We start from the raw sequence: 54847 nt of genomic DNA on the forward strand, positions 1-54847 counted from the left end.
CGGCTCCGGAGGATGTCCCTTACCCTGAATGGCCGCTCTTCGAAAACTCGGCTCGCAGCTTCGCACTCGCAGAGAAAGTCCGGAATCCGCCCCTCGCGACGGCTCCAGCCGGCAATTCGGGTCCGAAAATGGTGGCCCTGATAACGATCAGTCTGACCTAGCCGTCCGGAAACAACCCCGGCATCCAGTCGCTCGCTAGGCGCGCCGGGAAGCTCAGGTGCAGAGGCGCGCGCTGCGTGTCTGCCTTCAGCGCGCCTGCGGCCACCAGTTCCGCCGTAACCTTGCGGGCCTGACGATCGCCGACGCCCAGAAGCTCTGGTAGCGCCCCGCGTTCCACCATGCCCGCCATCAGCGCCTCACGCATCACGACGTCAGCTCCTTTGCTCAACGTCCCCGCAGCTATCTCCGCCTTGCACCAAGTCATGATCCGCTCTCGCAGCCGTTGCGGTTGCATCAGCGTTTCCATAAAACGCACCTGGTCGATGCAGGTTTCCAAAAAGAACGAGGCGAATTCGGCAAGGCGCTGCTCGGAGAGATTGCCCCGGCCATCGGCGCCGCCGTGGCGAGGCTCGTCAGCCGCCATCAGGCGCTGCTTGTACTCCGCCTCGCGACGCGCCAGCCCGCGCGAGGCCGACCACAGCCCCTCGGAACCGACGCTATCGCGAAGCATGGCATGGGCGACCATGCGCGACACGCGCCCGTTCAGGTCGACAAACGGGTGGACCCAGACCAGCCGATGATGCGCGCAAGCGGTGGCGAGAATGGCGCCGCTGCGCCCCTGCGCACCGTACATCTTGCGCATATGCGCAAGCAGGCGAGACACAGCGCCGGGACTGGGGGCAACATGGGCGCCGATCTGCACGAAATCCGTGCGGAAGGTGCCCGGCACGATCGGCGCCTCCGAGCCATCGGGCTTGCGCACGACCAGCAACTCTGGCGGCAGGTTCTCGCAAAATCGGCGGTGGATCTCGCGCAGCATGTCGGGGGCAAGCGGATGATCAGTCAATCCGCCTGCATCGATCCAGCGTTGCACTTCGATATGCGCGACGGCCTCGAGCTGCAGGTTCCGTTTCTCGATATCGGCGCTGAAATCCTGATGAAGGGCGCGCTCGATGTCGATCGGGTGGGTGTTGTGGCCCTCGATCAGGTTCGAATAATAGCAGTTCATCGACCGAACGAGATTGGCCAGCGGCGCGCGGACCGCCTCGGGTAGTGAGGCGCGCAGGCCGCTCGATAGGCTCGCCAGGTCGACGGCGAGATCGTTCAGATGTGCGCGATGCTTCGATGCCTCCTCGGGGATCAGAGGCTCCACCACGGTGATCGCCTCGCCCTTGTCGGCAATGGGGTGGGTCGACATTTCAGCGCCTTCCGTCTCTGCCCGCCCGAAGGCAGGCTATGCCTAATCAAGTTCCGGTTGGAGATCCGGTTTTTACGGTGAGGATACAGCGACTAGGCATAAGAAAACAATTATAAAAATTTCAATGTCGTCGACGCTGGGCAGATCAGATTTCCTCAGGAAGTTCCGGTTTTATTTCCGTTTTTCGTGGTATCCGGCCTGAATCTTCGGCATGGCGTATAACTCTCGATAGAGCCATGGTGATCGCGGACAAGTTCGCCAGTAGGATTCGCTTCATTCCAGGGTATGAGCGATAGACCCTCTTTCTATAACTCATGGGGATGTGGGATGTGAGTTATAGAGGATTATATGGCGCTTTAGGCCAGCGGCCCGAGGTCACGCCGATAACCGTTTGGTCTCCGGAGGCCTCACACACTCGCCTGTCACGCAGTCTCGACCATGGGTTCGTAGCGCACATCGGTCATGGCTTCGTTCAGCCAAGCCGGCTGAACATCGCCATTATTCCATTTGTAAAGATAACCCACCAGCTTATCGGTCTTGTTGCAGAGAATGCGCATGATCGGTTCGCCGGTAAGACGGGTTTTGCTAGTCATAACGCGCTCCTTTACAAGAATTTCAGAACTGGTGAACGTGGAGGCCACAAACTTTCTGAGCGGTGTTAGTGGCTTGATGATGCAACCGCAAGATGCACGCATTAGCTGCGGCGATAAATCACCGACCAAAAATCAAGCTGTCTTTATGGTTAGGTCTCTGTCTCGTTTGGTGTACCCTGCTGCAAAGCAGCGCGATCGGCGATCTCGACCAGAAGCGCATCGATCTCAGCCCATACGCGAGGCTCGAGCTGGCCTCGGATCAGGGTCCACTTGCTCAGGACATCAAGGGGATCGTGGGTGCGCAGCAGGGCGCCTACTGCAGCCGCATCGACGGCCAAAGATGTGCGCGCGCGCCATTCGGTGATCCGCGATCTCTGTTCTTCCGATGGATCGACGAAGTCTGGCCCAAGGTTCCAAGTTTTCACGGCACGACGCAGGGCGGCCCGGATCACATGGGCAGGATCGACACCGCAGTTGATCAGGGCTTCCTCCTGCCGCTCCAGTGCGTTCACCCGAATGTCGATCTTGCGCGTCGCAGGACTGCGTCTGGTCCGATGCGGGGGCGCTGGCGACGGTGGTGCGGCGGCGAGGTCCCGCCCCAGTTCGAGAGTTGGCGCTGATGGTGCGGCGCCTTCCGGCGCGGGGGCTCTCCCCGCCTGAGCAATTCCCACACGCTCGGACTTCGGCATTGCGGTCGCCTGCGCCCCCCCTTCCCTTTCCGGGTCTTCCTTCCGCTCAGAACGCAGAGATGAGGCGTAGCCCGGATCGGGCCGAGTGATGGTCGCGATTTTCTTCCGCACCGCCCTGCCCCTCACGCTGCCAGAATGTTGTTGAGAATGTCGGTCGCTTCTTCGAGCGCTTCGACGACATGGCGCACATGCGGGCGCATGAGAGGATTGGGATCGGCCTGTTTTTGCAGCGCCACTGCGTGCAAGAGACCCTTTTCGTCCATTTCCTTGTAGACATTCCGGCGCATCATCACGGTCTCGATCACCGGAAACCGCGCAATCGCCGCCTCGATGAGCGCGGCATCGGCGCGTGTGGTCTTGGGATCGACCATGTTCAACACGACGTGGTGGCGCGGCAGGCTTGCCGGGTCGTCGACACGCTCGCGCAGCTTGGCTAACCAGTCAGCGGTCTGCGCGCCGACATCGAGATCCGAGGTCGACAGCATCACCGGGGTCACGATGTGATCAGCGAGAACCGCGATCCCGTCCGACCATTCGGCCCCGACGCCTGCGGTGTCGATGAAGATGAAATCGGCCGAGTTCGCCGCATAGACCTGCTCGATCTTGCGATCCACGCCGCCGACGCTCTCGACGGTCACTGCGCGCAGAAGCGGCGATCCCAAACCGGAGGCTTCTGCCCGCCTGTGCCAGGCGCCGAGCACGCCCGTGCTGTCGGTGTCGATCATCAGCACGCGGCGCTCTGCGGCGACCGCGGCGCTGATCAGGGCGCGCGAGAGCGTGGTCTTTCCACTTCCCCCTTTCCGGGCCATCGCAGCGATCACCACGAGATTGTCGTTCGGCATGGGCGGCCTTTCTTCAAAAATGGCTAAATGCGGCAAAGATACGTTATTGCGCTAGCCTCTGAAGAAAGGGACGTCAAGCGCAAGACGGGATGCGCCTCCCCGAAGGCGCGCAACACGTCGCACAGCGCATTGTGCTGCACGCGAAAAACGGGATCCAATTGACAGATGACGGCGTCCGTAGCGCGCGATGCGGTCTCCAGATGTCGGGCACCACTCGACATTGGCCACGGTGCATCGCGCGCGGAACGGGACGCATCAGGCGCGATGCGCGATACGGGCTGCACGGGTCATTTGGCGCGCGCCCGCAGACGTGCTGCGGGGCGCACAAAACGCGGTCCAAAGGACACGCTGCACGGTCCAGAGGGCGTAGGACGCGTTGCATTGAGCGCGATGCGCGCTGCATTCGACAAAAGACGTCAAATCGGCCCGCGTGGCCGATTTTCTACATTGAGTACAAGCCCTTATTGCCTTCTCCGCTTGCGCTGAGAGAAGGCGGGCTTGTACGAAGTTGGCAAGAAATAGGAACGTATACTTCACATGACGCGCCACCGCAGACTGACCGATCAGGAGCGCCGCCAGATCGTCCGGGAACGGGCGAAAGGCGTCTCGGTCAGTGCGATCAGCCGAAGCCTGAAGGTCTCGCCCAAGACCGTCTACAACGTGCTCGGACGGGGTCGCTCCGCTGTCTCGGCCAACGACAGCCGCACACGCGTGCTGACCATGCGCGTCACCGAGCGCGACCTTCGCGGCTTCGACGCTGCCCTCGCGCGGCGCGGGATTGCGCATCGGTCAGATGCCATGCGCTGCCTGATGCTGGCCGCTGACGATCTCCTGCGTCCGGATGAGGGGATGACGGATGAATTGAGAGGGCTAAGCGCGGCGCTGAACCGGGTCGGCAACAACGTGAACCAAGTCGCGCGACGGCTGAATGAGGCCAAGCTCAGAGGCGAGCGCCTGCCCTACACGCCTGCAAGCCATGCCGAGATCCGCGATCTCGCGGTGCTCATTTTCGACATGGCGGACCAGATCCAGGAGATGTTCCGCGCGCGGCGCCGTGCGCTGAACCTCGATGTCACCAAGGCCCTTGCCGGTTTGGCGCGGCCGGGGTCGTGCCAAGAGACCGAGCATGGCGCGGAGTGAGGCGCGTGGTGTCGGGCCCGCCCTTTTCGACCGCGACTGGAGCCGGGTCTCGGGCAGCTGGCAGGGACTTGCAAAGAAGGCGCAGATGGTGCGGGCGGCGCGGGGATATTCGCCGGCCATTTTCAAGCCGATTGCGAAGGGCGGGTGCCACACCGGCGCGCAGCTGAGGGCGCAGCTCACCTATCTGACCACCAAGTCGAGCCATATCCTCGACAGCCGCGGCACCCATGACGGCAAGAAGACCCTGACCGAGGCCGAGATCGACCGGGTCGTGCGGCGCTTCGAGAACCAATGGAGCGAGCGGCACAGCCCCAAGCTCGGCCATACCTCGCATCTTCTCATGGCATTCCCCGTCGGAACCAGCGGTGAAGAGGTGCGCGCGATCACGGAAACTGTCTGCGAACGGTTCTTTCAAGGTGAGGGGTCGCAATTCGACTATATTGCTGCAATACACCAAGATCGCGCGCATCCACATGCGCATATCGTTCTGAACCGTCGCAGCAAGGATGGCGAAATGTTCTTCCTCGGCAAGGATCACCACTTCAACTACGACGCCTTCCGGGTGGCGATGGTCGAGGCGGCCCAGGTCCACGGGATCCGGCTCGAGGCGACACGGCGCCTCGACCGGGGGGTGACAACCTACCGAGCCGAGACCCGCGAAGTCTACAAGGCGCGTGACGAGGGCCGGCCACCGGTCGAGCGTCAGCGCACGGGGGCCGATCTGGCCGCGGCCCTTGAAACGGTGGCGCGCAATGCGCTGACCTATCGGGGTCTGGCTGCCGAAGCGTCGCGGTCGAATTTCGATGACGTCGCCGAGGCGCTCAAGCGCGCCAGCACCATCCTTGCCAATGGCGGTCAGATCCAATCTGACGGAGCCATTTACATGTCCCAAGACGAGACGGCGTTCGACACGCTGATTACCGAGTTTTCGCAAAACATCCGCCAGATCGAGGCCGCGATCGAGCGGGCGCCTGCGGGCGATCGACCGGAGATCGAGCGCAAACTCTCCGATGTCCTGACTTCGGTTGCGCAACTCAACCCGCTCGGGGTTCGCTCGGCCGCGCTGCTCGACGCCCCCTCCCGAGACGGGGTCTATGTGCGCGCCAATATGCGCGAAGATCAGGTTGCGCGCCTCGACGACGATACCGTGAAGGCGCGCCTCTCCGAGGTTCTGCAGGGCACGGGGATTGACCCCGAGGCCGTTGCGGCCCGCATGCGGGAGGGCGCTGGCAATGCCGCTCTCGAACGGCAGTGGCTTGCGCAGGATCTGCGCGCCGTCGCCAAGGCCGGGGATCTTGATCTGGAGAAGGACGCCGATCGCGAGGACGCACTCGACCGGTTGGAGGCCATTCATGTCCGCCTCGGCGATGCTCTGACCGATGCGCGCATCTTGCGGGTAGTCGAGGAGGTCAAGGATGACGCGGTTGCCCAGACCGAGCGCGCGGCGCTGCCGGCGCGCGAGCGGGACATCTTTGCCCCCTCCGAGCGACGCGACTTCCAAGATCTCGTGGCCCAGTTCCGCCGGACCGATTTCGACCACCCCTTCTCGGATGATCCCTCGGTCTACAAGGCAGGCGTCATCGAAGTAGAAGAGGCCCGCGCTGCCTTCAACGCCTATGCACAGCGATCGCCCGATCATGCAGAACTTGCGTCGATGGCCTGGGAGAAGATCACCGACAGCCGCAGGCCGCCCGAATATGCCGTCGCGGAGAACGATCGCAGGCTCCACGCCGGAGATATGGATCTCGCGTTGCGTGATCCTTCGCAACAGCTCGGGCCCATCACCGAGGACATGCGCACCCTCGCGCTTTATCGGGCAGAAATGCCGGATGAAGAATTCGGAATGGCGGTTGAGGAGGAGATCAGCCGGCTGCGCGCCATGGGGGCATCGCGCGCCTATATCAGTGAGCGAAGCCTGGAGATCGAAGACCAGGCGCGGCAAAGCTATGCTGAGCGGCGCTTCCTGGCAGAGACGGCTCCCGACGTAACGACGTTCCTGCGTAGGGCCGAGGCGGAGGAAGGGCACCCTCTTTCCGATGCCGCCGGGCAGCGTCTGGTCGCGCAGATCGACAGAAACCTTGCGCCCGACGCGATCACCGCCCTTCGCGCGGGTCATGCCGATGTGCTGGACAAGTTCACCCAAGACCCGCTGCGGCAGTTGGAACTCGCCAAGGCCTATCTCGAGAGCAGCGAGGTCACGGCCCACGGCGCTGCGATGGAGCGGGTGCTGGATGCCCTCGCCGAAGAGCAGATCGAGGCACAGCGCGCACGTCACGCCGCCGGGCATGGTGAAAAGGGGATCACCCATGGATAAGGGGAAGATCGCGGCCGGAATCCTGAGCCTCACGCTGGTCGGCCTCGCCATCGGCTATGTCGTGGCCACGGGCTACCTGACCATCCGCTATGGGCTGCCGACGAGGACCTTCGACATCTCCTTGCTCGCGCGGGAATATCGCGCGCTCGGGCGCGCTGCCCCGCGCGACTTCCTCTGGGTGAACCTGATCCTCGCAGGCTTTGGTATCGCTGCGCTCATGCTGAGTGTCACGCTTCTTGGCGATGCCCTCACCCGATTTGGCACGACGCATTGGCAGAGCCGGAGCGAAATGAAGCGCAACGGCTTCTTCGCCAAGCCGGGCGGCGGGTTTCTTCTGGGCAAGCTCGGCCCGCCGAAATCGAAGCGCCCCTTCCTTGTCTCGAAGACCTTTCCGCATGCGCTGATCGTGGCGCCGACGGGCCGGGGCAAGGGCGTGGGTTTCGTGATCCCGAACTTGCTCACCTACAAGGGCTCAGCCGTGGTGCTCGACGTGAAGGGCGAGAACTTCCGCGAAACCGCGCGGTTTCGCGCCAGCATGGGCGACAAGGTGTTTCGGTTTGCGCCGACCGATTGGGATCGACCGACGCATCGCTATAACCCCCTTGCGCGCATTGCGGCCATGAGCAATCCCGACCGCCAACAGATGGAACTTAAGCTCACCGCCAAGCTGTTCTTGCAAACCGACAACGAAAAACTGAGCGGGCTTCTGGCCGGGGGGATCGATCTCTTCGTGGCGGCCGGGCTTCTGGCCTTCGAGCGCGGCGTGCCGACCATCGGTGAAATCTACCGCATTACCGCATCGGGCGGCGACAAGCAGAAGGAATATCTGAAACGCGCGCAAGAGGTGAAGAACCCGTCGGCCAAGCTGATCTTTGAGCGCATGGCCTCGACCAACAACGATACTCTGACTTCCTACCTTTCGCTTCTGATGACCTCGGGTCTCGACACCTGGGATAACCGCGCGATCGATGCGGCCACGGCGACTTCGGACTTCTCCTTTCGGGATATCCGGCGGCGGCCCCATGCGATCTATCTCGTGGTCGAATCCGAGATGATCCGCCCCCTCGCCCCTTTGATCCGCCTTTTCTTCTCTGACCTCATCGCCTCTTTGCAGGCGCGGGAGCCCGGCGAAGACGAGCCTTGGCCGGTGATGATCCTGCTCGACGAGTTCGACCGGCTCGGGAAAATGCCGATCGTCGCCGAGAGCATCAAGACGTTGCGCTCCTTTGGCGGCAACCTGGCCATCGTCACCCAGACCATCCCGGCGCTGGACGAAATCTATGGTGAAAACACCCGTCGATCGCTTCAGGGCGGTGCAGGCGTGAAGCTCTACCTTACCCCGTCCGAGCAAAAGACCATCGAGGAGTTGAGCCAGGCCGTCGGCAAGACCACGAAGCGCGTGGTGACCCGCTCCCGCGCGGTCGGGCGCAATCCGTTCGAGGGGCGCAGCGTTTCCGAGCGGACCGAGGATACGCCGCTTCTGACCGAAGATCAGGCGCGACGCATGGATCTGGACGAGGTGATCCTCGTGATCGACGCGCAAATGCCGATCCGAGCGCGGCGGATCAAGTATTTCGAGGACCCGGCGCTGAAAGCACTTCATGCGACTCAGGCGGGAAGCTTCCCCTACCCCGATGAAGAGGGCTTGCGACGGGATCGGCAAATGTCCGAGACGCGGGAGACGGTGGAGAAGCTCAAGCAAGAGCTGCTGGAGGTTCGTGCGGCCACCGGGGCCCAGGGGTCACCTGCCGTTTCCAAAGCGGCAGAGGGACCAGGTGTCGAAACTCAAGAGCCTCTTCCCAAGCTCTCTGGCCGAGCGCGCGGCCGCGCAGCGCGCGCAGCGGCGGGCGGGGGGGGCTCCGGCCAGCTGTCGTTCGATCTCGCAGGATTGGGGCTAAAAGAGTCAGACAAGGCAGAGCTTGCGGCCGCAGTTCAGACGACGCGGGCGATCGTCGCGGAGTATGCGTGATGCGCAGAAGTTGCATGCAGGCGTCGACATCAAGGCCCCGATGGCATATATTGCCATCGCCTCGAATGGAGACACCTATGGCCACCCGAAACGTCGTTCTGACGGACGCGCAATCCGACCTCGTGGACCGGCTCATCGCCTCGGGTCGCTTTCAGAACGCTTCCGAGGCCCTGCGAGCTGGGCTGCGTCTGCTCGAGCGCGAGGAGGCGGAGCTGGGCGACCTGCGCAACCGCTTGGTCGCCGGGCTCGATCAGGCCCGGCGCGGCGATCTCGCCGAGGGCAGCGGCGAAGAGGCGATCCGCCGCGCCTTTGCCGCTGCGCGCGCGAGCCTCTGATCCGATGCCAACGCCTAAACCTTGGCGGCTGACGCGCGCGGCAGAAGCATCACTGATCGAAATCGCCCATTGGACCCTCGAAACCTTCGGGCCCAGGCAGGCCGCCGCCTATGAAGATGACCTGATCGCCACGTGCCGCGACATAGCCGCAGGAACAGTTGCGTCGCAGGATTGTCGCCGGCTTGTTGACGCAGACATGCCCGAGGATCTGCGTTTTGCGCGAGTGGGTCAGCATTTCGTGGTGTTCATCGAGGATGCGGCGCAGGTGATCATCATCGACATCTTGCACAACCGTACCGATCTGCCGCGACGGCTCGCGAATCTAGGCGCGCTACGCGGCCCGCGGGACCACTGACGCCGGTCGACCGGAGAGCGTACCGAACGCATTTCGAAGACGACGACTTGATCGACGAGGTCTGCCCTTACCGGCCGTTCTATCCTGCCCGCTGCAGCGGAGCTAAAACCCGGAACCTGAGTGGCGGAGTGGTAGGCACGATGTCTGTAAATGTCCCCTTAAGTCTGCGTGCGCAGCAGAATCCTTGACTCTCTGCGCTCAATCATTATGTTTGCGGTGTGCCATAAAGAGCATCTTGGGCCGGGTTATCTTGGATATTGCTCCGCCCACTTGGATGATGGTTCTGCCAAGAGGATCATTTGCAGGACACGTAAGGGTGGCGTCCGACCCCATGAGCTAAGGACGCGCTGCTACTGCGAGCACATAGATCAACGCACGGTTCCCACACGGGTGCCGTGCGTTTTTGTTCCAGAGTAGGCCGTGATCACCGACCAATGCGCATCCTCGCCACGTGGCGTACGGTGCTCGACAATCGCGGTCCCGGTCCGCGAGCGGACAGCCATCGCCCTGAGAGTCCTCCAATTGTGATCCCCGAAAAACACGGGGGTGCCCTCTCGGACAATCGTCGCGACATACCCAGCCACGGACCCAAAATCAGGAAAGCCGGCCGAGACCATCTCGCGCTGGTGCTCAGCCCAGATGTGTTCGGCGCCAAAGCCACGATTGGGGCCAGTGTGCCGTCCATGAAAGAGACGGATCTCGCCGGCCGGCAGGATAATGCCTGGCGCGCGCATCTCAAGCAGCCGCCCGAATGCGTGGGCACCCGAAGGATGCAGGATCGGGGTCATCGACATCAATCTCAGTCCTCGGTCTTTGCAGTTGTCGCACGCTGCTTGGCGGCCGCTGCCCGCGCATTTGCCCGTGCATTCGGGCGCTCTGTTTTCTGACGCGCGGCCTCACGTTCAGCCCGCTCATCGTCAAAATCCGGGGCGAGCTTCTTCAGTTTCCGAACCAGCCCATCGAGATGATAGATGTTGGATCCGAAATCCCCTGCCGCTGTCGTTTGCTGCTCGCGCCTCAGAAAACCCTGTGCTTCCAAGTCGCGAATATGCTTTTGCAAGGTCGTCTCAGACATATCCAGACGTTCTAGAAGCTTCCGTTTTGACGGGAAGGGTGGCTTCGCTGGGTCCATCCAATAGCTCAACAACTGAACCAGAATATTGAACTGGGCCGTGTTCAACCCAAGACGCTTCTGGCCCCGAACGAGAATGTTCGGAACACCGGTAAAACCATGACTCATCACGGCGGGGCCGAAGATCCTTTCGGTCGAGGACTTCTGACGCTTTGCCGGGGGGGCTTCAGCCTTATGATGCGATGTCTTCCTCTGGGGCATTGCTCGCGCCTCCTTTCGGCATTGGATCTACGAGCCACTTTTCCCGAGAACAAGGCGTCCCACGAGATTGGCGGTGTGCAGTTTCTATGCCCACCAACATTCCGCTATCCCGATGGCTGGCGTATCCCGATATCTGGGTAGCGGTACTTAGCTGTTCAGGTTCTTGGGTAAGGTGGATCGAAATCTACACCTACCCGTGGGGGCAATTATTTGCCATCGCGAAATACGCTTGGATCCAAAAATTATGCTGGTTCCACCACTTGAATAGTGTTTCTTCTTGGCAAATGCCACACTGAGTGGGCCACCGAGCGCCAGCCAAACCCGCAACCTCACAAAAGATGATGTTGCAATAGCTGCGCCTCATCATTAACTTCGTTCAGCAAGGGTGAATCCCGTAGCTGTCGCCGGCTGAAACCTTCGTCTCCTGATACTGCACTTGAACTCGATCTCTCACTCGATGGTCGTGTCTAACCGGCGATCACGGCCTTGGAGATGAGCATGATCGACGCCACCATTCCGTTTCACCTGTCCGCAGCCGACTTGCCTAACTTGAAAAAGGCCGAGGCGCTGCATATGCCGGGTATTGCCCCCAGCCTCCGCCCAGAACTAATTGCACGGGCCCTTGGCTTTCACACCGCCACTGGCTTCAGGCAGACGCTCCAAGCGGATCCTGATCGTGAGCATGAAATCAAGCTCTCTTTCCAGACGGCAGCAGACTTTGCCCGCTCTCGCGAACTCGTCGTGTTGGCTCGGAACATCTACGATATCCTCGCGACGACCGTGATGGTGAAGGAAGCCTCACGCGATCCGGAAATCAACGACATGGGGTACGGCAACAGATATCTCTGGCCGGAAAACCGCCACATCAGCGACGAGCTGGCTGGTGTGTCTGTCCACATGCAGGGCAATGTCCGGTCAGCAATCTGGCGCAAGCGGATCAGCGAATCTCGTGCCAAGGTAATGGAAATTGCGAAACGCGACAGCCTCCTTCACGCACTCGCCTACGCGTCCCGCCTCGAGAAGATCAAGACGACGCAAGAAAAAGGTACCTATTTCTTGAAACATCGAGCCGAAGAAACTCCCTTCCGGCTCTTCGGAGGCGTAGTGATTGGGCACAATTACGTATCGAACACGGATATGATCATCGCCATGCTGCATCTTGGCTTCCAGATGAATGGCCGGCACCGGATGGTCGAAAGGCTCAACCCACGGTTCAATTACTCAATGAAATCGGTCGTCGCGATGAAGCCATACTCCGTCCGCGACAAAGACGCCGCCTAATTCATCTCTACCCCCGAGCCGGGAGGGAATCACTGCTCTGGTTCGCGCCTGCAATGGTCGTTGGTGAGCGCTTCGCGCTCACCAATCAAACTTTGGACATCGGCCATGTCGGCAGCCGCGCTCTGCCTGGCGGGCCAGAGGTCAGCGCTTCTTGTTCGATTGGGACAGAACCGAACCAGCGAGTGCTTTCGTCTTGTCGGAGTAGCGATTGCTACGAAGAACCTTGGAAGCCAGATCCTCCATTTCGGCACCCGTTTGACGATCGGTGCGGGACTGTGACAGCACCGAGCCGGCAAGCTTTCGGGCAACTTGGGACGAACCTGGTTTGAACAGTGTGTCGGCTGCCAAAGAGGCAACCTGACTCGAAGTGCCTTTACGATTAATCGCCATGAGGTTCCCCCTATGTGGTGCGCGATTTTCCTAAACATACCAAATCTGGTGTTGATTTCCTACGTCTGCAAGTCTGCCGTACAAAATTTTGCTGATTTGATTGGGCGCAGCTACCCGACTCCGCATCGCCGACAGTTCGTTTTCCGCCCCTTGCGAGGATGATGGCGCTATCTGCGCACTCGGCCCTTTGCTGCCGGTCGCATTTTTGAGTGCCGCGCTCCGAACCGGCCATTCGAGCGCACCGCGGCAGGAAGTACGGTCGGCCCTGAACAGACGCACGTGCGGGGCGTAGCGCAAAGCTGCGCGCAATATGACTTCTGGCGCGGACCAGTCGTTTGCCGCGCTCCACGACCGGATATTTAAGCTGCGCGTGGGGTTAATGATTGAACGCTTTGGGCCACACTTTCGCCCAGATCATCGAAAAGGCTCGCATAAGAGGATATGTGAGAGTTTTTCAATGCGTAGCGCAAAGTATATTTCCCTCCTCACCGCGTCGGTCTCGGTGGTCACCGGGCTTGCGCTGTTCGGGGTCGCATGGGCGGGGGGGCGTGCCGCTATCATCCACGTCCTGCACGACGAGCCATCCGGGGCTTTGATCGTAGGCACGATGGCGCTTGTGGCTTTTCTGACCTGTCTGTTGTTTTTGATGCCGAGCATGTTGCGCCAGTTCGTCGAGCTTGGCGCAAGGCCCGATCTGCGCGGCCCGATCAGTTTCGGCGCAAGCTTGGTGCTGCTCACCCTTCTGTTCGGCAATGCCGTCGTGCTGATGAGACCGGAAGCTCTGCTGTTCGGCGTCCTGCCGCGCGGGGCGCTTTTCCCGATGACGCTGATCTTCGCCATACTCTTCTGCCTCGTCTTCATCTATCCTGGCCTCGCCTACCCCAAGGGCGTCCAGGTGCCGCCGCCCCGTCCCAAGCCGCAGATCGTCCACGGGCCACCTCAGCTGCCCCCGGTCCTGCGCGGCGTGTTCCGGGCCCTGCTTATCGCATACCTACTGCTCTTCCTGTTCTCCCCCTATGCGTTCCTGTTTGGCCGTGTCATTCCCGACCCCACGATTGTTGAAGCCAATCGCGAATATCTCCTTTTGACCGCTTTTCTGGCGTCGCTGCCGTTCGGTTTGCATATCGCGACACGGCCGATAACGCAGGGCCGGACGCTGATCGACCATCTCCGGGCGAAAGGACCATTTCTGCTTTCTGTTATAGCGATGAACGGGCTTGTTTGCCTGGTCTTTCCGGAACGCGGCTTGCCGATCCTTGCCAATGCCTTTGGCGATGCGAAACCCGAGGCGCGGTCTTATCGGGTGATTTCCGCGAGGCCGATGTCGGGCCTCAAGTTCTGCGGGGCGCAGGTGGTGATTGAGCTCGACCCCGAGACCGGGCGCCGCTTCGACCTGTGCCATATGCCGGTTAACATCGCCGAGCGGGCAAAGCCCGGCGATACGCTCTATTTTTTCGGTAAATCGGCGGGCTTTGGCTTGACGCCCGAGAGGGTCATGTTGCGGTCGGTTCAGGGCGATACGGCGCCCGACGTAGTGCCCGAGACTTAAACTTGGCTGAAGCGACAATGCTGGCATGCGCGTACAATGGGCAGTGTGGATTCGAGATGGCCCGCGAACACTTGGCGAGGTAGGAACATGCTGATCAGAAGCGATGTCCGCTTCCTGCGCATCTCGCCCCTCCCCCGGGGCGCGACGCGAATGGCGGCTAACGTTGATTGCTGCGCCTGCCATGCCGCGATCTCAAGGGCGGCTTCCCGCCCCCTTGCGAAGGCGACGACCTGATCCGCGCGCTCGGCCCTTGGCGGACTTTGCGGCAGAGAACTCGATGCTGCGGCGCGGCAGATCCCAGCGAATGTTTAGCCTTCACTTGCATTCTCAGCGTCGACACTTGCCGAAGCCGCATCTGGAGCGGCATCATCCGCGATCCCCTCCAGGTACTTTGCATAGGTCTTCTTGAGATAGTTAAGCGCAGCGTCGTCGTCGACATTGGACTTCAGGTTATCCTGAACGAAGCGCATCCGGCCCTTTGCGTCAGACAAGACCTCTGACCACGCCTTCACCCAAATCTCGATCGGCCCGTCCTTGAACACGCGCCCAGACGGACTGCCTTCCTGTCTGGCACGCCGACGGGCATGCTCGTCGATATCATTCGACACTGCCCAGAACACCCAACGGGTGTCCAGATCTCGGAAGCGCTCGTCGTTCGCGATGGCGAAGGCGTAGCTCTCAACCTGAGTGAGTTCCTTAGGTCCGATCACGACAGAGGGTCGCTTCAACTCGACGACGAGATGTTCGCGCTCCTCGGGGCGATTTCTCGGAACGGAACGCGAGAGCATGAGGTCGACGACGCCGACGCTCCCGTCGATCCTTTTGACCGGCGCGTCTATGATCGTGTCGTCGCCGATCATTGACCGATGCTTGCGTAGGACCTCGGTAAGCCCCTTGTCGTCCACCGTGAGACCAAACTCTTCACCGAAAATCCAAGTGTTGCCTTCGGCTATCATCCGATGCAACTGACTACGCTCCTTGAGCAGACCGCGGGTCTGGGGCTCGTAGAGCAACTGCTCGATGCCAGATAGAAAGCTGAGGCGGTCTGCCACCATCTTGGACGCGCGGATGACATTGGCCAGGTCAGCTTCTTCGAGCAGCTTGGCGAACTCGTTGATTGTGCTCCGGGGCAGGTCCAAGACCTGCGTCAGGATCGTCTGGAGCTCGTCTGGGCCGCGCTCGATGGCCTGCCGGAGCATCCGCATCTGAAAGGCGCGGCCTTTGGCGCTTTGCTGGGAGAAGTCGGAGAGGTGCTTGTTCACCGTGAGCGCTAAGATGTCGAAAACCTGCCGCTCGGCGGTCTCAACCTTCGTGGTCGGCTCTGCCTCGTAGGGGTAAGAGCGCTCCTCCTTCCAACGCTCGATCTCCGACCGTGCCTTAGCAGTGCTCGCCTCCTTGAAGTGGACCTGAATTGCCTCGGAGGCCTGGTCGACCGCGTCGGCCATGGCAGCGTCCATTTCTGCAAGGTCGATCGCGCCGCGCTCTTGCAGTCGGTCCACGTAGGCGGACTTGAGGTAAGCAGAGAAGACGTAACCCGTTGTGTGGAATTTCGGCGCGATCCTTGCGAAGGGAAAGCCGTCCTTTCCGCAAAGAAAGATCGAACGCTCCGGCGCCGAATTCCACTGGATGACCTCGAGGACCACATGATGTGGCCCTCCGTCCGCCTCAATCGGGTCGAGAGAGATGGTGTCCGACGAGGCGATGTTCGCCTCCGGGTCCAGACGCTCGCCGTCGAAGAAGATTTCCGCGTCCCGGTAGTTCTTGAGGTAGATGGCGAAGACGGACGAGAAGTCGGGGACCGCGCGCTCGGCCTCAAGCGACTTGAATTGCTTCTCCAGTTCCGAGATCGTGACTTCCACACCCGTGCCCAGAGCAGGTTCTGCGGGCTCCGGCGCAGATATCTCTACGTCTACGAGCGCGTCCTTGACGAGGGTCATCTTAAAGCCCATCAAGTTGCCCGCTTCGTCCCTGTACCGAACGATCCAGTCAGCGACCCGCCCGAGAGCGAGGGCCTTGAGCCTTCCCTTGCCCTCCTTGCCATGCAGAACGCGGGATTTTCGCTTGGACTTCGCACCGTGTCGCTTCCACGAGCCGCCCACCTTGCCGAAGAGCGCCCTCGCCTCCTCGTGAGTGAAGCCGTGGCCGTTGTCCCTGACGGAAACCGAGAGCATCCCGAGCTCGCCGCGGTCCACATCTACGTCCACTCGAGTGGCGTCCGCGTCGAGGGAGTTCCAGACGAGCTCGCATACCGCCTGTACCGGCGAGGCATTCGCCAGCTTCCTTAGGTGGTCGTGCGCAACCTCTACCCTGAAGCTCCCGTCAGCCATGGCCATACTACCAATTCCCAGATTGTTTACGCTGAGACTCGCCCCAGCGGGGGCCACTGTCAAGGCGATGCGCTGCTTCGTCCTTTTTATCGCCCTCGGGCAGGAAAGAGAAATGCCGCGGACCTAATTTGGTCACGGCTTATTGTTTTTGGGGATGTTATTGCTCCAGCCGTAGATTTGGGGCCTGCAACCAATTGAGAAACCGGCGATTGGTTTTTTCACTAGAAGCCGATGTCTGCTTTGCGAGAAAAATGGAGTCAGTTTGCCGTCGCAGCAAATTCTACTTTCCGCCCTCCACGACGCCGCATTTCACCTCACTGACCCAATCGTTTTGCCCTCTCCGCCATCCTGACCACCTGCGCGCTTGCCGTCGCCGCAGCGCTGCGCATGACGGCGGGCGCCTGCACCGCGCCGCGTCCAATAGCTTCGCCGGTGGAGAGCGCTCCAATCCGAGCCCTGCCTTGGACACCTGCGGTGTTCATCAACCCCCGCAGCACGCCTGCGGAACCGCTGACAATCGCAGGTGCAGCAGCCACCATCAGGTTCCCCGAGATGCCCCGGACGATCAGCGGCGTCGCGGCGACGAAGCCCTTCGCGAGGAATACCATCACGAAGAACGGCACAAGCGCGCCGATGCTGGTCGCAGAGTTCGGGTCGCCAAGTTGAGACAGCAGCGAATTTGCCATTCCGACGACGGTCGAGAACATGGCGGCGATGACAATCGGATAGAAGGCGTAGCTGATCGTCGTCGAGACCCACCTGTGGAAAAAATCCTTTGTCGCCTCGAAGAGCGAGAGCGCGATCATAACCGGTGCGATGCCGAGCATCAGAGCGAGCATCATCTTGGAGAAGATGAGGACGATACCGGTCATGAAGCCGAGCAGGCTGAGGAGGACAAGGCCGATGCCGCCGAGGATCGCGCCGGTCATCCAGTTCAAGTTGCTGCCGATCGCGTTGAGATACTGGCTGAACTCCGTGATGAGCCTATCGAATTCTGCGGCGAAGTAGGCGGCCCCTGCCCCGCCGCCGCCGACCGATGCGATCAACGCGCCAGCGATGTAATCGAGGCCCCCAATGACGGCATTCGCAACGGCGTTGAAATTGGCCCAGTTGAAGGCGAAGAGGCCTATCAAGGTCAGCTTGATAAAGTACCAGAAGAAGCTTGCACCATCCATGCTGCGGAATTGAAAAGCCATGTTGATGCACACGCCGATCAACGAGAGCGTCACCATCAGCAAGACGATTGTGCCGGTATTGCTTGCGACAGCCCCGAACTGCGACTCTGCGGCATCGACAAGGAAGCCATCTGCCGTTCCAACCATCCAACTGACAATGCTCATCACCAATTGCCTTGCGCTTCGCAGAGGTCGCGAACTTCGCGAGCAATCTGGTTTTGTGCCTCTCGAAGGGCCAGTTGAACTTGGGTGTGCTCCGCCTGCGTGCGCGCTGCAAACCTTTCCTCGTACTCCGCGGACGCGGCATCCCAAGGCGGGAAGCGAACCTCACAACCGCAATCGCCAGACGCCTTGATCGCCTCCCAAGACCGCAACTCGTAGAGCCGCATCAGCGTCAGCGCCTTGTACGCTTCGCGCGGATTGATCTGGTCCATCCAGGTCGGTCGAGCGGGGCGCTCATTGCAAATCCGGTATTTCTGGGGCGCCATGGTCACGGTAAGATCGTTCGTCACCTCGGGGGCGGTCTGCGCAGAGAGAGGGGCTGCGAGCATGATGGTGATTGCGGTGAAGATGGTCTTGTGCATTGCGATGTCCTTTCGGTTCATTCGGCCGCGAAGGCAGAGCGATTGTTGGCCCCTCTTCCGGCTGTTTGCTGATCTCGATGGCTTGCCTGTCCCGGCAGGAAGAACTCGGTGATGCCGCGTGCGCCGTCATGGCGGCCCGCCTGAATGATCACGTCGATGGATCCCTCGATGTAATCGACCATGTCGGCATAGGTCATCGGCACATCTGTCTTCAGGGCCGCGATGGCGAGGCGACGGACGGCAAGTTGCGGGGTCTCGGCATGCAGCGTCGTCAGAGACCCACCATGCCCGGTGTTGATCGCCTCCAGGAAGGTCATGGCTTCGCGCCCGCGAACTTCGCCCAGCACGATCCGGTCGGGACGCATGCGCAGTGTCGCAGCCAAAAGCACATCGGCACTGCGGGCCTCTGCGTCGCGATCGGCTATCAGCGTCACAGCGTTGGGTTGATCCGGGCGCAACTCGGCCGCCTCCTCGATCGTAATGATCCGCTCAACGGGCGGGATTAGCGATAGGATCTTGCGCGCCGCGACGGTCTTTCCCGTCGAGGTGCCGCCTGAGACGATCATGTTGAGCTTGTTCTCGACGCAAAAGCACAGAGCGGCATCAATGTCGCCCGAGGCCACAACGTCGCGCAGCGCGGCGTTTCGTTCTTGGCGCAGACCTTCAAGGCTGCGTTCCTTTCCAAAGAGGAACCCGAGCCGGATCGCGCCGAGCGGCACTGAAGAAAAGAACCGCAAAGATATAGAAAAACCGCCTTCCACGGCCGGCGGTTGGATCACTTGGGCCCGGATCGGGCGATCACGATAGAGGATAGAGACCGAGACGATGGGCTTTTTCGGGCTCAGCGTGGTAGACGCGGCCGAGGCGATCTGATTTCCGAGGTCTCGGATCTCGGTCTGGGTCAACGGAGACCCGAGCGACCGCATGAAGTGATCACCTTGGAATTCGCCCCAGACATGACCGTCGGGGTTGATGCAAATTTCGATCGTGTCGTCGCGCCGCATATGCGCGCCCAACCTATCGAGCGAAGCCTCCAGATAACTTGCTGCCATATCAGAAAATCTCCAGGTCGCGATCGACCATGACCGTGATCCGCGTGCCTTGGCCGACGTGAATCACCGGGCTGATCGCAAGATAGTCCTGCATCACACTCTGAGTGCTGTCGCGCAGGTCGGTGCCCACATCGCTCGCAACATCGGAGGCGGTCTCATCGTCGATCTGCCCCGCAGCGGCCGCGGGCAAAGCACCGATCAACGAAATCAACGCAGCCGAGCCGAAGCGCTGTGCGAAACGGGTGTCGACGAAGCCGGTGGTGCCGGTACGGCCAAGCGCGTCACCGCCAAAGGCGCTGATTTCCACGGTCTGGTTGTCAGGCAGGATGATCCTGTCCCAGGCCACCATCACCCGCGACTGCGCGAGCGCGACATCGGAGCGGTACCGCCCCACAAGCCGCGCACCGCGCGGGATCAGGACACGCGTGCCATCGAAGGCATGCACATCTTCTGAGACGATGGCGCGGATCGCACCCGGCAGCGTGCTGTCGAGGGCCGTCTCGGTCACCGCCTGGATCATCGTGCCCTGCACCACAGTATTGCCGGGGTTCGCGATCACTTCGGCCCGCGTGACGGATGCGGGCTTCGCGCCCGCCCGCACGAAAGCCTCGTTCTCGTTCAACCGCGCGGCCTCGAGCGTGCTTTCGCCATCCTTTCCTGCCCCCATACCGGAAAACGCGATCATCGGGGAGGCGATGCGTTCGGCGCGCGCCTCGGCTTCGGCGATGCGGCGGCGTTCAAGGTCTGCGAGCCGTAATTCCTCTTCGCTGGGGCCGATTTCCGTGGGGGTTGGCGGGGAGAGACGCGCGAGTTCGAGGTCCATGCGCATTTGCTCGAGTTGCCGGTCGCGTTCGGTCAGTTGCCGCTCGAGCGCGCGCTGCGCCTCGGTAGAGGATTCTTGCAGCGCCACGATCCGTGCCGTGAGATCGGCGATCGCCTGCTCCGCCCCGCTGTCCGATGCCTCCACCGGCCTTGCCCGCAGTTCTTCAAGCTCGGCGCGAAGCGTCGCAAGGCTCTCCATCAATGCGAGCTCCGACGCCGAAGGGCCCGTCTCCTCAGCTGGCGGGGGCGTCGGCTCCGTTGCGCGCATGGGCGCGAGGTCCCCAAAACCCGATCCGTCGGTCTGGAACTCTTCCGGAGCGGCGGTCGGCAGGGGCGCTTCGGGCGTCGGCTGCAGGGCTGCCCAAGCGAGCCCCCCCACAGCCATGATGCCGCCAACACCGAGAAGGGCGACCAGCGGGGAAGGTCGGGCGGGTCCTTTCTTCTTTTCCGTCGTGCTTTCAAGCGCGGCAAGGCGCGCTGCGAGGTCTTCTGTGTCCTGGCTCATGACGTGGGCCCGCCCATATCCTGAACACAAACCACCTCTTCGCCAAGGCGCAGGACCCATTGACGATTGACGCCTGAGACGCGGATGGTGCCATCTTTGAGCGCGGAGCTGTTCACCGCACGCTCGCCGCCCTTGGCATAGCGGAAGATCGCAGGCACCGGCGCGTTTCGCGCGAAGCGGAAATAGGTGAAGGTGCCATCATCCCAGATCGCCGTCGGCGTGAACGCCTCGCGCGCGCTGACCGCATAGTTTGCGTTCGGCGCATCGGCCGCGACCGCACGATTGGGTTGCGCACGGGTTTCGGGATAGCGGAACTGCACGACATAATGCGGGGTCTGCCGCGCCTCGACGACATGAAAATAATAGGAGCGGCGGTTGGTATAGACGGTGATATTGGTCGCCACGCCCGATGCGGCGGGCTTGATCGCGAAGGCGCGCCCGCCGGGGACACCGTCGAACTGGAAGCCTACCGTGTCGCCCGCGATGATCGAGCGGATGGTCTCGCCCTCGCCAAACTCGACGGTGGTCACGCGCGTCAAGGTCGTGACGATGCGATAAACCTGCCCCTCGGTCCAAGCCGCGACCCGAACGCGGCTGTCATGAGAGCCCGCGCGCGGCGTGGCCTCGGCAAGGGCTGCACTCGCCGCGAGCGCCAAAGCACCGGCAAGCAAAAGGGTGGGAAGAGTGGAACGCATGGAAACAGGGGTCATTCGGAACGATCCGATCGGATGGCATATTGGGTGACGGTGAATCCGAAGGGGTTTTGCCAGACGTCGTCGATCGAGCGGGTCCGTTCGGGTTGGAAAGAGAACATCAAAGTGGCGCTGAACAGGCCTTCCTGCGTGCCCTGCGGGCCGGTCAGGCGCTTTCTCAGCCGCACCTGGGCCCGGTTCCCGCCGATCAGCGTGATCGAGGCGATCTCGACAGACATTTCGGCGGCGGAGCCGTAGCGGGTGGGCGGGTAGTTTTCTTGCCCCGAGGTCCACATGGCGCGCATGCTGGCCTCGGCCGCTCCCGTGGATTGTGACAGCACGCGCCGCACGCGCAGGTCGTTGTCGAGTTGATTGTAGACTTCCCGGTCAAGCACGTAGCGGTAAATCTGCGCCTCGATGATCGCGGGACGCTCGGAAAGCCGCACCGTTTCGACGGTGGCATTCGGCAGGGCAAGACCCGTCGCTGGGTCATAAGGCACGACGACCGGCGGCGGGGTCTCGACCATCAGGGCGATAGCCGCGGCCGCGAGGCAGCCGAAAACGCCGAAGCCGGCACCGCCAAGGCCGATCAGTCGCCACTGCTGTTCGCGGCGCAGCGCACCGTAGACAAGTTCCTCTTCCACGATTTCGCGCGCACTCATCTCCCCTACCCCGCTCACGGCTGCAGATCCGGCAAGGTGAAGTCCATGTAGCGGCGTTCTTCGGCAATGGTGGCGGCATCGACCACCCCCGCATTGCCCGCGCCGAGGGTCTGGATCGCCTCGAGTTCCCACATCCTTGTCATGGCAATGGCGAGTTCCGCCGTGACGCGGGTATTGTGGTCCATCGACTCTTTGAGGTCCTTCATGTCGGGGATCTTGGCCACAAGCTTTTCGACACGCTCGAGCGACTGGGCGGCTTCGGCATGGCTGTTCTGCGCTGCGGCGGACATCACCGCGCCGGTCGTCGCGCGGGATGCGACCCCTTCAGCGCCCGGCTTCCCGCTGGTGGCGATCTCGCGCAGAGAATCCTGATCGAACCCGGCGCTCGCCAGCGCCTGTTCCATCTGCGTCCGCAACGGCCCTGCATTGGGGCCGATGAGGCTCGACCAGTCGCCTGCCTGAATGCCACGGATCAGGCCGGGGATGTCTTCGAAATTGGCCTGCAGAAGCTTGTCGAGATCACCGCCCATGGCGAGGCCAATGATGCTGCGCGGTCCGGTCAGCGAGGCATACATCTCTTTGAGCTGGTCAAACTGCTGTTGCAGCATGTCGAGTTGCGCCAGCGCATTTTCCAGAAGATCGGTCTGGATCCCGAAATCCTGCAGCATTTGCTGAAGCTGGCGGATCTCCTGAGCGATGTTCTGGGTGTCGACCGTGGGCACGCCCTGCGCGGTGACGGGTCCCGCGAGGCTGGAGGCCAGTGCGAGGGCCGCAACACCCGTGGCGAGGGAACGGGACAAGCGCCTGATCATTGCAAATTCTCCAAGGTGAAATCCATGAACTGCCGCTCGGCGGCCTGGGCGGCGGCCATCGCGAGTTGTTCCTCGCTGAGCGGCTGGGTGTGGGCGGCCTTGATCCGGGTGCGGATCGCGACCAGCCGGGCAAGCTCGGCCCGGGCATAGGTGTTGAGCGCGACGGCCTCGTGGATGTCCTTGGTCTCGCCGATGCGGGTGATGATGTCCTTCACCCGCAAGGCGGCCGCGCGCACCGAGACCAGCGAATAATCGCCATAGACGCCCGCGCCATGGGCTGAGAGGCTGAAGCTCGCATTGGCCAGAAGGACGGGATCGATGGTGCCGAGCGCGTCGATGCCGCCGACTTTCGCGAGGTAGCTGTTGTATTGCTGGGGGATCACCACGACGTAATTCTGGGTCTCGGCGAAGGGCGGGACGCCGCCGTGGTTTTGCACATTGCCCGGGCCTGCATTATAGGCTGCGAGCGCGTGGATGATGTTGCCGCCGAACATGTTCAGCATCTGCGCGAGATATCGCGCACCGCCGGCGACCTGCAGATAGGGGTCGTCGTAATAGGCCGGGTAGATCCCGAGATCGGTCGCGGTGCCTGGCATGATCTGGGTCAGTCCGAAGGCGCCCACGGGCGAGCGCGCCCCGATCTGAAAGCGGCTCTCTTGCCAGATCAGCGCCTGCAACAGGCAGCGCCATTGCACGAGCGAGAGACCCGCCCGGCTGACACCGGGCAAGCTATGGGTGTCGCGCGCCGCGCGGATGATCAACTCTTCAACGCCCTCGCGGGCATCGCCGAACATCCTCGCTGCAGCCGGGTTGTTGTCCTCTGGCGCGTAAAGACTCGCCGCAGCACTTTCGACGCCCTCAAGAGCCCCGTGCCCCGCCTCCAGCCCGGCCACGGTCCCCGCAACATCGCCGGATCGAAGCGACATGGCATCAAGCACCCCATCGAGCGAAGCGATTTGCTGCCGTTCGATCTCCGCGAGTTCCTCCTCGCGCGTCAGCCGATCCTGCTGCAGCGCCAGATCCTGATCGGTCTGCTCAATGATCGCCTGCCGCTCCGCGAAGAGCCGCGGGTCGAATGTCGGCACGCCTTGCGCTCCCACGGGCCCTGTGCAGGGGCCTGCCAACGCAAGTCCGACCATCGAGAGGGGAAGCCAGTTCCGCATGCGCTCAGTCGTCCGTCCCCGGCAACACGAATTCGCAGGCTTTGCCGCGATCTGCCACCTCAACACCTTTGGTCGAGAGCCGGGTCGCGGCTTCGCCGGCCTGCGGCTGCGTCTGACGAAAGTTGAAGCAATTGGCCTTTGGCGCTTCGTGCTGCGTGCAAGCCGCAAGCGTCAGGCCGAGGCTGAGCACCGCGAGGCTGCGGGTGATGATAGGGGTCATGTCACTCTCCAGAAATCGGGGCGGTCGCGGTAATCAGGGCCAACCAGGGCCTCGCCTTTTTCCATGCCGCCAAGGATGGTCACGAGGGGGCCAAGCGCGCTCAGATCGGCATCGATCACCACCGCGCCCCGATCATCGCGCACAAGTGCAAGACGAGAGGCGGAACCGACGCCCAAAAGCACGTCGAGTTCCTTGTCGCTCAGGCCGAGCATGGCATAATCGCTCGCCGAGGCACGGATATTGGGCAGGAGCACCTGCGTCGGCACGGCTTCCACGATGGTCTTGCCGGTGCGCGTGCGCTCGAGCTGGCTTGCGTATTGCGTCATCATCACGACGACGGCGTTTTGTTTGCGGGCGGTCACCAGCCAGTTCGAGAGCCGCTCCGCGAAATAGGCATTGTCGAGCGCCTTCCAGGCTTCATCGATCACAATGATCGTGGGCTTGCGGTCTTCGATCACCCGCTCGACGCGACGGAAGAGGTAAGAGAGGACCGCCATGCGCTCCCGCTCACTCTCGGAATCGAGAATGCCGGTCAGATCGAAGCCCGCCACATCCCCTTCGATGCTGAAACTGTCCTCGGCATTCGCGCCGAAGATCCAGCCGTAACGCCCCTCTGCCGTCCATTCCTGCATCCGCTCGAAAAGATCGCCTTCGTCATCGGTCGAGACCAGAAGCGAGGCGAAATCCGACCAGTTTCGGAGGCCGGCGTGGCAAGCGCTCGCGTTCTGCCGCACGACCTCCTGCAGGCGATTGGTCTGCACCGGGGTGAGCGATCGATCGCGGCGCTCGAGAAGGCTCGCAAGCCAGTCGGCAAGCCAGGCCTGGCCTCGCGGGTCGATCTCCGTCTGCAATGGATTGAGCCCCGTGGGGCGCCCGGCGCGCACCGTCGAATAGCTGCCCCCGAGCGCGCGGACGGCCATTTCCATGCCCGCACGATAGTCGAAAACGAAGATCCGCGCCTCCGCGCGCCGGGCCATCGTCATCAGAAACGCCGCCAGCACGGATTTTCCCGAGCCGGGACGGCCGAGGATCAACGTGTGGCCCCCCGTGGGCTCGCGATCCGGCGCGCCCTGTTCATGGAAATTGAAACGGAAGCCGCTGCGCTCGGGCGTCGGAAAGAGCGTGATCGGCACACCCCAAGGCACCTCCGGCCCGGTCTTGCCGAGCGGCGTGCGGTGGAAGGTGGCAAAATCCGCGAAATTGTGGTTCGTGATCGCCGCCTTGCGGCTACGCGCGCCGGTGTTCCCGGGATGCTGCGCCATGTAATGCGCCCGCGCCCCAAAACCTTCCGAGATCAGGTTGATGCCCGAGGTGGCTGAGATGTTGCGGATCTCGGCGGCAATGTCGTCGAGGGCAGCTTGGGTGCGCGCATAGACGGCCACCGTCATGTGGTGCTCGCCAAAGATCAGGCGCTTCGATTCCAGATCGTCCTGCGCCAGTTCCAGCTCCTGCGCAAGGCTGACCGCCCCGTCATTGGCGGCCTGCATCAGCCGCAACTGCCGCTTGATCCGGCCCGCCATGATGTTGGCGTTGATCGGAACGAAGGAATGCGTGACCACCATGTCGACGGGCAGGTTCAACTCGTCGAGCATCAGGGCGTCGGTCTTGGCGGGATAGTTTTTCACCGCGAAGATTGCGCCGAGCTTGTCGCCCACGGCACCATCGGAAAGCGCGATCGTCGTGCCTCGGAAAGTGACGCGGGTATTGGCCACGTCCTCAGCGATCACGCCCAAGCGCGACCGCGCGAAGAGCGGATGCTCCTCGCCCGTGTTCAGCGCGCCCAGAAATCCCAAAAGTTCACCGGTGCTCGCCGCGAGCAAGCGGGGTTTGAGCGCATCGAAGGACGACAGCAAAAACCCCACCACCTCGTCGAGTTTGCGCAAGCCTCGGGTGGTATCGGCCGCGAGACGTGCGCGCGACGCCCTCAGGCCGAAAGGCAGACGACTGCCGGTTTCCGGACGCTTCAGCACCGTCAGTGTCAAGGTCTTGTCGCGCAGACCCGCCTGCCCAAGATGCGCGCGCCAGCGCTGATCGACGGCGGCCGCGAACGCATCGCCCGGGATGGGCGGCAGCGTCACATCGACCGCTTTCGATACCTTGTGCAGGTAAAAGGAAAACTCCGTGCCGACCTGCGCGACGATGCCTGCCAAAAGGTCGCCGATCCGGTCGAGATGGGTGTCTTCGCTTGTGGTGCTGTTCACCCCCTCGAGCCGAATGCATTGCATCAGCTCATTGCCGCGCGTCCGGATCGTGCGGTCGGTGACGAGACTGACATAGGGCAGCATGGAAGAAAGGCGCTTCTCGCCCTTGACCCAGGCGGGCATCATCGTGAGCGGATCGAGCGCATCTTCCACCTTATCGACACATCCATCACGGGGCATAGCTGTCGCCCCCATGAAATTTGCGGTTCGCCGTGGGTGGGGTTTCTTGCAAGGTGATCACCAGAACATCGAGGAAGTTCGGATCCCAATCCGCAGCCTTCCAAAGCGCGGGCCACGCCAGCCCCGCGAAGACAGCCACCACCCCGCTCTGCATCCAGAGGAACAGCAGCGTCGCGCCAAAGAGCCAGACCATGGCGTACATGATCGGCAGACCCATCAGCTTGGGCGGCCTGAGAAGGCCGATGAACACGCGGGACTGGTCGGACATGACAGGACCTCCGGGAACTTTGGCTCAGGTCGTCCAGATCGCGGCGACGATGGTGGGGGCCGCAGCGATGCCCGCGATCGCGACCACGACCCAAAGCGCCTGGCGGAAATCGAGGATCCCGAAGAGCCAGGAGAGGAACACGCCGATCAGGGCAAGCGTGCCGATCACGATACCCAGGGGGCCGGTGATCGCGTCGACGATGCCTTGCAGCAGCGTCTGCACCGGCGAAAGATCGATGCTTTGCGCCAGCGCGGGGCTGGCCAGAACGATGAGCGTCATCGCGCCGAGCACGATGAGGGAAGGTTTGGACGTCACGACAAATCTCCTTTCAGCCGCTGGAACACGGCTGTCACGCGGGCCACATGGCCCTGGGTTTCTTGGAAGGGGGGAATGCCGCCATGGCGGGTGACCGCATCGGGGCCGGCATTATAGGCAGCGAGAGCCAGCGCAGGGTCACGAAACTGATCGAGCAGCATCAGAAGGTAGCGCGCCGAGCCGTCGAGGTTCTGGGCGATGTCATTGGGGTCGACGCCGAGATCGCGCGCCGTCTCGGGCATCAATTGACCAAGGCCAATGGCCCCGACCGGGCTGCGCGCCCGCGGATTATAGCCGCTCTCGACTTCGATATTTGCACGGTAGAAGAGCGCCCAATCGGTGACGGACAGACCTGCTTCGCGCAGGGCACTATGGCTACCGTAGCGCAGCGCCGTGCTCTCGATGGCATGAAGGATGTTTGGGGCGGCGTGGGCCGCACGGGGTGCAGCTGCGGACACGAGGCTGAGGCGATCATCATCCCCGCTGGACTGCGGTGCCGCAAATAGAAAGAGACGATCTGAAAGAGGCCCCTCCTGGGCGTCTTTTCCAGCGGTGAACGAGCGCATGTGGCGCGTCGCTTCTGCCGTGTCGATCAGCCGACCATCCGGGCTGACCTCGAAGATGAAACCGTCGGCTAAGGCCAAGGGCGCGGAACAAACGCCTGTACCAATTAGCACGACGAGCGCAAAAGCGCGGTCAGTTGTCCTTGACCAGAACCGGGCCAGTTTCTGGCGCGCCCGCGCGCCCGGGGGCAGCATGACGCTCGCGAGCCCCTTCGACGAGCGGGATGCTCGCGGTCGTGCAACCCATATCGGCAAGGAAGCTGACAAGGCCGACGATCGTCTTGAAATCGCGCAGCTTGAGAACGCTGCGGCTGGTGACGAGCATCTTGTCGTCACGCCCGTCGGGAGCAACGGCCCGGATGACCCAGACGCCGTACCAGCTGTTGTGGCGTTTTTCGGCCCCTTCTCTACAGACCACCTCGATGAGATAGCCCTCGCTAAGGAGGCCGCGCAGTCCGTCTTCTGTAACCACATTCGGTGCTTCTTCTATCATGGCCTTCCGTTGGATCCTTTCTCTGCCTGAAGTGCAGTATCGGGCCCACGGGGTCGCAACACCCCGGGCGATACAAAACAACATGATTGAAGGCAAGGCAATTTTAATGAATTGACAAAGATCGCCTTGCTCCGATAACGGTGATACCCGACGAGCTTATGATTTCAAAGGCGGTAAAGGGGTTTTGGTCTCTTCATGACTTATGCGTGCAACACGCCCCTTGTACTGATGATCGCCCTGTTTGCGACCGCCAGTCCGGCGCATGCTTGCGCCCCGCCCGCGCGGCCGTTTCTCCCCTCGTCAAAAGAGGACATGCACCTCTATGCAGACCTGATCCGAGGGGACTTCGAGACATATATCACTGAAGTTCAGGACTATTTTCGCTGCATGGATGAAGAGCGCTCGCGAACCTTTGTCGAGGCGAAAGAGGCGAGCGAGGACTACGGGCGGTTTCAGGATGCGCTTGAGTAGGTCCAGTGCCGCGTAGCCATCTGCTTCGAGCGGAGATCAGCAATCTGTTGCAGGGTGGGAGGTAAGTGATCTGGCAGCATTGCAGCCGCAGAAACTTGCGATGGCGACCGTTGGCAGGCCGCCTTAGCGGCGACGCACACACCGAAAGCCGCCCTTGTATAACCCCAGTGCCGATCGCGCGGATTTGCCCGAGCGGCTGCTCTTATGAATTATTGGGGCTACTATGCCGCAAGTCCGCTCCCCGCCTCTCACGTTGGTCTTGGTCTCGCAGACATGGTCGGCCCAAAGCAGTCGATCGGACAGCGAGACCGGAATCGTCGAAGCAGCCGTTGACGCACCCCGCAGCAAAGATCCGTACAGTCTTTCACCCCCCGAAGAAAACATCTCCGGAACCCGCTGCGGCCGAACCGCCGCAGCCGATCGCGTCGCCTACGCGCCCCGCCGGTCTGCCGTTGATGAAGACCGTGCCAGAGCCGCCCGAGAGGCTGCGCGGATGTGGGGGCGCGGGGCAGACGCCGCAGGCGTGGGGGGCATAAGCATCGCCTTGCCGCACCGCGCCGATGCCATTGACGAAGACATCGCCCGAAGCACCGGTTGCCGGTGTGGGGGGGAAGTGGCAGCCGTGGCCGGAGCCGGTGTCGCCAAGGCGGGTTGCGGCCGCCATCAGGCGATCCCCCGGCAGCCACGCGCCCAGTCGGCCCAGTCGGCGGGATAGTGGGGGTGGTCGCGGAAACTGCGGTCGTCTATGCCGAACACCACCGAGGCCGCCGCCGCCTCAAGGCACCAGTAACCGACATAAGTGCTGTTCGGGCCAAGATCTTCGGCCCGCGTCGTTTGCGCGGCCAGTTCGGAGGCCAGTTCCTTGTACCAGCCCTCGAGAAATCTTTTCAGATGATGCGGGCGGGTGAAATCGGGTTCCTCCGGGTCGATCGCCAGCCACAATTCCTGATAGGCTTCGGGCCAATGCACCGGACTTTGCGGCGCAACCTCGCCAAGGCCCAACTGACGGCGGAAGGCCGACCAGATCCGGTCATAGCCGCCGTAGTCGCGCTTGGTCAGGTCGAACCTGTCGAGCGCGTCGAAGAAGGCCCGCATCTCCAAGGGACTGGCGCAGCAAAGAACGAGCATGGAGATGTATCGATGGATGACGCTTGTGCCCATCCACGCGATGCCGTCGGGCATCTCGGTGCCGAACCGCGCGACCATCTCGGGAAACAGGTGCCCGACCCCGCGCAGACCAGGGGCCACGACTTCGGGCATCGGGGCGCCAGCTGAGTAGAGGCACAACGATGTTTCGAACAAGGCCTTAAGAAGGGGAGTTCCATCCGTCCCACCAGTTTGCGGACCTGTGGGTGGATTGTTGTAGCTATCTTCGAACGCCTCGATATCCTCGTATTGATAAGCCAAGGCCTGAACCCAGAACTCCCGAGTCGCAAGCGTATCTCTCATTGTTTTCTCCATGCGGGTGCCTGCGTTACCTCGTTGCCCTGCGCATCCCGCTATGGCAGGGCCTCATTGCTGCAGCCAGCGGGTGTCAAGGTCATCGGCTCCGCCGCCAGGGCCAGACAGACCAGCAAAATCTGGTCTTATCGCTCGGATCATGGACGCATAGTTCCCCTCTGTGATCATCCAGCGCAACGGATCGTCATAGGCGTAGGCCAGCCGAACATGTTCTCTCGAACGGCCGAACTGCAACAAAACGGATTGCCATCTGCGATGATCCACTTCTGGGTGCATTTCGCGCAAGATAGAAAGCGGACGGAGCAGGGGCGGGATGGGAAAGGTGAACCCGGTGGCGTCTCCGAGCGTGTCATAGGCCTGCCCGCCGCCGCCGCCCTTGCCGTCGGGCGAGAGCCAGAGCCAAGCAGCAACCGATATCCAATTGGAAAAGTTCCTGGGTATTGAGGGCACGATCAGCCCGATGATCTGACGGGCCTGCACGGCTTCTTGCGGGGTCATGGCTCGAATTTCGGGCGCAGGCTTTCGATGAAACCGTAGATGTCGGCCGGGGTCACGGCCCAGCATTTCGGGTCCTTGTCTTCGAACTGGACATTGAAGCGGCCCGAGGTGCGGTCGAACTGGATCAGCATCTTGAGCGGACGCGGACCGTCGCTGTAGACAGAGCGCAAGTAAGCGGCCATGGCGGGGCGCACGGTCCGCAGCCCTGCGGTAATAGCTTCGAAATCGCCGTCGGGCTTATAGAGGTACCCATAGGAATTGTCGGGGTCGCCATCTTTATCAAACCCGATGACCAGGCTGAACGTAACCCAAGGCCCTTCGAACGCCTTGTGGTTGCCAACAATCGCACCAATCAGATCGGCCATTTCACTCATGTTCACCTCGTATAGTTTTCCTGCATGTCCCGCCAAGTTATCCGATTAAATGACTGGCCTGCCTTGTTCTTGAAACTCTTTTCGTTCTCATAAACTATTTTGCCTGTCTTGGGATCCCGAACCACGTAGCTACTATCGAACATATCCGGCCGGACCGCCCCCGGCGGATAGACGTCGATCTTGTAATCCACCTCGTATCCCAGCCGGGTCCAATCGGCCCATACCGGCCATTGACCCACGCCTCGCTCCGCTGCTGTGCGGCCCGTCGGACCTGCCGTTCGCTGCACCCGCGCAGTCACGTTGATCACGCCCGCTCATCCAGGGGATGGCGCCGCGCAGCCGCGACGCGCCGACAGCACGCTGCTCAAGGCGCTGACGCGCGCCTTCCAATGGAAGCGAATGCTGGAATCGGGCGAACATGACACCATCGTCGAACAGGGATGCACGCCATAACAGATGCGAAGGGGAACGGCCTTGACCCCGGAACTCAAGCGACATACATGTAAGTGAGTGCATACTTATTATGGTGGGGCATGCGGAAACCATCCAACCTGCGCCGGGCGGAGATCATCGATGTCCTGCTTGATCTGGCCGATCGGATCGGACCGGATCGCGTCACGACCGCAGCCGTGGCTGCGGAGGTCGGGGTCAGCCATGGTGCGCTGTTTCGCCATTTCCCGACCAAGGCGGCCCTGTGGCAGGCCGTTGCCGAGCATGTATCCGAACTTCTGACCCGAGCCTGGGTGGACGCCCTTGAAGACAATCCCACCCCCGAGGGACGTGTCCGGGCCCTGGTCGCGGCCCAGCTTCGGCAGATCGCGGCCACCCCTGCTCTGCCCATGCTGCTCTTTTCCCGTGAGTTGAACGTCGAGAACGCGGAGTTGCGGACCGCCTTCAAGGATCGCCTGGCTGCCTATCACACCCATCTGGCCGAGGCTGTCCGCCAGGGCCAGGAGACGGGCTGGCTTCGCGAGGACGTGGTCCCGGGAGATGCGGCGATGCTGCTGACCTCGCTTGTGCAGGGCATGGCCATCCGCTGGGTCCTCGGGGCGCGCGATTTCGATCTTGAAGGCGAGGGGTGCCGACTGCTCGCCGTTCAACTCCGGCTTCTCGACAGGAGGGAGAACTGACGATGCGCAAGGTGTGGGCCTATGGCCTCGTAATGGCCATCCTTATCGGGGGCGGTATCCTCGCGCTTAACGCGAGATCGCTCCCGGTGACCGTGGTGTCCCCTGAGCGCGATGTGCCGCTGCGGCTCTATGGCCTTGGAACCGTGGAGGCCCGCGTGCTCAGCCAGGTGGGGTTCGAGGTCGGCGCGAGCGTGGTATCCCTGACTGCCGATGCGGGCGACCGCGTCGAGCAGGGCCGGGAACTGGCCGCTTTGCAGCATGCGGAACAGGCGGCCCGCGTGGCCCGGGCCAGCGCCGCCGTCGCGGCGAACCGGGCAAGCCGGGTCAGGGCCGAAGCCACGATCGCCCGGGCGCAGGCCGTTCTGGACCAGCGCCGCGCCGCCAATCACCGCCAGAAGGATCTCGCCCGCAAGGATGTCACGTCGATCCAGCGCGCCGAGGAAGCCCAGCGGGATGAAGACGTGGCGCGGGCCGAGCTCGATGTCGCCCGGGCCGATCTCGCGGTGATTGCGGCGCAGGGCGCGGATACGGAGGCCGCGCTGGCGCTGGAGGAGACGCTCCTTGCACAGTATCGCCTGCACGCCCCCTACGACGCGGTGATTGCGACCCGGCACGCCGAACCCGGCGAAGTGGTCAAGGCCGGCGATCCGATCTTCACCCTGTTCGACCCCGCCTCTGTCTGGATCCAGGCCTATGTGGACGAAGAACGGGCCGGGCAGATCGCCCTAGATCAGCCGGGCACGATCCGCTTGCGCTCCATGCCCCAGGCCACGTTTCACGGCAGGGTTGCCCGGATCGGCCTCGAAAGCGACCGCGCTAACGAAGAACGGCGGGTCTGGCTGAGCTGTACGGACTGCCCCGAGACCATGTATCTGGGCGAACAGGCCGAGGTTCGTATCCTGACCGGCACCCGGGACCGCGCCCTGATGGTGCCAGAACTGGCGATTGCCGGCTTCGACGGGCATCGCGGCACGGTATGGGTCGTCCGCGAGGGACGCTTCGACACCTTGGAGATGACCTTCGGTGCCCGCGACGATAAGGGCCGGGTCGAGGTCACCAGCGCGGTGCCAAACGGCGTCCGCATCGTGGCGCGCCCGGCCAGCACGCTTGTCGCCGGTGGCCGTGCCCGGATCGTGGAGGCCCCATGACGCTCGCCCTGAAAGATATCCGGCATGGTCTCTTCCGTTTCGTGCTGACCTGTTTCGGCCTGGGCCTCCTGATGACCGTCGTGCTGGCCATGATCGGCATCTATAACGGCCTAGTGGCCGATGCGCTGGCGGCCGTGAAGGCGCCCCGTGCCGATCTCTGGGTGGTCGAATCCGGCACGAGAGGGCCCTTTGCCGAAGCATCCAGCATTCCCGCGGACACACGGGATGCGGTTGCCCGGATGCCCGGGGTCGCAGAGGCCGGCGCCATTGCCTACCAGACGGTTGAGACTGCGCATGCTGGAGAACCCCTGCGCCTTTACGTGATCGGATACGAGACGGGGCACCCCGGCGGGCCGGACCGGATCGTCGCAGGCCGGGGCATCGGCGCCAGCCATTTCGAACTCGTGGCCGACCGCAAGACAGGCCTTGTTCCCGGCGATACGATCCGGCTGGGCCGTACGCGGTATTCCGTGGTCGGGCTGGTCGAGGGCGCAATGAACTCCGGCGGTGATCCTGCGGTCTATGTTACTCTCACCGATGCCCTCGATCTGCAGACCGAGCTTGCCCCTGCAGCGATGCGCGTCCAGGCGGCCCGGGGCGGCCAGCCCGTGAAGTCCGCCTCCGTCGCCGCGATCCTCGTCCGCACCACCCCGAACGCCGACGTCGATCTGCTGACGGCCACGATCCGCGAATGGAAACATCTCGGCGCTCTCACCCAAGCCGACCAGGAAAAGGTGCTTCTGGTGTCCGTCGTGGACAAGGCAAGGCGGCAGATAGGGCTTTTCCTCGGGATTTTGCTGACCGTCAGCGCCGTGGTGATCGCGCTCATCATCTACACGATGACCATGGAGAAACTGAAACAGATTGCCACGCTGAAACTGATCGGTGCGCCGGACCGGACCATCATCGGTCTCATCGTGCAGCAAGCCCTGATCCTGGGGGCCGCGGGTTGGGGCATCGGTGTGGGCCTGATCCTGCTGGTCAAGGACGACTTTCCCCGACGGGTGGTGCTGGAGCCCTTCAATGTCGTGGTGCTTGCGGGCATCATCGTGATCGTCTGTCTCGCCGCAAGCGCACTGGGCGTACGCGCCGCGATGAAGGTGGACCCGGCCACCGCCCTGGGAAGCTGATCATGAGCGGTGACATTCTCATAGACATTCAGGGCGTCGCGAAACACTTCGGAACGGCAGAGACACGTGTCGATGCCCTGCGCTCTGTCGACCTCCAAGTGAAGACCGGTGAGGTCATCGCCCTTCTCGGCCCCTCGGGGTCGGGCAAGACCACGCTTCTGAACATCATAGGATGTATTCTTGCCCCTTCCGCGGGGCGGTTGGTCCTGAACGGGGAGCCCGTTTTCGATGGCACATGGCTGCGGCGCGATCTCCGGCGGCTCCGGCTGGACAAGATCGGCTTCATTTTCCAGGCTCACAACCTCCTGCCGTTTCTGACCGCCGAAGAGAACGTCTCGCTTGTTCTGGAGCTGGCGGGCCATCCTCGGGAAGAGGCGCGGGAGCGGGCCCTTGCCTTGCTCGACTATCTCGAGGTCGGGCATCGCGCCCCGGTAAAACCCGCGCACCTGTCGGGCGGCGAGGCGCAGCGGATCGCCATTGCCCGCGCTCTTGCCAATCGCCCCCGGATCATCCTGGCCGATGAACCCACCGCAGCGCTTGACAGCAAGCGGGCTCAGCTTGTCATGGACCTGCTGCGCAAGCTGGCTGCCGAACAGGACGCCTGCATCGTTACCGTTACCCATGACGAAAAGATCTTCGACCGTTTCGACCGCCTCATCCACCTGCGCGACGGGCGGTTGGCCGAAACGCGAGAGCGCTGACTGGCTGGTGCATATGGCATACTCGGCTCCGGAGGATGTCCCTTACCCTGAATGGCCGCTCTTCGAAAACTCGGCTCGCAGCTTCGCACTCGCAGAGAAAGTCCGGAATCCGCCCCTCACGACGGCGACGACGTCTGGCATTTGAAGCATGCCGTCGAAGAGGCGTTTGGTCGACATGTCACGTTGGCGCCTTGGGATTAGGATGGCCTGTTTATGCCTTCAGCCCGCCAGCCGGAAATACCCAGCCCTCCGAACCTGCCATAGAGTCAGGGCGCTGTCGACAACGATGCCACCGCCGAATAGCAGCGCGATGGCTTGCAGGTTGGGCTCGAAAACCCCTGTCAGATAGGCGCCGAAGGCCGCTCCGTAATAGAAAATACTGACGAACAGCGACTGATAGAGCAGTAGATCGGTCCGTCCCATGCCATAAAGGAAGCTGTCGAGGATATGGTTGAGCGCGAAGACCATGTAGAAGCCCAGCATCAGCAGAACAAGCGCTACGATCCGCGCAGGCTCAGGCGAAGCCATCGCGGTGGCGACGAACCACGTCCAGCCTGGAATCGTCAGGATCCAAAGGACAATTATTCCACCGACTAGCCAGAGATAGCCGACAAGACGGCCTTGCAATTGCCCTCCGTGGTTTCCGGCATCCTGCCGCACCAGCGTGCCGAGCGTCAACACGGGCAGCAACAGCCAGCCCCAGATGAAGCTATTGGCCACCCAGAACAACCCCGCCTCATCGATCTGGTTCATCATGCGCAGGATCATCAACGAAAAAGCAAGGTTGCGTGCGGCGGATTCAAGTCCCGATTTGGCGGCGACCCGCAGCCAGTCGCGAATCCAGCCGTCGAGCGCCTGCCGGCGTGGGAGCGTGAGCAAGCGGTTGAAACCGAGGATCGCCACCGAGGGTACGCTTGGCGACGTACTGGGCATTCTTTTGCTGTGTCGCGCACTGGAGGGGGCGTCGGCCAACCTCTTCCGTCGCCGAGCTGTGACGGTCATCCAGTCTTCGCTGCGTTCGGATTACCTGGCGCGGGCAATCGAAGCGATTTGCCCCGAAACCCACATGGTGATGAAGAAGCACGACCCGATGTCCAGAAAAATGCTCCACAAGGCAGTGCATCTCCGGACCATCCCTCAAATTGGGCTGACGTCGCTTGACATCGAGGAGATCGCCAACATCGTCTCGAGAGGCGAGTGCATGATTTTCCGGTGCGACTTGGAATTTGATGATCTCGATGAGACCCTGCCAGTGCCATTTAACCTGCTTCGGCTGTGCGACATCGACACCGACATTCTGGGCCCGTTGCTGGCAATGACCTTCCCAGAAACCAGTCCTGATCTCTTCGCTCACGAATTGGGACGCTTGTCCTCCATCCAACCCTCAAGGGGGTTGACCGCGGACGAAGCGCTCTGCGCATGCGCAGGCAAGGATTTTGCCGATGCGATCGACAGCTTGATCCAGAAAACGCAGCCTCCCAAAGCTGAAGCTCCTGAAGCATTTACTCCGGATGTGGATGAGCCCGTTGTGCCCTTGGATGAGCTGGTGGGGTATGGAAAGGCCAAGCGCGCCGCACAAGGACTGATATCGTCCCTGCGTCTATACCGGGATGGGAAACTGGCATGGGAAGATGTACTCGTTGTAAAAAGCGCCTATGATCGTTTTGTCAATTTCAATCACATCAAGCGACGCTTTAACGTTCAACAGATGATCAAGACCTCAACAGATGATCAAGACCTGCCACTTCAAGCAAGTTAAGGTACCAAAATGAAAAAAGAGGCTCGGAGGCCTCTTTGTCTTCATGCGGGTGTGCTTTACCGTGGCGTGCCGACCTACTAGAGGTACACATGCAACAGCGTCCGTTAGGAAGCCCCGCTGTCTGCTGCTGATTCAGTATTTAGCACCCACGCAAGCTGAATGCAAGAAAATCTCACTTTCTGCAGTTTTTTTCAGTTCAGGATGACCATGGGCACAACTTAAAGCCTTGCAGCACATATGATTTTCTCATTTCATCAACAGTTCACTGCAGCCGTGGCCGCCCTTCCAGGGTCTCCGCACGCTCCAGCATCCGCACCACGTCCCGCAGGCTCATTCGGCGCCCCGTCATCCGGGGCGCCATCACAAGAACCTCGCAGACGGCCTCCAGCGCCTCCTGCGACAGCTTCATCTCCAGCCCGCGCCGCACGGCGAAGTCGTGCAGCTGCGCCGGGGTGATGTCGTGGACCTCGACGATCTGGCAGCGCGACAGGAACGGCTCAGGCAGGGTCACGCCGAGCACGCCGGGGATCTGGTGCAGGTCCATGATGATGTCGGCGGCGCGGCGCTCGGGCGTATCCTCGACTGTCACGACAAGGCGGCCGCGATCTTCGGCATGGACCTCGCAGCCCGCGGTGGCGGCAATTGCGACCCAGGCGGCGGGGGCAAGGGCGGGGGCGGTCTGGATCAGACAGCCGCAGATGTTGTGCATGATGCAGGCTCCGCTGTGGGGATGGGGGAAAGGGCAAGCGCCCCTGCTGGGCAGGGCGCGATACAGGCGCCGCAGCCGGTGCAGGCGGCGGGATCGATGGTCGGCGTCGCACGCCCGCCAAGGGCGGGGCGGGGCGGAAGCGGATCGCGGCGGCGTCACACTGGTCCTCGCAGATCCGGCAGCCGGTGCCCGCGCTTGACAGGCACCCCGCGCCCACCGCGACGCGCCAGGGGAAGGGAAACCCCGGCTGCAACGCCCCGGGGGCGCAGGATGTGGTGCAGGCGCCGCAAAACGTGCAGCCGCCAATCCGCAGGTCCAGAACCGGAAAGCCTTCGCCATCGCGCAGGATGATCCCCGGCGGGCAGGCGCGGGCACAGTCTCCGCATTGCGTGCAGTCGCGCACGAAAGTCACCCCGGCCCCCGTCGGGCGCGGCAGAGTTTCCGCCCGCATCCGGCCCCGCAGCAGGTTGCGACGGCTGAACGCCCCCGCCTGCGGGCCCAGTGTCGAAGGGGATGGGGTCAAACCCGGTGTCATTGCGACCTCGTTGCGCTTGCCCGCATCATCACGCTTCGGTGATCTGCTGCCTTGACTTTGGTTAGGCGGGCCGCGTCTTTCGCCACCTCTGACTTCCGCTCGCCAAGTGGTCATGCGATAACCCGGTCAAGGAGAGTGCTGCCGATGAAACCCGATGCCGACCGGATCGCCCGAAAATCCCTGCTTCTGGGCAATGTGCCGAAACCGGCGCAGGATCTGATCCTTGCCACAGCGCGCGAACGCATGTTCGAACGCGGGGCGACAATCTTTCTGCAGGGCGAGGAGGCGAACTCGGTCTATGTCGTGGTCGAAGGCTGGGTGAAGCTTTACCGCGTCGCGCCGAACGGCTCGGAGGCGGTGGTGAGCGTCTTTACCCGCGGCGACAGTTTTGGCGAGGCGGTGGCCTTCACCGGCGGCAGCTATCCGGTTTCCGCCGAAGCCGCGACCGATGTCGTGCTGGTGCGGATCGAGACGGCGGAAATCCTGCGCCTGATCGAACGGCAGCCCGGATTGGCGGTGTCGCTTCTGGCCGCAACTTTCGCGCATCTGCACCGGCTGGTGGGGCAGATCGAGCAGCTGAAGGCACGCTCGGGGGCGCAGCGCGTGGCGGAATTCCTGCTGGAACATGCAACCGAGGAGCACGGCCCCTGTGCCGTCGTGCTGCCCTATGACAAGGTGCTGATTGCCGGGCGTCTCGGTATGAAGCCGGAAAGCCTGAGCCGCGCCTTTGCCCGGCTGCGCGAAAAAGGGGTTCAGGTGCGTCAGTCGGTGGCGGAAATCGAGGAGGTCGCGGTGCTGCGCGACTATGTCGAGGAAGACCCCGGCCTGTCTTGGTCGCGCTAGGCCGGGATCAGCGCAAGACCTGCCGCAAGCATCAGGAAAATTGCCAGCCCAAGGCTGAAGCCGCGTGCGATGGCGGGCACGCGGGCAAGGTGCAGATAGCGGCGCAGGATCAGTTCGGCCTTGACCCAGGCCAGAGCCAGCACGGCCAGCGCGAAGGCCCGGCCCGTCAGGCCCGAGGCCGCCAGTGCCGTCGATCCGGCTGACAGCGCGATCAGCGCAATCCAGGTGCGGGTCAGGTTCATAGCAGGTAGATCACCGGGAACAGCAGCACCCAGACCAGATCGACCATGTGCCAGAACGCGACCCCGGTTTCGACGGCGCGGGGGCGAGCAGCCGTGGCTACCGGCGCCAGCACAAGTATGCCCGCCGCGACATGGGCCGCGTGAAAGCCCGTAAGCAGCAGATGGAAAGTAAAGAACGGATGCGTTTCGGTGCCGATGCCTTGGGCGAAAAGATCTTTGTATTCCGAAGCCTTGAGGACAAGAAAGATCCCCCCCAACGCCGAGGCCGCCGCAAGGCATAGCCGCAACCGGATCACCCGCCCGGCCTCGGCCGCCTGCACGCCAAGCGCCGCGAGCCATCCCGAAGTGACGAGCACAAGCGTGTTCACCCCGGCGCCGGTGCGGTGCAGGTGGCTTTGGGCTTCGGCAAAACCTGCCGGATCGGTCAGGCGCACGGCCAGAAAGGCGAGCATCCCCGCGCCGAAGACCAGCAGTTCCGAGACGATCAGCACCCAGATCATCAGATCGCCCGGCAGATCGTCGATCGACGAATCCGCGTTCATGCGCCCACCAGATGGCGCCAGATCTCGGGCAGCGCTGCCGTCAGGTGATCGGCATGGGGGATCACCGCAAAGCCGCCTTGGCCAAAGATGCGGGCAAAGGACGCCTTCGCCTCGCGCTCGACGGTGATGCCAAAGACCGATTGCCCGGCCATTCGCGCCTCGCGCACCGCCATGCGGCTGTCCTCCAGCCCGTGGCGGCCCTCGTAATGGTCAAGGTCGTTCGGCTTGCCGTCGGTGATGATCAAGAGCAATCGCCGTTTGCGCCCCTGTTGGGCGAGGCCCGCCGAGGCATGGCGGACCGCGGCGCCCAGACGGGTATAGAAACCGGGGCGCAGACCGGCGATGCGCGCTTCGACCGCAGGCCCCATCTTCTCGCCGAAGTCCTTGCAGGTGAGCAGGAAAACCCGGTCGCGCTTGAGCGAGGAAAAGGCGTTGATCGCCACATCATCGCCCGTCGCGTCCAAGCCCCAAGCCAGCGCTGCCAAGGCCTCGCGTTCGATATCGATCACCGCGCGGCCCGCCACAGCACTTTCGGTGGAACGGGACACGTCAAGCAGGATCGACACCGCCAGATCGCGCCTTTGCGGCCGCGATTGCTTCCACAGCCGCGCCGATGCCGTGCCCGTCGCGCGCAGATCGGTGGCGGCGCGGACGGTGGCCTCAAGGTCGATCTCGTCGCCATCAAGATGCCCGGTGGTGAAGACACGCCCGGGCCGCAGCGCCTCGAACTGCGCGCGCACGGCGCGGATGCGGCGCGCGCTTGCCGGGTCGGTGCGAAAGGCGGGCGGTTCCGGGCTTTCCGCGGCCATGCTTGCCAGCACGACGCAATGATCGGGCAGATATCGGCCCGAACGCGCCTCCCATTCCGGGTAAAGATGGCGCCCCGAAAGCCGTTCGCGCGCGGCATCCTCGGGGGCAAGGTCCAGATGCAGCTTCAACCGCGTGGCTGGGGCTTTCGAAATCTGGCCAAGCCCCAGTTCCTCTTGATCGTCAGCGGCCTTTTTCGCGTCGTCGTTTTCGTCATCCTCGACCCGGCGGTTGAGGTTGAGAAATTCCGCCCAAGACAGGATCGCTTCGAACTTGTGCAGGATGAAACTGTCGTTGCGTTCCACCTGATCGGATTTGTGGCGCCGCGCGCGGTGGGTTTTTCCCTCTCCGCTTGTCGCCTCATCAGCCGGGGCGGCATCGCGGGTTTCGACGCCGGAACCGTCCGACAGGGTCAGGGGTCGCAGATCGGGCCAAAGCGTGACCGGGCGGGCCGGGCGGTAACCGCGGGGGGCTGTTGCGGGCAGATCCTGGGCGCGAGCGGGCAGGTTGGACGTGTCGCCCAGTTCCGCGCGGATCAGGGCTTCCACCGCGGCTTCAACGGGCGGCAGCGCGGGGCGGGGTCGCGTGGCCAAGGTGGCGGCGCAGAGATCGGCGTAAAGGGGCGCAAGGCCCGGGGCTTCGGAAAGCGTCGCCGCGACCATGGCGCGGGCCGTGGCGATCCGGGCCAGATCGGCGGCCAGCGGGTCTTCGGGCGGCGTTTGCGGCGCAGGGGCAAGGGCGGCGCAAGCGGCGAGCCAAAGGTAAGTGGCGGCGTTGGCTTCTCGCGCGGGAAAAAGGGCAAGCGAGGCCGGAAGCCTCAATGCCTCGCCATCGAACGAAGCTCTGGGGATCGCTTCGGCCTCGATCCCCAGACGGCGGCGAAAGGACAGCCGGTGGCGGCTGGTTTCCGCGGCCACCGGGCGGATCTCGGTGGAGGGCGCGCCGCCAAGGCCGCGATACAACACCGCAAGCCGCCCCGCGACCTCGGCCAGATCGACCCGCGCCGCGTCATGCGAAACGGGCGCATCCAGCCCCGAGGCGAAGCGGTGCCAGAGCTTGCCGATGCTTTCCTCGGGCTCCCAGGGTTCAAACTCGATCCGGGTCATGGCGTTACCCGAACACTGCAGCCACAAGGTCGCGCAGCCCGCGTTTCACATCCGCATCATCCGACAAAGGCTCGATCATCGCCACCTCGATGGCGCGATCGACCCCCATTCCTTGCACGATCAGCGTGGCCGCATAGACGACCAACCGGGTCGAAACACCTTCCTCAAGATCCTGCCCCTTGAGCCCGCGCAGCTTGCCCGCAAGACGGACCAAACCGGCGCAGCGATCCTCGGGCAGGCCGGATTCCTGTGCCACGATGCGGGTTTCCAGAGCCGGGGCCGGAAAGTCGAAATCGAGCGCCACGAACCGTTGCCGGGTCGAAGGTTTCAGCGTTTTCAGCACGTTCTGATAGCCGGGGTTGTAAGACGCCACCAGCATGAAGCCCGGGGCAGCCTGTAACTCCTCGCCGGTTCGGTCGATGGGCAGGATGCGGCGATCGTCGGTCAGCGGGTGCAGCACCACGGTCACGTCCTTGCGGGCCTCGACCACCTCGTCAAGGTAACAGATCGCCCCTTCGCGCACGGCACGGGTCAGCGGGCCATCGACCCAGACGGTTTCCCCGCCTTTCAGAAGATAACGCCCGATCAGATCGGCGGCGGACAGGTCGTCGTGACAGGCGACGGTATAAAGCGGGCGGTTCAGCCGCGCCGCCATATGGGCGACGAAGCGGGTCTTGCCGACGCCGGTCGGGCCTTTCAGCAGCACCGGCAGATCAGCCGTCGCGGCGGCGGCAAAGACCGTGCATTCATCGCCTTGGGCGAGGTAGAAGGGGGCCGAAGCCGCCCCCTCCAAGTCTGTGACATGTGCGTTCATCGGCATCACTCCGCGGCCACGGCACGGGCGACAACTTCACGGCGCGGCATCGCCAGCGCGTAGATGAAAAGCCCAGCGCCCAGCACCACCGCCACGCCAGAGCCGAAGCGCATGACGTAGAAGATCCAGACCTGATCCTGCACCTCCATGTAGCTCATGCCCATCACCCGTTGCAGATGGGTCTGCACCGTGCCCGCAAAGGTCAGCGTGAAGGTCATGAACACCATCCCGCCCGACATCAGCCAGAACGAGGCCATGTTGAGCACCTGATTATAGGGGTCACGGCCGCGCAGCATCGGGAAGGCATAGGACATGATCGCCAAATTCAGCGAGACATAGGCGCCGAAGAAGGCAAGGTGGCCATGCGCGGCGGTGATCTGCGTGCCGTGGGTGTAAAAGTTCACCCCGTGCAGCGTGTGCAGGAAACCCCAGACCCCGGCGCCGAAAAAGGCAAGCGTGGCGCAGCCCAGCGACCACAGCAGTGCCGCCTTGTTCGGGTGATCGCGGCGGCCCTTCCAGACCATGACGAAGGCGAAAGCCATCATCGCAAAGAACGGGATCACCTCGAGCGAGGAGAAGATCGAGCCGATCCACTGCCAATAGCCCGGCGTGCCGATCCAGTAGTAATGGTGCCCGGTGCCCAGAATGCCCGAGAACAGCGACAGGGCCACGATGACGTAGAGCCACTTTTCCACCACTTCGCGGTCGACGCCGGTCAGTTTGAGCATCAGGTAAGCAAGGATCGCGGCCATGATCAGTTCCCACACGCCTTCGACCCAGAGATGGACGACATACCACCAGTATTGCTTGTCCAGCGCGAGATTGCCGGGGTTGTAAAAGGCGAACAGGAACAACAGCGCCAGACCCCAGAGGCCGAGCAGCAGGATATTGGTGATCGCGGTCTTGCGCCCCTTCAGCACCGTCATCGAGACGTTGAAAAGGAAAATCAGCGCCGCGACGACGATGCCGCCCTTGACCCAAAGCGGCTGTTCCAGAAACTCGCGCCCGTCCTTGCCCAGAAGGATGTTTCCTTCAAACAGGTTGAACGTGTAGGTCACGACCGCGCCCAAGGTGCCCACCACAAGGATCGCCAGTTGCAGATAGGCAAGGAAGGGCGAGTGGATCTCGCGTTCGCTTTCCTCTGGGATCAGGAAATAGGCGGCGCCGAAGAAGCCGAGGATCAGCCAGACAATGAGCGCATTGGTGTGCAGCATCCGGCCGATGTTGAAGGGCAAGAGCTCCGACAGGAAATTCGGCTGCACATAGATCCAGCCGATGATCAGGCCCATCAGCACCTGAATGGCAAACAGGCCAAGCGCCGTGCCCATGTAAGCCAGCGCGATTTTCTGGGTTTGGTATTTCATGGTCTTTCCCCCTCAGCCCGCGTCATTCGGCGGCCAGCCCTGGGTGTCGATCGTGTCGACCCAAAGCAGGAAATCGGCGAGGTTTTGATATTGCTCATCCGTCAGGTTGAAGTGCGGCATTTGTCGGCGCCCCTCGACGCCCGAGGGCATCGCGCCCATCCAGGCCGCCAGCGCATCTTTCGCGCCTGCGTGATCGCCCGGCTCGATGCCCCAGCGCGTCATCACGTTCGACAGCTCCGGCGCGAAATAGGCGCCCTCGCCGATGATCGTGTGGCAGTCGATGCAGGCTTTCTGTTCCCAGATCCGCTTGCCCGCGACGACCGAGGGCGTCAGCGTTTCGGCATGGGTGGAGGTGGTGGTGATGTAGCGGTGGCTCTGGGCCGAAAGGCCCAGAAAGATCGCGATGAAGAACAGTGATCCGCCATAAAATATGTTGCGGGCCATGCTCTTGGTCATGGTTTCGCGCATTGCGCCGTCCCTTCGGAGGTTTCTTGGGTGTCTTCACCAAGCCAGCCGGAGGGGTGACTCGCCTTAACGAAAGTCAATCACTCAAGAATTCGCGCGCGGCCCCAGAAGGGCGGGGGCAAGCGCAATCAGGAACAGCACAAAGGCCAATGCCCAGAGCGTCGCGGCGAGGATCGTGCCGGGGTAATAAAGCGCCAGCGGCCCGACGGCGGCGGCCCAGCGGATCAGCGCGGCCACCGGCAGCAGCACATAGGCGAGCGCGACGGGGAAAGGTGCGACGAGTGATCGGCCGGTATGGCCAAGCGTGGCACGGCTCATCACCGCCATCACCATCGTGCCGATGCCGCCGACGGCGGAAAAATGCATCGCGCCGATCTGAGATCCGATGCCGAACGCGGCCAAGCCTTGCAAGAGCGCGCCGACGCCCACAAGCGCCATGGCACCATGCAGCACGGCCAGAATAGGTTCCCCCCGTACCGCCCAGCCCTGCCAGCGCGAGATCCGGATCAACTGCGCGGCGCCCAGGGTCAACTCGGTCCCGCCGATCACCGCAGCGGGCAGGCCAAGGGTGATCGCCAGAGCGGAAGCGATCGCCGCGCCGATGGCGATCTTGTCGGCGACGGCCAGGCTGACGGACAGGCCGGCCTTGCCCAGATCGGGGGCGGCGCCCGCCATCATCGCCCGGCGCGCAAGAGCATTGCGGGTGAAGGCCGGGGTGATGCGCCCGCCGACGATGACGATCAGCGCAATCAGCGTCGCCAGCGCGCCATGCAGCCCGGCAATGGCATCGCCCCCTGCCCAGCCCAGCGCATCAAGCATGACCCGCAGATCGGCGCTCCAGATCAGGCCTATCAATGTCAGAACCATCAGATTGGCCGGTTTCGGCGCGCGCCGCAGCATCAGCCAGATCCGTCCGGCAAGGAACGGCAGGAACGACAAGGCCAGCATGGCGGCCAGCGGCGCAGGCAGGGTCCCCCATAGCCACAGGCCAAGCCGCCCTGCCAACCACAGCGCCGCCGCTGCGATCAGGAACCGCGGCCCGGCCGCAGGCGCGCCGGTCCAGTTCGGTACCGCCGTCAGCAGGAAGCCCGCTGCGGCGGCGGTGCCGAAACCAAAGATCATCTCATGGCCGTGCCACCACTGTGGGGGCAGATCGGCGGGCAGATCCATCATTCCGCCCAAGCCATGCACGGCCAACCAAAGCCCCCAAACGAGCATCGCGACCGTGGTCCAAAGCCCGGCAAGCAGAAAAAACACACGGAAGCCTTCCGAGAAAAGGCGTTTGAGGGCAGTCATGACAGGTCCTTTCGCGATCATGCCCCAGCTTGCTGCAAAGCGCCCCGGACCCCTTGATGAAAGTCAAGGATCGAGACTGCGCTGCGGGGCATCACGAAAACGGGAAAGGCAATGGAGGCCTGCATGACGGCATCATCCCCCACATCCGGCGGCGCCCGCCCCGAGGCGACAGAGCTTTCAGATCGGTTGCCGCGTCTCTCGCGCCTTGGGCTGCTGCTCTATCCGTTCGTCACGGCGGCAGTGGGGATCAACCTGTTCATGCTCGGCCTCATGGGGCAATCACTTGGCTTTGCGGCGCTTTCTCCAACCGCGGCACTGCTTTGGGCACTGCCGCTGGGTCTTCACGCCAGTGTTCTTGCCGCGCGTTGGGTTCGAAGCTTGCTGGCGGAAGCGGGCGGGCTCTGACGCGACCGCTTCGAATAATCTGCGCATCGGTCGGAACGAGTGCCGTCGGGGCATCGTGTTTTCAACCGAGCCCCCAAGTGCCCAATTCTGACGGTCGGAAGAGAAGTCCTGCGCGCGAATTTCTTCGAGAGGGCGGGAATAGGGCCCTGTATTTCATTCTTGGAAGCTGCCTGGGCATGATCAAGAAATGTGCTGATCGGTTCTCCAACACGGAGCGTTCAAACGGCTGCTCCGGTGGGAATGGCCGGACGGTCGAAAGGCAGCTCGGGGCCCAGCTTACCGATCAGAGCAACCCGATCCCATGACGTTACAATTGCCCCTTTATACGCTTTGCGTTGCTTTCTGAGCAAGGCGTGAATGACCGCTATCGCCGATTTGCCGCGAATGCGATGCCGCAACCTCACAGGCCGCTCCCCGCCCCTCGCGACGGCGATAAGTTGGTCTACGCGCTGCGATCTGCACGAACGACGGCAAAGAGCTCCGGCGCGCTTGAGTAGCGGCTTTGCAGATCAACCACGAAACACAGTAGACGTCCGAATTACCTCAGCCGCATGCGCGAGAGGCCTCTTCCTCATATGCCGCCAGTTTGTCCCGCAGGCGGCGGACCATGAGATTTTCACTCGCCTGCCCTTCCGACATTCGGCGCATCTCTTCGATGGCCCATTGCCCCTGACCAACCCGGCTGCTGGCCGCCATTAGCTGCGACACCGCCTCGTCGATATCAAGCGGGCTTGGCTCGTACCCACCACCGGCGAGCAGGTGCTCGATGGCATACAGTGCCACTCGCACGGCAAAGGCGGGATCCTTCGCACTGAAATCCCGCGCTGCGCGGATGAGCGTCGCGGGGGCGGCCTCGCTATCCGCGGCGCAGTCGAGCGCGATATCCAGATAACCGGCCGTCTTGGCGGCCGCGAACCATTTACCCCGTCGCCCGTGCCGCGCAATCAGATCCAGAAGCACCTCTCGAGGATCGCGATCACGATAGCGCCTTACAAGATCGCGCCACATTGCGAGCCAAGTATTGCCCGCAGCCGAGGACAGGCCGAAACGTCGATAGGCCTCCTCCGTCCTGCCCTGCTTCTCTAGGATGCTTTCGCAAAAGCGTGCGATATCGCCGTAGTCCCAAGGTCGCTGATTGCCCTCAAGAAGGGCCTCGGCTCGGGCAAGTGCGTCATCCTCTCGCCCCTGACGCAGCAGGGCCTCTGCCGCGAATTTCTCATCGAACCAAAGCCGAGTCTTTTTCACGGCGAGCAGGGCAAGCAAATCGTCGAAACGCCCGGCCTCCAGCAAGCAAGAGAGCGTAAGGGTGGCCGTAGGGACATGGGAATAATGCTCGTGATCCGACCACGCACGATGGATCAGATCGAGATCGAGGTCCGTATGCGCATTCTTTAACGCGGGGAAAACGGCGATCTCGCCGAACCTATCCGAAATCGGCGCGAGGTAGTCCACGCCGTCCTCGAGGATCGCCGTGCGCAGCCGATCGAGCCATTTGGCGCGGGTTTTCTCGTCGGCGGGGGCATCGATCAGGATCGGCAGGAGTTTGTCTAGGGTTAGCCGCACCGCCGAGCCAAGAGCGCCGGAGGATGTATCGATGTGTTCGAAGGCGGGCCAGATCCGCTCGGCCAACACGACCACGCCTTCGGCCGCTGTCACTGGATCGGTCCGGCGCAACGCGATAATCTCGGCGCCTGCCGATTTCAGTCGCTCTGCCGCCTTCGTCGAACCGCGCCAGCCAAGCACGCCCGCACGCATGCCGGGCCTGAACGACCATACATGGCTCGGCTTGCGTGCCATTTATCACCTCTTCCGCCAATACCGAACTATGACACGGGGGAAGGTGAGAATGAAGACAGGACACCGCCGACATACCACTTCCAGCACGTGTTGTCGTTCCTGCGTTGCCGTTTGGCGTGTTCGATGAAGCGGCAATCAGCCTCTGCGCTGAAATCTTCTTGCTATCATTAGTGTTGTTTTGTATCGCGGAGCCATTATGGAGGGAGTCGATGATATGAAACACATGGTCCGGACTGCGGTCGCTGCCGCAGCCATCAGCGTATCGAGCCTCGTGGGTTCGATCGCTCCGGCGCAGGCTTATCAGGTCGACTGCGCAATCTTGCTGTGCCTTGCAGGCGGTTGGCCAGCTTCGGCGCCCTGTGCACATGCACGGTCAGTTTTCATTCAGAGGATCACCCCCTGGCCGATCGAGCCCCCCCTACAAATCTGGCGCTGTCCGATGGGGGCCTCGTTCAACGCCCCTGCCTTTCTCTCACCGCAGGAACAACTGCGTAATGCTTCGTTCCGTAAAAGGCCTCACCTCTCTGTGCTAAAGCCAGCTTTGCCTCTGGTTCAGGTGCGAGCTGACGAAAAAGCAGACATCGACATTTCGGGGCAGGCCTTTGACTTCGTCCGAAGCATTCGCGTTTTTCATGTACAGTTCAGCCAGCATCAGAACCATGACGGCGACTGCATCACCTCGGACGCGACACGCCTCGGGTCCTATGGCATCCAAGGTGACTATCATTGGACGCGATCCAGCGCGGCCCAGGTGCCTCCCGCATCCGAGTTGCCTAATATCGACTATTGCAATCGGATCAATTACCGCTCGGTCTTCGTCGATTGGCGCGATCACGAGGGAAACTACGGCTTCGAGGAAGTCCGCTACTGAACCTGCGATTGCCTACAGAATTTTGGCTCGCACTCGATGAATTTACACCTTTCACCGTGCACCGCACCCAAAAGGGAAACGACGCCAAGCCGTGAAGCCTGACGCCGCGTTAGATAGGCCCCGTGAACAAGGGTCTTCTAGCGCACTGTCAAAACTTCTGCAACCAGTAAAGTTGTTTTGCTGGCAATAATGTTTTTTGCTCGCAGCTTAGCCTCGTCTCTTTAAGGAGACACCGACCATGGAACCCACAACCGGCCTGATCCTGCGGAGGATCACCCAGACCGAATTATCCGTTTCCGCCCACAAGCTGGCAACTGTCATCCTAGATGCCATTGCATGGAAGGATGGTTTCAACGGCCTGCCGCGCGGGACGGCGGCTTTTACCCTCACCGATCTCGCAGCAAAAATGGGAATCTCGCGCCAGTACCTCACCGAATTGCTGAGTGAGCTCGCGGCATCAGGCCTGAAACTGCGGCGCGAAAAGCCCAACGGGAAATTCGCACCTTGGCTCTTTCGCTTCGCCGCTTTTGAAACCGAGGCTGCATCTCGGGATGTTGAGTCAGCGACAGGCGACAGATCACTATCTATAGAGAAAAATAACAAAACAATATTCTTCGGACAAATCACTATTGGCGCAGACTCGAACGTTTTCCAAACTGTCTGGGCGGACGCGATCAACTCTGCAAAAGGGGCTCTGCCCTGCTGGAACGTCGATACGCAGCTGATTTGGGACCGTTTCATCGCCTTCAACAGGGCGCGCGGCAATGACAAGGTACCGGCCGGTTTCTTGCTGGGCTTCATGCGGCGATGGCGCACCTCGCTAGGCCCGGCCCCTCTGCCCGAAGCGCCATCGCGGCCACCGCGGGTATTGGAACCGAAGGAGCAGGAGTTGCTCGATCGGATCAAGGCAGCTCCAACTTCGAACCGCGAGTTTCACGCGTCAGACCTATGCCGCCTCATCGGAGAAGCAGCCTATGAGGCCCGCATCCTTCAGGTCATTCGAGACTTCGGCTGCCCGAGGTTCTCGGCCAGCCTCGCAGTGCACGGGCAGGCTGTGCTAGCAGGAGAGATCGAGCGATGAGGATGCTGCCGGAGCGCGCTGATCGCCTCGGGCTGCTGGAGTAGCCGAGCTATGTTGCAATCCTCCACGACATGGAAGGATTACAATGCTTTGGCCAGCGCCATGCTCAGAAACTATCCGCTCACCCAAAGGGGTTGATGATGCGAAGCTGGCCTTCCACCAGCAAGCCATCTTGCATGTCCTCACTCCACAGCGTGGTACAGCCCGCAACCAAAGCGCTGGCCACGATCATCGCGTCGTAGATCGAGAAGCCGTAGCGTTCCGCCAAGGCGCGACCGACGTCATGGGTCTGAAGGGTTAGGTCTTCGACAGGGCACAAGGCACGCACGCCCTCGAGAAACGCCCCTGCTTCCTCCCAACTCAGGCCAGCCTTGCGGCGGCAGTTCACCAGCGCCTCGTTCAGGACCTGAACGCTGATCCGGGGCCCCTGCCCCAGGATGACCTCAGCGCGATCGGCCTTCGGGCTGTCGTCGAGCAGGTAAAGAACGACATTCGTGTCCGCGAACTCAGCGCTCATGCGTGGCGGCGCGGCTCAGGCGTTCTGCAGCGGGCAACTTGCCCCGGAAGCGGCGCAGACCCGTCAGCACCTCATCCGCACGCGCCAGACGACGGACTCTGACTTGGCCGTCGTCCTTGATCAGGTCGATCTGATCGCCTTCCTTGAGGCCGAGTTCCCGGACAAGCTCCGCGGGCAAACGGACGGCAAGCGAGTTGCCCCATTTTGCGACCTGCATCGTGGCCTCCTGCGTGGATATATGATCAATAATGTATATCATGCTGGCTGCATGCGGAAGGGGTCTAATGCCGGAGAGTGCAGGATAGCACGCTAAAAACCCCGGATCGGCAGTTAACCCATTTTGGCGAAGCGGCGGCTTTGCTCAACCTTGATCTGGCGCAGCCCGTGATCGCGGATTTGGGATTTGATGGAGGTCCCGGCCGATCCCGTGCTTTTGCGCGCTGCGCCAGACGATCCTCGATAATCGCGCTTGGGTGTTGTGGCCCTCGATTAGGTTCGAACAGGAGCAGTTCATCGATCGGACGAGATCGGCCAGCGGTGCGCGGATGCCTTCCGGGAAGGACGACCGCAGCCCGGCCGACTGGCTCGCCAATTCGACGGCCAGGTCGTTCAGCGGAGCCCGGTATTTTGAGGCCTCCTCAGGGATAAGCGGTTCGACGATGCTGATCGCTTCGCCTTTGTCTGCTATCGTGTCGATCGACATGGTGCCCCTTGACGCAAGGCGTGTTGGCCCTCTTCGAGTTCCGGTTTTTGTTCCGGGTTACGCGGAGAGATTAGCGCACTTAACGTCAATAAAACAGAGAGACATTTGCTCCACGATCTCGGACAAAGCCCGTTATGTTCCGCAGAAAGTTCCGTTTTCTGCCCCGGCGCTTGCTTTCGCCAAGCTCTCGCTCAAGGCCATCTCCAGCCTGTCGCAACGCCCGGCTTCGTTCAGCAAACTGAGCAACGCCGACAGGGCTGCTTGATCCCTAGCCGCGGCGCGTTCGAGCGGCCGCTCACGGATCCGCGTCGCTCGGTGCTGGGCCTCAGCAAACGTCTAAAATTCTGCTTGTCGCATCTATCGCCGCTTAAGCCGCGAATGACCGTTCTCGACAAGCCGCAGCTACACTGCGGCAAACTCTTCGGCGCCAAGCGCTATAAACCAAAGGGTTCGATCAACTCCGGGCCATCGTCATTCAGGCCAAATGGAGCGACTGCGCGATGATCGAGCGCCACCAACGCTCCAAGATCTGCTACATCGTCGACGCCAGATAGCCATGCATCGCGTTCGTCGACATTAAGGGCGACAGGCATCCGGTCATGCAGCCCACCCATCGCATCCGTCGCCACCCGCGTCATAATCGTACAGGTCAGGAGACCGCGCCAACGGCTCGCCAAACCGGCAAGGAACAGATTTGCCTCGTTTCCGGCAGGATGGACGAAATGCGGCCGCCGAGCACCCTTGGGTCCGCTCCACTCGTAGAACCCGCCGACCGGCACCAAGCAACGTCCGTGCCGCCAGACCTGCCGAAACGTCGGTTTCTCGCGCGCATCCTCGATGCGGGCGTTAAACGTTGCGGCCTTCCAGTCTCTCGGGTTGGCGCCATCAAACCACGAAGGGATGAGGCCCCAGCGCGCCTCCATCGCCATGAGGGGGCGCTTGGCGAGGATCACGACCGTCTCCGTCGGCTTGATGTTGAACCGGCCGCCGAACGGGTCAAGTTTGATTTGCGACATATCCACTTCAGTGTTGCGCAGATTGGGATCGATGATCCGACCACACACGATCCAGTCCCCCCCTTGCTGATCGGCAAGGCGGCAGGATGCCCGAGCGCGGGGCCGTTGTCCTCCTCAGATCTGCCGGATGTCACGGCGGGGTCCAGCCTGACCAGCACAACCTTGGCGATTCGGCGCGATGTATTTCACCGACGGGTTGTATAGCTAGTGCTGACTGCCACTACATTTGGTCGACACGACAGCATCTAGAGCGAAAATCACATTAAATCAGCGAGTTATCAGCTTTGCCACCTGAAGCAAAACGGCATGAAGACTTTTGCGTCGGCTGGATTTGCAAAAAACTGTTGTCTGGAAGAAAGTTGCGTGCGATGTCTGGTGTTGTCGCGAAAAAGCGCAAACAACGCGTTCTCGCGACGAAACCACCAGGGCCCACCAAGAGGCCGAGAGGGCAGAATGAGCACATCGTCGAAACCGGCCGCGTCCGAATCTGTTGCCGCATCCATTGCCTCGAACGCTATCAGGCTGTCCGAGGCGCTCGACAACCATATGCGCAACAGCTTTCAACCCGAAAGCAAAAAGACGCTTCGGAAGTTCCAGCCCGCCGAGGTTTCGGAGCTGACCGGGATCAGCATGTCGAACCTGCGGACCCGGCATCAAGAAGGTGATTTTCCCGAGGTGGAAACGGACAGCCGCGGACGCAGGCTCTATTCCGCTGCCGAAATCGACCAGATCCGGCACATCATGGCCAAGACCGGGCGCAATGGCGAAGCCTACCTGCCCGGCCGACGCTCTGGCGACGCATTGCAGGTCATCTCAATCGTCAACTTCAAGGGTGGTTCCAGCAAGACGACATCGGCCATCCACCTTGCTCAGCGGTATGCGCTGCGCGGCTACCGGGTGCTGGCGATCGACATGGATCCACAGGCCAGCCTGACGACGATGTTCGGCTACAGGCCGGAGATCGAATTCGCCGAGGGCGGGACGATCTACGACGCGCTCAAATACGAAGAGCCGGTCCCGCTCAGCCAGGTGATCCGCAAGACCTATTTCCATAATCTCGATCTGGCTCCGGCCGGGCTGATGCTCTCCGAATACGAGACCGAAACAGCCTATGCGCTGCAACACAAGATCGACCCGCCTTTCACGCAGCGCCTCGCGATCGCTCTCGACGAGGTCGAAGCCAACTACGATCTCGTCATCATCGATTGCCCACCGCAGCTCGGTTTCACCACGATGACTGCGCTTTTGGCCTCGACCGGATTGCTGATCACCGTCGTGCCCAGCATGCTCGACGTGGCATCCATGGCGCAATTCCTTGAAATGGCGGGGGAAACCGTTCGTGCTCTGGAGGACGCTGCCGGGCCGATCCATTGGAATTTCCTCAAGTTCCTGATCGCGCGCTACGAGCCGACCGATGTGCCGCAGTCCCAGATGGCGGGCTTCCTCCGCTCGATCCTGCTCGATCAGGTGCTGACCACGCCGATGTTGAAATCAACCGCGATTTCCGACGCCGGCATGACGCAACAGACGATCTACGAGATCGAGCCCTCGCAGGTTCTGAAGAAAACGCTCGATCGGATCCTCGAAAGCGTGAATGGCGTTGCCGACGAGTTCGAAAAGGTGATCCAGAAAGCTTGGGCACGGGAGACTGACTGATGGCGCGTCGCAACCTGTTCCAGCCCCCTGCCCCGCCGATTGCCGGCACCGGCGAGCAATCGGCGCCCGATAGCAAGGCACGCTTCCCGAACACAGGCGCCATGAGTGGCGTCAAATCCACGTTGAAGGATCTCTCGAGCAATGCGGTGCGCGAAATCGCGCCGGATATGATCGAGGAAGATGGCCCGAAGGACCGTCTGGCCTTTGCCGACTCCGACGTCGCTCAACTCGCCGAGAGCATCCGTCTTCATGGTCAGCAAGTGCCGATCATGGTGCGTCCGATGGCCGAAAAGCCGGGCTACTACCGGATCGTCTATGGACGAAGACGGCTTCGAGCCCTGCGGCTGCTCGGCCAACCCGCGAAAGCGCTCGTCCGGGCGCTGAGCGACGACGAAGCAATCCTCGCTCAGGGCCAGGAGAATGCGCAACGTCTCGACCCGAGCTTCATCGAAAAATCGCTCTTCGCGGCAGAATTGGCGGCAAGCGGCTATGAGACGGCAGTGATCCTTGATGCGCTGGCGATCGATAAACCGATGCTGTCGCGCATGCAGAAGGTCGCTCGGAGCATCCCCGAAACCGTGCTCCGGATGATCGGCCCCGCGCACGGCATCGGGCGCCGCCGCTGGGAGGAATTGGCCGACTTAGTCAACAACCATGACCTTGATTTGACGGCCCTCGCGGAGGCAGCTTTGGCTCCGGCGAGCGAAACCTCGGATGGTCGTTTCGGGCAGCTTGCCGACGCGGCCGCTGCGGCCCTTCGTGAGCCACTTATCGCGACGAAAGCCCCCTCCCCTGCCCTGCCGATCTTGTCCGATGACGGAATACGGCTTGCTCAGGTCACGGATCAGGCCAAGGCGGTTACGGTGAAGCTTTCGAAGACCGAGGCCCCCGAGTTCGCAATGTGGTGGCTGGAGAATGCGGAGGCCGAATTGAGGCGCCTCTACAAGGAATGGCAGTCGACGAAAAAAGCCGACTGACGAGGCAAGAGAAGCAAAGAAAGGAGCACGAACGCAACCCGAAAAGTGAAAGAGCCCCCCAAGGTCATCCTCGGAGAGCCCCATCTGTCTTTTGCACCTTCAGATGTATCAGCTTCTCCGCAGCAGTCAACAACAACCGAATCGGTTGCCGAATCAATTTTGCCTTTGCGCAATAAGTGATGGCCAGAGGGCCTCTCGAGCCCGGTTTGCCGTGAAAATCGATGGCATTCATCCAAGCAACCGCAGCC

At 62.2% G+C, this 54847-nt stretch carries 62 protein-coding genes and 1 pseudogene (1 of these 63 cut by a window edge); 20 read left to right on the forward strand and 43 right to left on the reverse strand.

All coding sequences use genetic code 11. The features are described from left to right. Positions 1–157: 157 nt before the first annotated feature. The 4 genes from BW949_RS15170 to BW949_RS15180 form a co-directional block, all read right to left on the reverse strand. Positions 158–1357: a Fic family protein gene (locus tag BW949_RS15170; protein ID WP_076367574.1), complete on the reverse strand. Its 1200-nt coding sequence runs from the start codon at positions 1355–1357 to the stop codon at positions 158–160. Positions 1358–1779: 422 nt separating this feature from the next. After that, a complete protein-coding gene (locus BW949_RS17090) occupies positions 1780–1950 on the reverse strand; it encodes a hypothetical protein (protein WP_159440074.1) in 171 nt (56 codons plus the stop codon). A 149-nt stretch (positions 1951–2099) separates the two neighbouring features. Next, positions 2100–2462 (reverse strand): hypothetical protein, encoded by a 363-nt coding sequence (locus BW949_RS17470; RefSeq protein ID WP_235816330.1) that lies wholly within the window; start codon positions 2460–2462, stop codon positions 2100–2102. 299 nt (positions 2463–2761) lie between these two features. Then, complete coding sequence (locus tag BW949_RS15180; RefSeq protein ID WP_076367576.1) at positions 2762–3481, reverse strand: ParA family protein; 720 nt, start codon at positions 3479–3481, stop codon at positions 2762–2764. Positions 3482–4018: 537 nt separating this feature from the next. Here BW949_RS15180 and BW949_RS15185 point away from each other — a divergent pair. From BW949_RS15185 to BW949_RS15205, 5 genes are all read left to right on the forward strand, one after another. Continuing rightward, positions 4019–4621, forward strand: coding sequence for a helix-turn-helix domain-containing protein (locus BW949_RS15185; protein ID WP_076367578.1), 603 nt, complete (start codon positions 4019–4021; stop codon positions 4619–4621). Further along, positions 4608–6935: a relaxase/mobilization nuclease domain-containing protein gene (locus BW949_RS15190; RefSeq protein ID WP_076367580.1), complete on the forward strand. Its 2328-nt coding sequence runs from the start codon at positions 4608–4610 to the stop codon at positions 6933–6935. Before BW949_RS15185 ends, BW949_RS15190 begins: the two co-directional genes overlap by 14 nt. After that, on the forward strand, positions 6928–8904 hold the full coding sequence (locus BW949_RS15195; protein WP_076367582.1) for a type IV secretory system conjugative DNA transfer family protein: 1977 nt from the start codon (positions 6928–6930) through the stop codon (positions 8902–8904). The genes BW949_RS15190 and BW949_RS15195 overlap by 8 nt, the downstream gene beginning before the upstream one ends. A gap of 77 nt (positions 8905–8981) precedes the next feature. Continuing rightward, positions 8982–9239, forward strand: a complete 258-nt coding sequence (locus BW949_RS15200) for a type II toxin-antitoxin system ParD family antitoxin (RefSeq protein ID WP_076367584.1) — start codon at positions 8982–8984, stop codon at positions 9237–9239. Positions 9240–9243: 4 nt separating this feature from the next. Then, positions 9244–9594 carry a type II toxin-antitoxin system RelE/ParE family toxin gene (locus tag BW949_RS15205; RefSeq protein WP_076367586.1) on the forward strand — a complete coding sequence of 117 codons (351 nt, stop codon included), beginning with the start codon at positions 9244–9246 and terminating at the stop codon, positions 9592–9594. Positions 9595–9962: 368 nt separating this feature from the next. Here BW949_RS15205 and BW949_RS15210 read toward each other — a convergent pair whose 3' ends face one another. Further along, entirely contained in the window at positions 9963–10382 is a 420-nt protein-coding gene (locus BW949_RS15210; RefSeq protein ID WP_143524457.1) for a hypothetical protein, read from the reverse strand. A gap of 11 nt (positions 10383–10393) precedes the next feature. After that, positions 10394–10927: a helix-turn-helix domain-containing protein gene (locus BW949_RS15215; protein WP_076367590.1), complete on the reverse strand. Its 534-nt coding sequence runs from the start codon at positions 10925–10927 to the stop codon at positions 10394–10396. Between the two features lie 498 nt (positions 10928–11425). Here BW949_RS15215 and BW949_RS15220 point away from each other — a divergent pair, with 498 nt between their 5' ends. Beyond that, positions 11426–12208, forward strand: a complete 783-nt coding sequence (locus tag BW949_RS15220; RefSeq protein ID WP_097177067.1) for a hypothetical protein — start codon at positions 11426–11428, stop codon at positions 12206–12208. A gap of 141 nt (positions 12209–12349) precedes the next feature. On the opposite strand, the gene BW949_RS15225 is transcribed toward BW949_RS15220, so the two are convergent. Further along, positions 12350–12598 (reverse strand): hypothetical protein, encoded by a 249-nt coding sequence (locus BW949_RS15225; RefSeq protein ID WP_076367594.1) that lies wholly within the window; start codon positions 12596–12598, stop codon positions 12350–12352. 310 nt (positions 12599–12908) lie between these two features. Between BW949_RS15225 and BW949_RS15230 the strand changes: the two genes are divergently transcribed. Continuing rightward, complete coding sequence (locus BW949_RS15230) at positions 12909–14147, forward strand: hypothetical protein (RefSeq protein ID WP_210187221.1); 1239 nt, start codon at positions 12909–12911, stop codon at positions 14145–14147. 308 nt (positions 14148–14455) lie between these two features. Here BW949_RS15230 and BW949_RS15235 read toward each other — a convergent pair whose 3' ends face one another. The 15 genes from BW949_RS15235 to BW949_RS15305 form a co-directional block, all read right to left on the reverse strand. After that, entirely contained in the window at positions 14456–16480 is a 2025-nt protein-coding gene (locus BW949_RS15235; protein ID WP_200805148.1) for an ATP-binding protein, read from the reverse strand. Positions 16481–16788: 308 nt separating this feature from the next. Then, positions 16789–17814, reverse strand: a complete 1026-nt coding sequence (locus tag BW949_RS15240; protein WP_076367598.1) for a TrbL/VirB6 family protein — start codon at positions 17812–17814, stop codon at positions 16789–16791. Then, positions 17814–18233, reverse strand: a complete 420-nt coding sequence (locus tag BW949_RS15245; RefSeq protein ID WP_076367600.1) for a hypothetical protein — start codon at positions 18231–18233, stop codon at positions 17814–17816. Before BW949_RS15245 ends, BW949_RS15240 begins: the two co-directional genes overlap by 1 nt. Positions 18234–18250: 17 nt before the next feature. Next, positions 18251–19285 (reverse strand): ATPase, T2SS/T4P/T4SS family, encoded by a 1035-nt coding sequence (locus BW949_RS15250; protein ID WP_076367602.1) that lies wholly within the window; start codon positions 19283–19285, stop codon positions 18251–18253. Between the two features lies 1 nt (position 19286). Then, positions 19287–20612 (reverse strand): TraB/TrbI/VirB10 family type IV secretion system protein, encoded by a 1326-nt coding sequence (locus BW949_RS15255; RefSeq protein ID WP_076367604.1) that lies wholly within the window; start codon positions 20610–20612, stop codon positions 19287–19289. Next, positions 20609–21307 carry a TrbG/VirB9 family P-type conjugative transfer protein gene (locus BW949_RS15260; protein WP_076367606.1) on the reverse strand — a complete coding sequence of 233 codons (699 nt, stop codon included), beginning with the start codon at positions 21305–21307 and terminating at the stop codon, positions 20609–20611. The genes BW949_RS15255 and BW949_RS15260 overlap by 4 nt, the downstream gene beginning before the upstream one ends. 11 nt (positions 21308–21318) lie before the next feature. Continuing rightward, positions 21319–21966, reverse strand: coding sequence for a VirB8 family type IV secretion system protein (locus BW949_RS15265; RefSeq protein ID WP_076367608.1), 648 nt, complete (start codon positions 21964–21966; stop codon positions 21319–21321). A gap of 14 nt (positions 21967–21980) precedes the next feature. Beyond that, on the reverse strand, positions 21981–22778 hold the full coding sequence (locus BW949_RS15270; protein WP_076367610.1) for a type IV secretion system protein: 798 nt from the start codon (positions 22776–22778) through the stop codon (positions 21981–21983). Further along, positions 22775–23941 (reverse strand): lytic transglycosylase domain-containing protein, encoded by a 1167-nt coding sequence (locus BW949_RS15275; RefSeq protein WP_076367612.1) that lies wholly within the window; start codon positions 23939–23941, stop codon positions 22775–22777. The genes BW949_RS15270 and BW949_RS15275 overlap by 4 nt, the downstream gene beginning before the upstream one ends. Positions 23942–23945: 4 nt before the next feature. Continuing rightward, positions 23946–24161 carry a hypothetical protein gene (locus BW949_RS15280; RefSeq protein WP_076367614.1) on the reverse strand — a complete coding sequence of 72 codons (216 nt, stop codon included), beginning with the start codon at positions 24159–24161 and terminating at the stop codon, positions 23946–23948. Continuing rightward, positions 24158–26542, reverse strand: a complete 2385-nt coding sequence (locus BW949_RS15285; protein ID WP_076367616.1) for a VirB4 family type IV secretion/conjugal transfer ATPase — start codon at positions 26540–26542, stop codon at positions 24158–24160. Before BW949_RS15285 ends, BW949_RS15280 begins: the two co-directional genes overlap by 4 nt. Next, positions 26532–26810 carry a VirB3 family type IV secretion system protein gene (locus tag BW949_RS15290; protein ID WP_076367618.1) on the reverse strand — a complete coding sequence of 93 codons (279 nt, stop codon included), beginning with the start codon at positions 26808–26810 and terminating at the stop codon, positions 26532–26534. Before BW949_RS15290 ends, BW949_RS15285 begins: the two co-directional genes overlap by 11 nt. A 24-nt stretch (positions 26811–26834) precedes the next feature. After that, the gene (locus BW949_RS15295) at positions 26835–27125 is read right to left on the reverse strand and encodes a TrbC/VirB2 family protein (protein WP_076367620.1); all 291 of its coding nucleotides are present in this window, start codon (positions 27123–27125) and stop codon (positions 26835–26837) included. After that, positions 27122–27691, reverse strand: a complete 570-nt coding sequence (locus BW949_RS15300) for a lytic transglycosylase domain-containing protein (protein WP_407947271.1) — start codon at positions 27689–27691, stop codon at positions 27122–27124. Before BW949_RS15300 ends, BW949_RS15295 begins: the two co-directional genes overlap by 4 nt. A 130-nt stretch (positions 27692–27821) precedes the next feature. Then, positions 27822–28181: a hypothetical protein gene (locus tag BW949_RS15305; RefSeq protein ID WP_076367624.1), complete on the reverse strand. Its 360-nt coding sequence runs from the start codon at positions 28179–28181 to the stop codon at positions 27822–27824. Between the two features lie 228 nt (positions 28182–28409). Here BW949_RS15305 and BW949_RS15310 point away from each other — a divergent pair, with 228 nt between their 5' ends. Continuing rightward, positions 28410–28652 (forward strand): hypothetical protein, encoded by a 243-nt coding sequence (locus BW949_RS15310; protein ID WP_076367697.1) that lies wholly within the window; start codon positions 28410–28412, stop codon positions 28650–28652. Positions 28653–29016: 364 nt separating this feature from the next. Here BW949_RS15310 and BW949_RS15315 read toward each other — a convergent pair whose 3' ends face one another. The 5 genes from BW949_RS15315 to BW949_RS16910 all read right to left on the reverse strand — a co-directional run bounded on the left by BW949_RS15315 (position 29017) and on the right by BW949_RS16910 (position 31293). Next, positions 29017–29316 carry a PAAR domain-containing protein gene (locus BW949_RS15315; protein ID WP_076367626.1) on the reverse strand — a complete coding sequence of 100 codons (300 nt, stop codon included), beginning with the start codon at positions 29314–29316 and terminating at the stop codon, positions 29017–29019. Then, entirely contained in the window at positions 29316–30101 is a 786-nt protein-coding gene (locus BW949_RS15320; protein WP_159440075.1) for a PoNe immunity protein domain-containing protein, read from the reverse strand. Before BW949_RS15320 ends, BW949_RS15315 begins: the two co-directional genes overlap by 1 nt. Positions 30102–30164: 63 nt before the next feature. Next, positions 30165–30611: a hypothetical protein gene (locus tag BW949_RS15325; RefSeq protein ID WP_097177066.1), complete on the reverse strand. Its 447-nt coding sequence runs from the start codon at positions 30609–30611 to the stop codon at positions 30165–30167. Next, on the reverse strand, positions 30608–30976 hold the full coding sequence (locus tag BW949_RS15330) for a hypothetical protein (protein WP_076367632.1): 369 nt from the start codon (positions 30974–30976) through the stop codon (positions 30608–30610). The genes BW949_RS15325 and BW949_RS15330 overlap by 4 nt, the downstream gene beginning before the upstream one ends. Positions 30977–30987: 11 nt before the next feature. Beyond that, the gene (locus BW949_RS16910; protein WP_143524458.1) at positions 30988–31293 is read right to left on the reverse strand and encodes a hypothetical protein; all 306 of its coding nucleotides are present in this window, start codon (positions 31291–31293) and stop codon (positions 30988–30990) included. Positions 31294–31518: 225 nt separating this feature from the next. On the opposite strand from BW949_RS16910, the gene BW949_RS15335 reads away from it, so the two are divergent. From BW949_RS15335 to BW949_RS15350, 4 genes are read left to right on the forward strand one after another with little or no spacing between them, the layout of a single operon-like run. Continuing rightward, entirely contained in the window at positions 31519–32115 is a 597-nt protein-coding gene (locus BW949_RS15335) for a TetR/AcrR family transcriptional regulator (protein ID WP_076367634.1), read from the forward strand. Between the two features lie 2 nt (positions 32116–32117). Further along, the gene (locus BW949_RS15340; protein WP_076367636.1) at positions 32118–33263 is read left to right on the forward strand and encodes an efflux RND transporter periplasmic adaptor subunit; all 1146 of its coding nucleotides are present in this window, start codon (positions 32118–32120) and stop codon (positions 33261–33263) included. Continuing rightward, on the forward strand, positions 33260–34393 hold the full coding sequence (locus tag BW949_RS15345) for an ABC transporter permease (RefSeq protein ID WP_076367638.1): 1134 nt from the start codon (positions 33260–33262) through the stop codon (positions 34391–34393). The genes BW949_RS15340 and BW949_RS15345 overlap by 4 nt, the downstream gene beginning before the upstream one ends. Positions 34394–34395: 2 nt before the next feature. Continuing rightward, positions 34396–35094 (forward strand): ABC transporter ATP-binding protein, encoded by a 699-nt coding sequence (locus tag BW949_RS15350; protein WP_076367640.1) that lies wholly within the window; start codon positions 34396–34398, stop codon positions 35092–35094. Between the two features lie 219 nt (positions 35095–35313). On the opposite strand, the gene BW949_RS15355 is transcribed toward BW949_RS15350, so the two are convergent. Continuing rightward, on the reverse strand, positions 35314–35997 hold the full coding sequence (locus BW949_RS15355; RefSeq protein ID WP_076367642.1) for a hypothetical protein: 684 nt from the start codon (positions 35995–35997) through the stop codon (positions 35314–35316). On the opposite strand from BW949_RS15355, the gene BW949_RS15360 reads away from it, so the two are divergent. Then, complete coding sequence (locus tag BW949_RS15360; RefSeq protein ID WP_076367644.1) at positions 35978–36853, forward strand: hypothetical protein; 876 nt, start codon at positions 35978–35980, stop codon at positions 36851–36853. The genes BW949_RS15355 and BW949_RS15360 overlap by 20 nt on opposite strands. 262 nt (positions 36854–37115) lie before the next feature. Here the strand turns inward: BW949_RS15360 and BW949_RS17210 are convergent, their stop codons facing one another. The 3 genes and pseudogenes from BW949_RS17210 to BW949_RS17765 all read right to left on the reverse strand — a co-directional run. Then, the gene (locus tag BW949_RS17210) at positions 37116–37562 is read right to left on the reverse strand and encodes a chaperone NapD (protein ID WP_076367646.1); all 447 of its coding nucleotides are present in this window, start codon (positions 37560–37562) and stop codon (positions 37116–37118) included. Beyond that, a complete protein-coding gene (locus BW949_RS17760; RefSeq protein ID WP_200805149.1) occupies positions 37538–37660 on the reverse strand; it encodes a 4Fe-4S binding protein in 123 nt (40 codons plus the stop codon). The genes BW949_RS17210 and BW949_RS17760 overlap by 25 nt, the downstream gene beginning before the upstream one ends. A gap of 215 nt (positions 37661–37875) precedes the next feature. Then, positions 37876–38211, reverse strand: a pseudogene (locus BW949_RS17765) (hypothetical protein); the annotation flags it as partial. Positions 38212–38241: 30 nt separating this feature from the next. Here BW949_RS17765 and BW949_RS15375 point away from each other — a divergent pair. Then, positions 38242–38940, forward strand: coding sequence for a Crp/Fnr family transcriptional regulator (locus BW949_RS15375; RefSeq protein WP_076367648.1), 699 nt, complete (start codon positions 38242–38244; stop codon positions 38938–38940). Here the strand turns inward: BW949_RS15375 and BW949_RS15380 are convergent. The 7 genes from BW949_RS15380 to BW949_RS15410 form a co-directional block, all read right to left on the reverse strand. Continuing rightward, positions 38937–39182: a cytochrome C oxidase subunit IV family protein gene (locus BW949_RS15380; protein ID WP_076367650.1), complete on the reverse strand. Its 246-nt coding sequence runs from the start codon at positions 39180–39182 to the stop codon at positions 38937–38939. The two genes, BW949_RS15375 and BW949_RS15380, sit on opposite strands and share 4 nt — an antisense overlap. Then, positions 39179–39724, reverse strand: a complete 546-nt coding sequence (locus tag BW949_RS15385; protein ID WP_076367652.1) for a cytochrome c oxidase subunit 3 family protein — start codon at positions 39722–39724, stop codon at positions 39179–39181. The genes BW949_RS15380 and BW949_RS15385 overlap by 4 nt, the downstream gene beginning before the upstream one ends. Next, on the reverse strand, positions 39721–41637 hold the full coding sequence (locus tag BW949_RS15390) for a nitric oxide reductase activation protein NorD (RefSeq protein WP_076367654.1): 1917 nt from the start codon (positions 41635–41637) through the stop codon (positions 39721–39723). Before BW949_RS15390 ends, BW949_RS15385 begins: the two co-directional genes overlap by 4 nt. A 4-nt stretch (positions 41638–41641) precedes the next feature. Further along, complete coding sequence (locus BW949_RS15395; RefSeq protein ID WP_097082811.1) at positions 41642–42451, reverse strand: CbbQ/NirQ/NorQ/GpvN family protein; 810 nt, start codon at positions 42449–42451, stop codon at positions 41642–41644. Between the two features lie 5 nt (positions 42452–42456). Then, the gene (locus BW949_RS15400) at positions 42457–43815 is read right to left on the reverse strand and encodes a cbb3-type cytochrome c oxidase subunit I (RefSeq protein ID WP_076367658.1); all 1359 of its coding nucleotides are present in this window, start codon (positions 43813–43815) and stop codon (positions 42457–42459) included. A 12-nt stretch (positions 43816–43827) separates the two neighbouring features. Then, positions 43828–44283: a c-type cytochrome gene (locus BW949_RS15405; protein WP_076367660.1), complete on the reverse strand. Its 456-nt coding sequence runs from the start codon at positions 44281–44283 to the stop codon at positions 43828–43830. 81 nt (positions 44284–44364) lie between these two features. Continuing rightward, positions 44365–45597, reverse strand: coding sequence for an NnrS family protein (locus BW949_RS15410; protein WP_235816332.1), 1233 nt, complete (start codon positions 45595–45597; stop codon positions 44365–44367). Between the two features lie 102 nt (positions 45598–45699). On the opposite strand from BW949_RS15410, the gene BW949_RS15415 reads away from it, so the two are divergent. Further along, complete coding sequence (locus BW949_RS15415; RefSeq protein ID WP_076367702.1) at positions 45700–45981, forward strand: hypothetical protein; 282 nt, start codon at positions 45700–45702, stop codon at positions 45979–45981. Positions 45982–46524: 543 nt separating this feature from the next. Here BW949_RS15415 and BW949_RS15420 read toward each other — a convergent pair. Continuing rightward, on the reverse strand, positions 46525–47778 hold the full coding sequence (locus BW949_RS15420; RefSeq protein ID WP_076367664.1) for a hypothetical protein: 1254 nt from the start codon (positions 47776–47778) through the stop codon (positions 46525–46527). Positions 47779–47992: 214 nt separating this feature from the next. On the opposite strand from BW949_RS15420, the gene BW949_RS15425 reads away from it, so the two are divergent. Continuing rightward, on the forward strand, positions 47993–48649 hold the full coding sequence (locus BW949_RS15425) for a hypothetical protein (protein WP_076367666.1): 657 nt from the start codon (positions 47993–47995) through the stop codon (positions 48647–48649). A 238-nt stretch (positions 48650–48887) separates the two neighbouring features. Further along, the gene (locus BW949_RS15430) at positions 48888–49730 is read left to right on the forward strand and encodes a hypothetical protein (RefSeq protein ID WP_076367668.1); all 843 of its coding nucleotides are present in this window, start codon (positions 48888–48890) and stop codon (positions 49728–49730) included. 121 nt (positions 49731–49851) lie between these two features. Here the strand turns inward: BW949_RS15430 and BW949_RS15435 are convergent, their stop codons facing one another. The 4 genes from BW949_RS15435 to BW949_RS15445 form a co-directional block, all read right to left on the reverse strand. After that, positions 49852–50247, reverse strand: a complete 396-nt coding sequence (locus BW949_RS15435; protein ID WP_076367677.1) for a PIN domain-containing protein — start codon at positions 50245–50247, stop codon at positions 49852–49854. Then, positions 50237–50464 carry an AbrB/MazE/SpoVT family DNA-binding domain-containing protein gene (locus tag BW949_RS15440; RefSeq protein WP_076367679.1) on the reverse strand — a complete coding sequence of 76 codons (228 nt, stop codon included), beginning with the start codon at positions 50462–50464 and terminating at the stop codon, positions 50237–50239. Before BW949_RS15440 ends, BW949_RS15435 begins: the two co-directional genes overlap by 11 nt. Before the next feature lie 144 nt (positions 50465–50608). After that, complete coding sequence (locus BW949_RS16920) at positions 50609–50950, reverse strand: hypothetical protein (protein WP_143524460.1); 342 nt, start codon at positions 50948–50950, stop codon at positions 50609–50611. 434 nt (positions 50951–51384) lie between these two features. After that, entirely contained in the window at positions 51385–52014 is a 630-nt protein-coding gene (locus tag BW949_RS15445; protein ID WP_076367681.1) for an SOS response-associated peptidase, read from the reverse strand. A 405-nt stretch (positions 52015–52419) separates the two neighbouring features. On the opposite strand from BW949_RS15445, the gene repA reads away from it, so the two are divergent. The 3 genes from repA to repC all read left to right on the forward strand — a co-directional run. Continuing rightward, a complete protein-coding gene (gene repA, locus BW949_RS15450) occupies positions 52420–53622 on the forward strand; it encodes a plasmid partitioning protein RepA (RefSeq protein WP_076367683.1) in 1203 nt (400 codons plus the stop codon). After that, a complete protein-coding gene (repB, locus tag BW949_RS15455; RefSeq protein WP_076367685.1) occupies positions 53622–54599 on the forward strand; it encodes a plasmid partitioning protein RepB in 978 nt (325 codons plus the stop codon). The genes repA and repB overlap by 1 nt, the downstream gene beginning before the upstream one ends. Positions 54600–54820: 221 nt before the next feature. Beyond that, positions 54821–54847, forward strand: the start of a protein-coding gene (gene repC / locus BW949_RS15460) for a plasmid replication protein RepC (protein ID WP_076367687.1). It continues 1065 nt past the right edge of the window; 27 of the gene's 1092 nt are visible here — the first part of the coding sequence; the start codon lies at positions 54821–54823; its stop codon lies off the right edge, out of view.

It is taken from the genome of Phaeovulum vinaykumarii (assembly GCF_900156695.1).
GTDB lineage: Bacteria > Pseudomonadota > Alphaproteobacteria > Rhodobacterales > Rhodobacteraceae > Bieblia_A > Bieblia_A vinaykumarii.

Excerpts from the sequence above, each read along its gene's own strand:
- BW949_RS15170 (WP_076367574.1), bottom strand. The coding sequence starts at position 1,357 with ATGTCGACCCACCCCATTGCCGACAAGGGCGAGGCGATCACCGTGGTG.
- BW949_RS17090 (WP_159440074.1), bottom strand. The coding sequence starts at position 1,950 with ATGACTAGCAAAACCCGTCTTACCGGCGAACCGATCATGCGCATTCTC.
- BW949_RS15180 (WP_076367576.1), bottom strand. The coding sequence starts at position 3,481 with ATGCCGAACGACAATCTCGTGGTGATCGCTGCGATGGCCCGGAAAGGG.
- BW949_RS15185 (WP_076367578.1), top strand. The coding sequence starts at position 4,019 with ATGACGCGCCACCGCAGACTGACCGATCAGGAGCGCCGCCAGATCGTC.
- BW949_RS15190 (WP_076367580.1), top strand. The coding sequence starts at position 4,608 with ATGGCGCGGAGTGAGGCGCGTGGTGTCGGGCCCGCCCTTTTCGACCGC.
- BW949_RS15195 (WP_076367582.1), top strand. The coding sequence starts at position 6,928 with ATGGATAAGGGGAAGATCGCGGCCGGAATCCTGAGCCTCACGCTGGTC.
- BW949_RS15200 (WP_076367584.1), top strand. The coding sequence starts at position 8,982 with ATGGCCACCCGAAACGTCGTTCTGACGGACGCGCAATCCGACCTCGTG.
- BW949_RS15205 (WP_076367586.1), top strand. The coding sequence starts at position 9,244 with ATGCCAACGCCTAAACCTTGGCGGCTGACGCGCGCGGCAGAAGCATCA.
- BW949_RS15210 (WP_143524457.1), bottom strand. The coding sequence starts at position 10,382 with ATGACCCCGATCCTGCATCCTTCGGGTGCCCACGCATTCGGGCGGCTG.
- BW949_RS15215 (WP_076367590.1), bottom strand. The coding sequence starts at position 10,927 with ATGCCCCAGAGGAAGACATCGCATCATAAGGCTGAAGCCCCCCCGGCA.
- BW949_RS15220 (WP_097177067.1), top strand. The coding sequence starts at position 11,426 with ATGATCGACGCCACCATTCCGTTTCACCTGTCCGCAGCCGACTTGCCT.
- BW949_RS15225 (WP_076367594.1), bottom strand. The coding sequence starts at position 12,598 with ATGGCGATTAATCGTAAAGGCACTTCGAGTCAGGTTGCCTCTTTGGCA.
- BW949_RS15230 (WP_210187221.1), top strand. The coding sequence starts at position 12,909 with ATGACTTCTGGCGCGGACCAGTCGTTTGCCGCGCTCCACGACCGGATA.
- BW949_RS15235 (WP_200805148.1), bottom strand. The coding sequence starts at position 16,480 with ATGGCCATGGCTGACGGGAGCTTCAGGGTAGAGGTTGCGCACGACCAC.
- BW949_RS15240 (WP_076367598.1), bottom strand. The coding sequence starts at position 17,814 with ATGAGCATTGTCAGTTGGATGGTTGGAACGGCAGATGGCTTCCTTGTC.
- BW949_RS15245 (WP_076367600.1), bottom strand. The coding sequence starts at position 18,233 with ATGCACAAGACCATCTTCACCGCAATCACCATCATGCTCGCAGCCCCT.
- BW949_RS15250 (WP_076367602.1), bottom strand. The coding sequence starts at position 19,285 with ATGGCAGCAAGTTATCTGGAGGCTTCGCTCGATAGGTTGGGCGCGCAT.
- BW949_RS15255 (WP_076367604.1), bottom strand. The coding sequence starts at position 20,612 with ATGAGCCAGGACACAGAAGACCTCGCAGCGCGCCTTGCCGCGCTTGAA.
- BW949_RS15260 (WP_076367606.1), bottom strand. The coding sequence starts at position 21,307 with ATGCGTTCCACTCTTCCCACCCTTTTGCTTGCCGGTGCTTTGGCGCTC.
- BW949_RS15265 (WP_076367608.1), bottom strand. The coding sequence starts at position 21,966 with ATGAGTGCGCGCGAAATCGTGGAAGAGGAACTTGTCTACGGTGCGCTG.
- BW949_RS15270 (WP_076367610.1), bottom strand. The coding sequence starts at position 22,778 with ATGATCAGGCGCTTGTCCCGTTCCCTCGCCACGGGTGTTGCGGCCCTC.
- BW949_RS15275 (WP_076367612.1), bottom strand. The coding sequence starts at position 23,941 with ATGCGGAACTGGCTTCCCCTCTCGATGGTCGGACTTGCGTTGGCAGGC.
- BW949_RS15280 (WP_076367614.1), bottom strand. The coding sequence starts at position 24,161 with ATGACCCCTATCATCACCCGCAGCCTCGCGGTGCTCAGCCTCGGCCTG.
- BW949_RS15285 (WP_076367616.1), bottom strand. The coding sequence starts at position 26,542 with ATGCCCCGTGATGGATGTGTCGATAAGGTGGAAGATGCGCTCGATCCG.
- BW949_RS15290 (WP_076367618.1), bottom strand. The coding sequence starts at position 26,810 with ATGTCCGACCAGTCCCGCGTGTTCATCGGCCTTCTCAGGCCGCCCAAG.
- BW949_RS15300 (WP_407947271.1), bottom strand. The coding sequence starts at position 27,691 with ATGCGCTCGTTCACCGCTGGAAAAGACGCCCAGGAGGGGCCTCTTTCA.
- BW949_RS15305 (WP_076367624.1), bottom strand. The coding sequence starts at position 28,181 with ATGATAGAAGAAGCACCGAATGTGGTTACAGAAGACGGACTGCGCGGC.
- BW949_RS15310 (WP_076367697.1), top strand. The coding sequence starts at position 28,410 with ATGATCGCCCTGTTTGCGACCGCCAGTCCGGCGCATGCTTGCGCCCCG.
- BW949_RS15315 (WP_076367626.1), bottom strand. The coding sequence starts at position 29,316 with ATGGCGGCCGCAACCCGCCTTGGCGACACCGGCTCCGGCCACGGCTGC.
- BW949_RS15320 (WP_159440075.1), bottom strand. The coding sequence starts at position 30,101 with ATGAGAGATACGCTTGCGACTCGGGAGTTCTGGGTTCAGGCCTTGGCT.
- BW949_RS15325 (WP_097177066.1), bottom strand. The coding sequence starts at position 30,611 with ATGACCCCGCAAGAAGCCGTGCAGGCCCGTCAGATCATCGGGCTGATC.
- BW949_RS15330 (WP_076367632.1), bottom strand. The coding sequence starts at position 30,976 with ATGGCCGATCTGATTGGTGCGATTGTTGGCAACCACAAGGCGTTCGAA.
- BW949_RS15335 (WP_076367634.1), top strand. The coding sequence starts at position 31,519 with ATGCGGAAACCATCCAACCTGCGCCGGGCGGAGATCATCGATGTCCTG.
- BW949_RS15340 (WP_076367636.1), top strand. The coding sequence starts at position 32,118 with ATGCGCAAGGTGTGGGCCTATGGCCTCGTAATGGCCATCCTTATCGGG.
- BW949_RS15345 (WP_076367638.1), top strand. The coding sequence starts at position 33,260 with ATGACGCTCGCCCTGAAAGATATCCGGCATGGTCTCTTCCGTTTCGTG.
- BW949_RS15350 (WP_076367640.1), top strand. The coding sequence starts at position 34,396 with ATGAGCGGTGACATTCTCATAGACATTCAGGGCGTCGCGAAACACTTC.
- BW949_RS17210 (WP_076367646.1), bottom strand. The coding sequence starts at position 37,562 with ATGCACAACATCTGCGGCTGTCTGATCCAGACCGCCCCCGCCCTTGCC.
- BW949_RS15375 (WP_076367648.1), top strand. The coding sequence starts at position 38,242 with ATGAAACCCGATGCCGACCGGATCGCCCGAAAATCCCTGCTTCTGGGC.
- BW949_RS15380 (WP_076367650.1), bottom strand. The coding sequence starts at position 39,182 with ATGAACCTGACCCGCACCTGGATTGCGCTGATCGCGCTGTCAGCCGGA.
- BW949_RS15385 (WP_076367652.1), bottom strand. The coding sequence starts at position 39,724 with ATGAACGCGGATTCGTCGATCGACGATCTGCCGGGCGATCTGATGATC.
- BW949_RS15390 (WP_076367654.1), bottom strand. The coding sequence starts at position 41,637 with ATGACCCGGATCGAGTTTGAACCCTGGGAGCCCGAGGAAAGCATCGGC.
- BW949_RS15395 (WP_097082811.1), bottom strand. The coding sequence starts at position 42,451 with ATGAACGCACATGTCACAGACTTGGAGGGGGCGGCTTCGGCCCCCTTC.
- BW949_RS15400 (WP_076367658.1), bottom strand. The coding sequence starts at position 43,815 with ATGAAATACCAAACCCAGAAAATCGCGCTGGCTTACATGGGCACGGCG.
- BW949_RS15405 (WP_076367660.1), bottom strand. The coding sequence starts at position 44,283 with ATGCGCGAAACCATGACCAAGAGCATGGCCCGCAACATATTTTATGGC.
- BW949_RS15410 (WP_235816332.1), bottom strand. The coding sequence starts at position 45,597 with ATGATCGCGAAAGGACCTGTCATGACTGCCCTCAAACGCCTTTTCTCG.
- BW949_RS15415 (WP_076367702.1), top strand. The coding sequence starts at position 45,700 with ATGACGGCATCATCCCCCACATCCGGCGGCGCCCGCCCCGAGGCGACA.
- BW949_RS15420 (WP_076367664.1), bottom strand. The coding sequence starts at position 47,778 with ATGGCACGCAAGCCGAGCCATGTATGGTCGTTCAGGCCCGGCATGCGT.
- BW949_RS15425 (WP_076367666.1), top strand. The coding sequence starts at position 47,993 with ATGAAACACATGGTCCGGACTGCGGTCGCTGCCGCAGCCATCAGCGTA.
- BW949_RS15430 (WP_076367668.1), top strand. The coding sequence starts at position 48,888 with ATGGAACCCACAACCGGCCTGATCCTGCGGAGGATCACCCAGACCGAA.
- BW949_RS15435 (WP_076367677.1), bottom strand. The coding sequence starts at position 50,247 with ATGAGCGCTGAGTTCGCGGACACGAATGTCGTTCTTTACCTGCTCGAC.
- BW949_RS15440 (WP_076367679.1), bottom strand. The coding sequence starts at position 50,464 with ATGCAGGTCGCAAAATGGGGCAACTCGCTTGCCGTCCGTTTGCCCGCG.
- BW949_RS16920 (WP_143524460.1), bottom strand. The coding sequence starts at position 50,950 with ATGTCGATCGACACGATAGCAGACAAAGGCGAAGCGATCAGCATCGTC.
- repA (WP_076367683.1), top strand. The coding sequence starts at position 52,420 with ATGAGCACATCGTCGAAACCGGCCGCGTCCGAATCTGTTGCCGCATCC.
- repB (WP_076367685.1), top strand. The coding sequence starts at position 53,622 with ATGGCGCGTCGCAACCTGTTCCAGCCCCCTGCCCCGCCGATTGCCGGC.